Genomic DNA, 56,003 nt, shown 5'->3' on the forward strand with positions numbered 1-56,003 from the left:
ATCATTCCGTTCACGCGCATGCTGGTGGGGTCGTCCATCGGCACCAACGCTGCCGCCGTGCCGCTGACCATCGCCGCGATTCCGTTTATCGCACGCCTGGTCGAGGGCGCGCTGAACGAGATTTCTCCCGGGCTGGTGGAAGCCGCCCAGTCCATGGGCGCCACCCCGTGGCAGATCATCACCAAGGTACTGCTGCCGGAGGCCCGCGGGGGCATCTTCACCGCCCTGACCGTCACCGCGGTGACCCTGGTCAGCTACTCGGCCATGGCCGGCGCCGTGGGCGGAGGTGGTCTTGGCGACCTGGGCATTCGCTACGGCTACAACCGCTTCAATCCGACCATCATGCTGATCACCGTTGCCATCCTGGTGGTCATGGTTCAGGCCTTCCAGAGCCTGGGCGACTATCTGGTGCGCAAGAGTGACCACAAGTGACATGCACCCTGCATGGCCTTAATAACCAAATTGCATTAGCGAAAGACGTGTTATTCCATTAACATCGCCACACACGTCACACACCGTTTCGGGAGACACTGAAGATGCGCAAGACACTGCTGGGCGCCCTGGCGCTTTCCACCCTGTCACTGGCGATCAGCCAGGCCAACGCCGATGAGCACAGCCTGAAGGTGGGCACCGTCGCCGGCCCCGAGACCGACGTCATGCAGGTCGCCGCCGATCTGGCCGAGGAGCGCTATGGTCTGGAGATCGAGATCATCGAGTTCACCGACTACGTGACGCCCAACGCCGCCCTGGCCGACGGCAGCCTCGACGCCAACGCCTACCAGCACGAGCCCTACATGAACGCCATGGTCAACGACCGCGGCTACGACTTCGCCATCGCCGGGCGCACCTTCGTCTACCCGATCGGGGCCTACTCCGAGAAGTACGAGAGCATCGAGGACCTGCCCGAGGGCGCCACCATCGCGCTGCCCAACGACCCGTCCAACGAAGGCCGCTCACTGATCCTGCTCCACAACGAGGGCCTGATCACTCTGGACGACCCCGAAAATCTGGAAGCCACGCCGCTGAATATCGTGGAAAACCCCCACGACTTCGACTTCCGCGAGATCGAGGCGGCCCAGCTGCCGCGCGTATTGCCCGACGTGGATATGGCCTTCATCAACAATACCTTCGCCCAGCCGGCCGGCCTGACCCTGGACGACGCCCTGGTCAAGGAAGGCCCCGAGTCGCCCTACGTCAACATCATCGCCGTGCGCGGTGGCGACGAGGATCGCGAGGAGATCCAGCAGCTGGTCGACGCCTACCAGAGCGACGAAGTCGCCGCCAAGGCAGAAGAGCTGTTCAAGGGCGCCGCCGTTCCTGGCTGGAAGTAAGCCTGACGCGCGCTCCCTCTCGAGGCCGGCCCCAGGGCCGGCCTCGCCGTTTTCACCCGCGGACACTGCCACACTCGACATGTCTTCCTACGATCTTCTCGACCGCCAGCTCACCGCCCTGCTCGACTCCGGCGACTGGCTGACCAACGCCGCCCAGACCTCGGCCTTCATCATGCAGGAAGTCCCGCGCCTCAACTGGGTCGGCTTCTATCTGCAGCGCCAGCCGCGCATGCTGTCCCTGGGCCCCTTTCAGGGCAAGCCAGCCTGCCATCCGATCCCCTTCGACAAGGGTGTCTGTGGCGCCGCCGCCCGCAGCCGCCAGACCCAACGCGTCGACGACGTCCACGCGGTCGCGGACCATATCGCCTGCGACAGCGCCTCGCGCTCCGAGCTGGTGGTACCGGTGCTCGACAAGGACGGTGAACTATGGGGCGTGCTCGACCTGGACAGCCCCGACCAGGGGCGCTTCAGCGAAGACGATCAGGCCGGCATCGAGCGCCTGGTGGCCACCTTCCGCCGCTTGAGCGGGCTCGGCGACGCCTGAACCGTCCGAACGGATGAATCGCGCCGCCCCAGAGGCGGCGCACTCACTTCAATGCCCACCCGCGGCTTGGCCACTGCGTTGATCAGGCGATGGCAGCAGTTGCCAAACACCGGCGACGGCGACGACCCTTAGAAACGACAAAAGCCCCGAGGCGAGGCCTCGGGGCTTTTGTCTGTAATCTGGTAGGACCAGGCGGATTTGAACCGCCGACCTCCACGATGTCAACGTGGCGCTCTAACCAACTGAGCTATGGTCCTGAAGCAGGAAAGCGAGATGGCACGTCGCAATACGCCTTGCAATGGCACTGCGAGGTAGTGCTGGTAGGACCAGGCGGATTTGAACCGCCGACCTCCACGATGTCAACGTGGCGCTCTAACCAACTGAGCTATGGTCCTGCATCACTCGATGTGCGATCTAGCTGGTAGGACCAGGCGGATTTGAACCGCCGACCTCCACGATGTCAACGTGGCGCTCTAACCAACTGAGCTATGGTCCTACACGGCTGCCGAGACGAGGGAGTCACCACCCTCGCTGCTGACAACGGATGCGAATTCTACGCCTTCGGCAGAATTTTGCAAGCCCTTGAGTTCACCGAATGATTTTTTCCTTCGAGGGGCCCGTGCGGCGTCTCGAACGCCTTCACCGCAGCGCGATTCCACCATCGCCAAATCCGGTCGCGTTCGTTTACGATCATCGGGAATGCGTCTGGTGAAGCGAGATCCACGACAGCCTCATCGGCGTCCCCAAAGCGACGTCCTCGCCGGCAATGTACCAGGACGTTCCATTCACCAGGGCCTACCTGTTCCAGGGCCATCGATGCACAAGGGCTTTCCATCTATCGAGGCCTTCCATCTATCGAGGCCTTCAATCTACCAGGGCCTTTCAGGCACAAGGGCTTTCAATCTTTCAAGGCCTTCCAAGCACAAGGGCAATCGGGATGAACCAGCAGCAGCGTCAGGACGCCATCATTGCACTGGTCAGTCGCCAGGGATACGCCAGCATCGAGCAGTTGACCGATCACTTCGCGGTGACCCCTCAGACCATCCGCCGCGACCTCAACACACTGGCAAGCGAAGGCCGCTTGCGCCGAGTCCACGGTGGCGCGGGCCTCGAGTCGAGCACCGTCAATACCGCCTACGCCACCCGCAAGACGCTCAACCTCGACGCCAAACGACGCATCGCCGATGCCGTGGCGCGCCAGGTGCCGCACCACGCCTCGCTGTTCATCAATATCGGCACCAGCAACGAACTGGTGGCCGAGGCACTGCTTGAGCATCAGGGCCTGGAGATCATCACCAACAACCTCAACGTGGCGTCCATCCTGCATCACAAGGAAGACTTCAAGGTGATCGTCGCCGGCGGCCAGGTCAGACCCCGTGACGGCGGGATCATCGGCGAGGCGACCATCGACTTCATCCATCAGTTCAAGGTGGACATTGGGCTGATCGGGATCAGCGGCATCGATCAGGACGGCTCCCTGCTCGAGTTCGACTATCAGGAAGTCCGCGTCGCTCAGGCGATTATCGAGAACTCACGTCAGGTGTTTCTGGCCGCCGATCACTCCAAGTTTCACCGCAACCCGGTGGTGCGCCAGGGCAACGTATCCCAACTCGATGCCCTGTTCACCGATCGCGAGCCACCGGAGGCCATCGCACGACTACTGCAGGAACACGGGGTCGCCCTGCACCTGGCCTGATCCTGCACCTTGCGTGATCCTGCACCTGGCCTGATCCTGCACCTGGCCTGATCCTGCACCTGGCCTGGCCCAGCCGCTCTGTGTCATCTTGCGAAAACGTCAGGCCATCCCGATTCCTCTTCGGTCCCGTGGACGCCTTGGCGCACCAACCCAGCCGAGGCGACATTCTTCCCCTGCTCTCCAGACGCCACGACCAAAGTGCTAGCGAAAACTTTCGCGCTCTGGTTGTTCGTTCACGACCTCAACGCTACCTTTATTTTCGATAACGAACTTGTTGTGGCCTCGTACGACCATTGATCACCCGCGGCGGCGACGTTGCATAGGGGCACCCGACGTCGCTGCATCTGGCCATGTCCCTGCCGGCAGCACTAGACGGAAACCGTCTGCTCACCGAAGGTGAAGGTATCGCTCGACCACAACAACCGTCAGGACACCGGAACATGCCAACACGCTATATTCTCGCCTTTGATCAGGGCACCACCAGCTGCCGGGCCATCCTGTTCGACCAGGACACCCGCATCGTCGGCATCGCGCAGAAGGAATTCACCCAGCACTACCCCAAGCCAGGCCAGGTGGAACACGATGCCATGGAGATCTGGGGCAGCCAGATGGGAGTCGCACGAGAAGTGCTGGAAACCCAGGGCGTCAAGCCGTCCCAGGTAGCCGCCATCGGCATCACCAACCAGCGCGAGACCACCCTGATCTGGGACCGGCACACCGGCAAACCGATCCACAACGCCATCGTCTGGCAGGATCGACGCACCGCACCGCTATGCGACGACCTCAAGGCCCAGGGGCTGGAAACCCATATCCGCGACACCACCGGTCTGGTGGTCGACGCCTACTTCTCCGCCACCAAGATTCGCTGGATCCTCGACCAGGTGGACGGTGCTCAGCAGCGCGCCGAGGCCGGCGATCTGCTGTTTGGCACCATGGACAGCTGGCTGGTGTGGAACCTGACCCGCGGCGAACGCCACCTGACCGATGTCTCCAACGCCTCGCGCACCATGCTGTTCGACATCAAACGGCTCGACTGGGACGACCGACTGCTCGAGGCCCTCGATATTCCCCGGGCGATGCTGCCCGAGGTCAGGCCATCCAGCGAGGTCTACGGCACCACCGCCAAGGAAATGTTCGGTGGCGCCCAGATCCCCATCGCCGGTATCGCCGGTGACCAGCAAGCCGCCCTGTTCGGCCAGGCCTGCTTCGACAAGGGCATGGTCAAGAACACCTACGGTACCGGCTGTTTTCTGCTGATGAATACCGGCGAGACCCCGGTGCCTTCGACCTCGGGCCTGCTGACCACCATCGCCTGGGGGCTCGACGGCAAGGTCACCTATGCGCTGGAAGGATCGATCTTCATCGCCGGCGCGGCGGTGCAGTGGCTGCGCGACGAACTCAAGATGATCGACTCGGCAGAAGACTCCGAATACTACGCCAGCAAGGTCGAGGATGCCGGTGGTGTCTACGTGGTCCCCGCCTTCGCCGGCCTCGGCGCTCCTTACTGGGACATGTACGCCCGTGGAGCGATCTTCGGCCTGACCCGAGGCTCCGGCAAGGAGCATATCACCCGCGCCACCCTGGACGCCCTGGCCTACCAGACGCGAGACATCATCGACGCCATGCAGAAGGACTCGGGGATCACCCTCAAGGCCCTGCGGGTCGACGGCGGCGCCGTCGCCAATAACATCATGATGCAATTCCAGGCTGACATGCTGGCGGTCGACGTCGAACGCCCCAGGGTCATCGAGAGCACCGCCCTGGGGGCGGCCTACCTGGCGGGGATCGCGGTGGGCATGTGGAACCTGCCGGAGCTCGCCACCCGGGGCGACATCGAACGCACCTTTACGCCCGCCATGGAAGACGCCGAACGGGAACGACGCTACAAGGGCTGGAAAAAGGCCGTGCGACGGACCATGAACTGGGAGCGCGACGAAGAGTGAAAAGAAGGCAGTACAACGGCCCATGAACCGGGAGCGCGACGAAGACTGAAAAGAAGGCCGGGCAATTATGGCCCATGAACCGGGAGCGCGACGAAGACTGAAAAGAAGGCCGGGCAATTATGGCCCATGAACCGGGAGCGCGACGAAGACTGAAAAGAAGGCCGTGCAATTGTGGCCCATGAACCGGGAGCGCGACGAAGACTGAGAAGAAGGCCGTGCAATTATGGCCCAAGAACCGGGAGCGCGACGAAGACTGACCACACCGGGGCCTTGCGTCCCGACTCCTTCAGGAACCGCGGGGGACATGCATGCAACTACGTGACGCCAACCTTCAGCGCCTGAAGGAGGAGCACTTCGATGTACTGATCATCGGCGCCGGCATCAACGGCGCCGCCAGCGCCGCCGCGCTGGCCGGCAAGGGCGCCCGGGTGGCCTTGATCGACCGTGGCGACTTCGCCGGCGAGACCAGTCAGCACTCGTCCAATCTGGTGTGGGGCGGCATCAAGTACATGGAAAGCTATGACTTTTCGCTGGTGCGCAAGCTATGCAAGAGCCGCAACCACCTGATCAGGAGCTTTCCGTCGACGGTCCAGGAAATTCGCTTTCTGACCACCATCGACAGGGGCTTTCGCTATCACCCTCGCATGCTCTGGGCGGGCACCTGGCTGTACTGGCTGATGGGCAACGCCTTCACCCGACTGCCGCGCTACTTGACGCCAAAAGGCATCAACCGACGCGAGCCACTGGTCGATACGCGTGCGGCGATCGGTGGCTTCGAGTACTCCGACGCCTACCTGCATGACAACGATGCCCGCTTCGTCTACAGCTTCGTACGCTCGGCGCTGGACTACGGCGCGGCGGCGGCCAACTACGTCGAGTCGCGGGGTGCACGACGCAGCGACAACGGCTGGGTCGTTGACGCCCGGGACAACCAGAGCGGCGAGACCTTCAGCCTGCGCGCCGGAATCATCATCAATGCCACCGGCCCCTGGGTGGACGACCATAACGCCTTGAGCCGACAGACCACCGATCACCACCACGCCTATTCCAAGGGCATCCACCTGATCGTGCCACGGCTGTCGGAGCGCCAGCGCGTGCTGGCCTTTTTTGCCGACGACGGGCGGCTGTTCTTCGCCATTCCCATGGGGCCGCGCACCTGCATCGGCACCACCGACACCAAGGAAGAGCGCCCGGAGGTCGCGATCAGCGACGCCGACATCGATTTCGTGCTGGACAACATCAACAAGCGCCTGAGTCTGAAACGCCCGCTCGACCGTTCGGACATCATCGCCACCCGCTGCGGCGTGCGCCCGCTGGCGGTCAAGGCCAACGCCGGCAATGGCCGCGACTTTCTCCAGATGTCGCGCAAGCATGCCATCGACATCAACGCCACGGAGCGCCATATCAGCATCTTTGGCGGCAAGCTCACCGACTGCCTCAACGTCGGCGAGGAGATCGTCAGAGAGGTGCAACGATTAGGCCTCGAGCTGCCACAGCCGCGCGCCCGCTGGTACGGCGAACCTTCGGACACGGACAGGCGAGAATTCCTGCACCAGGCAAGCCTGCTGGGCCTCGATGAGCGCACCCCCTCCTCGTCCAGTGAACCTCTGAGCAAGCGCCTGTGGCGTCGCTACGGCCTCAACGCCTTCGACATGCTGGAGCAGATCCGCCAGGACCCGCGACAGGGAGAGCTGTTGATCGAGGGTACCGAATACCTGCGCTGCGAGCTCGAGCACGCCGCCCGGCGAGAGATGATCACACGACTCGAGGACTTCCTGCGCCGCCGCTCCAAGATCGCCCTGGTGGTGGACACTCAGACCCTGCACGGGTCACCTGGCCTCGATGAGGCCGCCCGAATCCTGTTCGGCGACGAGGCCCAAGAACGGCTCGAGGAATACTTTGCGAGTGCCATACCGACATCGCGCGAACGGGCCTGAGGTCCTCAACGGCGCTCCTTGGCTCTATCGTTAAAGGCCGAGGACCGTTAGGCTCGTCATCATCATTGTTGCGCCGAGCCGGTGCGCCGGACCGAAAAGGGACCCCTGCATGCTCTCACTTGTCATCGATACCCTTCTGATCGCGGTGGTGACCATCGTCGCCGGCGCTACCCTGATCGCCAGGATTCCGTCCCACTGGTGGTGGCTCAGGGCCTGTGAGTTCCCCCGTGTCCAGATCGGACTCATCGGGTTGTTCTGTGCTTTGGCAAGCCCGCTGGCGAGCGACTCCCTGACACTCTGGATTGCCACGGCCGGCCTGGTCGTCTTCGCCATCCAGGCTTTCTATGTACTGCCCTGGACACCGCTGTGGCCGGTGCAGGTCATGGCCGCCAAGGGCGACGCCCCGGAGCGTTGCCTGACGCTCTTGATCGCCAATGTACTCACGCCGAACCGGCGCAGCGACGACCTGCTGGAGATCATCGCCGAGCGCGACCCGGACATGGTGCTGACGCTGGAATCCGACCAATGGTGGGGCGACAAGCTCGATGCCGGCCTGGCAGACGGCTACCCCTACGCCGTGCGGGTCCCGCTGGACAACCTCTACGGCATGCACCTGTATTCCCGTCGCCCGCTGATCGACCCCGAGGTCAAGTGGCTGATCCAGGATGACATCCCCTCGATCCACTGTGAGGTGGAACTCGAAAGCGGAGATCACATCCGCTTTCGCGCCCTTCACCCCAGGCCACCGGCACCGAGCGAGAGCGAGGAATCGCTGTGGCGGGACGCGGAGCTTTCGCTGGTCGCCGAAGAGATCCACCAGAACCCGGTACCGACGCTGGTCGCGGGCGACCTCAATGACGTGGCCTGGTCACGCAGCACGCGCCTGTTCTGCCGCGTCAGCGGCATGCTGGACCTGCGGCGCGGCCGCGGCATGTTCTCGAGCTTCCACGCCGGCTATCCGTTCCTGCGCTGGCCGCTGGACCATGTCTTCGTCAGCGAGCACTTCACCCTTGCCAAGATGGATCGGCTGCGGGCCTTTGGCTCAGACCATTTCCCGATCCTTGCCACCGTCTGTTATCGCCCCTCCAGAGCCGACGAGCACGACACCCCGGACGCCGACAACGAAGAGCATCACGACGCCCGTGAAACCGTCGAGGAAGCCAGGGAGCGCGATCAGTCGAGTTGAGTTCCCGCCTTCCAGGCGATGTCCATGTCGTGGTAACAAGTGTGGCGATGGACTCGCAGCAATAGAAAAGACGGGTAGCAGTAGAAAAGAAGAGCCTTGCCGTCGTGGCAAGGCTCTTCTTCTTCAAGGGGCGTTACTCCAAGGGGCGCCATGTCGGCCGCGCCCTCGCCACCTCTATTCGGGAATACCGCCACGGGTCAGGGAGGCGGGATCCAGCAGGCGTTCGAGCTCATCGCGTCCGAGGTCGGTCTCCTCCTCGGCCACGTCGATGATCGGCCGGCCGGCCTGGTAGGCCTTCTTGGCGATGGCCGCCGCGGCGTTATAGCCGATCACCGAGTTCAATGCCGTCACCAGGATGGGATTGCGCGCCAGTGGCTCACTCAGGTTGTCCTCGCGCACCTTGAAGGTCGCGATCGCCTTGTCCGCCAGCAGCCGCGATGTCTGGCTCATCAGGGTGATCGACGTCAGCAGGTTGCTTGCCACCAGTGGCAGCATCACGTTGAGCTGGAAGTTGCCGCTCTGTCCGGCGACGGTCACGGCGGTGTCCAGACCGATCACCTGAGCGGCGGCCTGGGCGGCGGATTCGGGTATCACCGGATTGACCTTGCCCGGCATGATCGAACTGCCCGGCTGCAAGGCTTCAAGCTCGATCTCGCCAAGCCCCGCCAGCGGGCCGGAGTTCATCCAGCGCAGATCATTGGCGATCTTCATCACCACACACGCCAGACCCTTGAGCTGACCCGACAGTTCCACCGCTGCGTCCTGGGAGCCAAGGCTGGCAAAGAAGCTGTCATTGGGCGTCAGAGCGAGCCCGGTGCGGGCGGAGAGCTCGGCGGCCATGCGCTCGGCAAACTCCGGATGGGCATTGATACCGGTGCCGACCGCAGTCCCCCCCTGGGCCAGCCGACACAGCCGCACCATGGCGCTGTCGAGACGCTCGATGGCCTGCCCCACCTGGCTCGACCAGCCACCGAGTTCCTGACCAAGACGCAGTGGCATGGCATCCATCAGGTGAGTGCGTCCGGTCTTGACCACCTCGTCCAGCTCTTCTGCCCTGGCGTCGATGACACCTCTGAGGTGCTCGAGCGCCGGGCGTAGCGTACCGGTAACTTCCAGCGCCGCCGACAGGTGCAGGGCGGTGGGAATGACATCGTTGCTCGACTGCCCCATGTTGACGTGGTCGTTGGGTCCGACGCTCAAGTCATCGGAGCTCGCCAGGTGGGCGATCACCTCGTTGACGTTCATGTTGCTCGAGGTGCCGGACCCGGTCTGAAACACATCGATGGGGAACTGATCATCGTGCTGACCCGCGATGATCGCGTCTGCCGCCTCGACGATGGCACGACGACGATCGTCGTCCAGCAATCCCAGGTCGCCGTTGACCACCGCCGCCGCTCGCTTGATGCGAGCAATGGCGTGGATAAAGGCTGACGGCATCTGCTGGCCCGACACCGGGAAGTTGTTGACCGCACGCTGCGTCTGGGCGCCATAGAGCGCATTGGCGGGAACCTCGAGCTCCCCCATGCTGTCGCGTTCGATACGGGTCTGCGTCATGGATCACTCCTGATCGTCAAAGGCAAAGGGTTAAAGGTACGGTCCTTCGTTTTCTCTTGAATACCATGGTGGCGAGACTTCCTGCTTGCAAGGCTTGCAGGGATCACATCGCTGTCATGTCTCCACACTAGGCTGAAGGCGATCCAGGGGCACGGTGAACTTGCACGCCGGTATCCCATCAGAGGGCGAAGAAGGCTAGATAACGGACTTTTCGTCGTTTTTTCGCTGTTTCAAGCATTCTTTGGATCCAAACCCCTTTTCCCCCGATTCTCGACCCAATCCATGTTGCGATGCACAAAACCCTCTGCTATTGTGCACTGCAACAGACGACGCAACGGCATCGACCACTGGGAATGGTCCCACGGTCATCGCCGACAAGTAGTTCGAAACCCCAGGAGGTTCACATGATGCGCACTATCGATACCAAAGCACTGTTCAACAACGAGCAAGTCGAAAACCTGTTCTTCGGCCCGGCCCGCGCTTACGCAAGCCTGACCGTCGACTTCGCCGAGAAGCTGACCAGCGCCCAGCTGGAAGCCGCCAAGGCCTACACCGAGACCGGTCTGGCCCAGGCTCGCGCCTTCACTTCCGTCAAGGACGTCGAAGGTCTGCGCTCCTACATGGAAGGCCAGCAGAAGGTCGCCAAGGACCTGACCGAGCGCCTGAAAGGCGACGCCGAGAAGGTCGTGGCCCTGCAGCAGGACTTCGTCTCCAAGAGCCAGAAGCTGGCCGAAGAGAACGTCAAGCAGGCCACCGACACCGCCACCAAGGCTACCGCCAACGCCAAGTAATCTGGCTACGGCAGACGCCTGAACGACTCAGGTCGTTCACCAAGCGGCCCCCGATTTCAATCGGGGGCCGTTTTGCGTCTGCAGCCAGCGTCAATCAAGGCGCTGCCTTGTGACACCGCCACCAAGGCTAGCGCCAACGCCAAGTCATCATGACTGGCTCGGGCAGACGCCTGTCCGGCCACGCACACGCCACGCGTGGCAATTCCGACGCCGATTCCATAAGCTGACAGCACACAGGGCCCAACGACATTCGTTGCAAGGAGACCGCGCCATGAAGGCACCCTACCCGCTGTTGTCACGCCGATTCCGCCTGGCGGTAATCGCCATCCTCGCCTTGCTGATCACCGGCTGTCAGAGCGTCAGCACCACCGGCACGTCCCGCGCCCCGGAGGTCATCGATATCGGCGAACCCGACACCCCGATCGAACAGCCGGGCCCGAGAGACGACCAGCCCACCGCCGATCAAGCCAGGGTCCCCAGGGAGATCCCCTTCCCCGCCGACGTCTACGCCCAGCTGCCGAAGAGCGGTAGCGCCGTGCTGTCCGGCAGACTCACCCTGAACACCCCCGCAGGCCCGGTCATCGGCGGTGGCGAGACGGTATCGGTCGCACCGATCACCAAGTACTCCGCCGAGGCGGCGGCCCAGGCGCTGGCCGGCCGGGCGGTGGAACGCGCCGACCCACGGGCCCGCGAATACACCCACACCACCCGCACCGACACCAACGGCTACTTTCAGCTACGCGACCTGCCCCCCGGCGACTTCTACGTTTCGGGCACGGTGGTCGATCCGGCCAGTGGCAGCCGCCAGATCGTGATCAAGGAAGTCACGCTAAGAAATGGTGGCCACAGCGAGATTCAGCTCAGCCGCTGATACCGCGTACCGATTCGACCTGGCCCTGACAACAGGACGGCGACCCATTGCGGGTCGCCGTCTTGCTTTCCTGGAGAGCTTTCCTGGAGATGCCCAGACCGCTACCAGTCCAGTGCCTTCTTGACGAAGGGGATGGTCAACTTGCGCTGCGCCGACAGCGAGGCGTTGTCCAGCACCTCGAGCGAGCGAAACAGCTCACTGAGCTCGCGTGCACCACGATGCAGGATGTAGCGCGCCACCTCGTCGGGCAACTCCATGCCACGCAGGTGGGCACGCAGCTTCAACGCTTGCATGCGGTCCTCGTCGGACAGCTGCCTGAGGTGGAAGGTCATGCCCCAGGTCAGCCGCGACGCCAGATCCGCCAACTTGATATCGAGTTGCCGGGGCGGGCGATCCGCGGCGATCAACAATCGCTTGCCGCTGTCTCGCAGCCGGTTGAAGGCATGGAACAGCGCCTCCTCCCAGCGCTTGCGCCCCACCACTCGATCCAGATCATCGATGGCCACCAGGTCGAGACGCTCCACATCCTCGAGCATCAACGGCGGGAAGTGGCCCAGCTCCTCCAGTGGCAGATAGAGGGTTCGCAGGTCCCGCGCGGAGGCCTGGTGGCAGGCCGCCTGCAACAGGTGGCTACGACCGACGCCGTCGCCCCCCCACAGGTACAGAAAGGGCTCGCCGTTGTCATCGAACTGATGACTCAGGCACTCCACCAGGGTGGCGTTGGCACCCGGATGGTAGTTGTCGAAGGTCGCGTCGTCGCGCAGTCCGACGCCCAGAGGCAACTGCGCGGGGGCTCGACTCATGAGGACTCCTCGTTGGCGGCGGAGGGCTCCTTGTCGGATTCATGCTCCGCGTCATAGAGCGACGAATTCTTATACGTATCATGCAGGTAGCGCAAGATGACCATCACCATGGCCGCCACCGGCAGCGCCAGCAGCACACCGGTGAAGCCGAACAGCTGGCCGCCGGCCAGCACCGCAAAGATGACCGCGACAGGATGCAGGCCAATCTTGTCCCCCAGCAGCTTCGGCTGCAGCAGGGTGCTTTCCACCAGTTGCCCGAAGCCGAACACCAGCCCCACGCCCAGCAGTACCAGCCAGTCGCCGAACTGGAAGAAGGCCACCACACCGGCCACCGAGATCCCCACGATCACGCCCAGATAGGGCACGATGCTGGCAAGCCCTGAGAGCAGCCCGATCAGCAGGCCAAAGCGAACACCCAGCAGCGTCAGTCCGATGGCATAGATGACGCCGAGACACAGCATCACGATCAACTGGCCACGCAGGAAGGCCGCCAGCACCTCGTCGCACTCCTTGGCCAGCCGAACGGCCGTCGGCTCCCACTGACGCGGCAGCAGACGCCTGACCTTGCCCACCAGCACGTCCCAGTCCAGCAGCAGGTAGAAGGTCACCACCGGAATCAACGCCAGATTGGCCAGCCAGCCGACCAGCGCCATACCCGACCGCGACACCTGGGCCAGTACGCTGGCGGCGACGGTACCGGTTTCTTTCCAGTTTTCCAGTACTGCCTTGCGCAGTGCATCGAAGTCGGTACTGAGATCGAGCCCGGTCAACGACTGCAGCTCCGGCAGCACCGTGCTCTGAATCCAGCTCAGTACCGCCGGCAGCGCTTCTACCAGCTGCCCGATCTGCTGTCCCAGCAGCGGCACCAGTAGCAGCAGCGTCAGCCCGACCAGGAGCGTCAACAGCACAAACACGACGCTAACCGCCCATTGACGCGACAGCCCGCGCTCCTCCAGGCGATCGGCGATAGGGTCACCCAGATACGCCAGCACCATGCTGACGAAGAAGGGCGCCAACACCGGTTCGATGCTGACGAAGAACCACAGCACAACAGCCGCCACCGCGGCGACGATCCACCACTGCTTGCTCATTCGCTTTTCCCCGAAAGAAACCACCATCCCCTGTGATGCCCGACCGATAGTGTGCCATGGCTGCGATGGCCGAAGCACAGTGCTACAATCTCCGCCCCCAACGTGCCCATTGTCTCACGTTCGTCCGCTGGTGCGCACCACGCCCGCGGGTCGACCGACTCCACAGGATCTGTCATGACCGACTCCTCCTCCTCCCCCGAAAGGGCTTCGCTCAGCTACAAGGACGCCGGTGTCGATATCGACGCCGGCAACGCCCTGGTCGATCGCATCAAGGGCGTCGCCAAACGCACCACCCGCCCCGAGGTAATGGGCGGGCTGGGAGGCTTCGGCGCGCTGTGCCAGCTGCCCAGCGGCTACCGTGAGCCGGTGCTGGTCTCCGGCACCGACGGGGTCGGCACCAAGCTGCGCCTGGCCATGGACCTGGGTCGCCATGACACCATCGGCATCGATCTGGTTGCGATGTGTGTCAACGACCTGGTGGTCGCCGGCGCCGAGCCGCTGCTGTTCCTCGACTACTATGCCACCGGCAAGCTGGACGTCGATATCGCCGCCGACGTGGTCAGCGGCATCGGCGAAGGCTGCGAACGTGCCGGCTGTGCTCTGGTCGGTGGCGAAACCGCCGAGATGCCCGGCATGTACGAAGGTAGCGACTACGATCTGGCCGGCTTCTGTGTCGGCGTGGTGGAGAAGGACGAGATCCTCGACGGCACCAAGGTCGCCGCCGGTGACGTACTGCTGGGCCTGAGCTCATCCGGCCCTCACTCCAATGGCTACTCCCTGATCCGCAAGATCCTCGAGGTGGCTGACGCCGACCTGTCCACCGACATCGACGGCCAATCACTGGGCGACGCCCTGATGGCGCCGACACGCATCTACGTCAAGCCGCTGCTGGAACTGCTGCGCCACGACGACTATCAGGTCCACGCCCTGTCCCACATCACCGGTGGGGGCCTGCTCGAGAACCTGCCCCGGGTACTTCCCGAGGACCTCACCGCCCACGTCGATACCAGCCTGTGGCAGCGCCCTGCGGTGTTCGACTGGCTCAAGCAGCAGGGCAACGTGGACGAACATGAGATGCACCGCGTGCTCAACTGCGGCATCGGCATGGTGCTGGTGGTACCTGAAGATCAGGCCGACCAGATCCGCGCTCACCTGCAGGCCCAGGGCGAAGGCGTCCATCGCATTGGCCACATCGCCGCGCGCCAGGGCGACGAGGAGCAGGTGCAACTGGAGATGCCGGCGTCATGAGCGAGGGCGTGAACGAGGGCGAGCTCAACGGCTTCACCCCGGAAGAGGCCACCCAGCCACGGGTGGTAGTGCTGATCTCGGGGGGTGGCACCAACCTGCAGGCCCTGATCGACGCCCAGAGCCACGACGAACTGGGTGGCGAGATCGTGGCCGTGGTGTCCAATGTCGCCGACGCCTACGGTCTGAAGCGGGCGCGTGATGCCGGCATCAACGCGGTGGCCCTGCCCCACCGCGAGTACGACAGCCGCGAGGCCTTCGACGGCGCCCTGATCAAGGTGATCGAGCGCCACGAGCCTGACCTGGTGGTGCTGGCCGGCTTCATGCGCATCCTGACGCCACGTTTCGTCCAGCGCTTCATGGGGCGGATGATCAACATCCATCCGTCGCTGTTGCCGGCCTATCAGGGCCTGCACACCCACGCCAGGGCACTGGCCGACGGCATCGACGAGCACGGCTGCAGCGTACACTTCGTCACCGAGGAACTCGATGGCGGGCCGGTGGCGATCCAGGCCGTGGTCAAGGTCAACAAGGATGACACCGAAGAGACCCTCAAGGAGCGAGTGCTGAGTCGTGAGCACCTGATCTTCCCGATCGCGGTACGCTGGTTCCTCGAGGGGCGTCTGCGCCTGCAGGGCGACATCGCGACCATCGACGGCCAGCCGCTGCCGCCGGGCGGCATGCGACTGTCCCACGAGGACGCCGCCGAGGAACTCGACGAGGACGACGAGTCCCGGTGAAATCTGGCCGCGCTGTCGCCTGAAACAACAAGGCCCGCCGAGCGATCGGCGGGCCTTGTTGTCTGTGGGCCTTGCATGCAGCAGTCGCGTGAGCGGTAAGCCCTCGCCTCTTCGCACTCAGGTGCGCGGCAGAGTCACTCCACGCTGGCCCATGTACTTGCCGCCACGATCGGCGTAGGAAGTGTCACAGATCTCGTCAGATTCCAGAAACAGCATCTGTGCCACGCCCTCGTTGGCGTAGATCTTGGCCGGCAGATTGGTGGTGTTGGAAAACTCGAGGGTCACGTGACCTTCCCACTCCGGCTCCAGCGGCGTCACGTTGACGATGATGCCGCAACGCGCATAGGTGGACTTGCCCAGGCAAATGGTCAGCACGCTGCGCGGGATGCGAAAGTACTCGACGGTCCGCGCCAGCGCGAAGGAGTTGGGCGGAATCACGCAGACATCGCCCTTGATGTCGACAAAACTCTTCTCGTCGAAGGCCTTGGGATCGACCACCGCCGAGTGAATGTTGGTGAACACCTTGAACTCGTCGGCGCAGCGCACGTCATAGCCGTAGCTCGAGGTCCCATAGGAGATGACCCGCCGGTCGTTGACGTAGCGAACCTGATCGGCCTCGAAGGGCTCGATCATGCCCTCGTTCTCGGCCATGCGGCGGATCCATTTGTCGGACTTGATGCTCATGGGACTTCCTGCTGGGTGCTCGAAGAGTGGACGCGTTCGGTGGGGCCACATGATAGCGGCCCCTCGCTGCCACGTCACGATGCAAAGGTGATAGGCGCCTGACAGGCGCTTGATGAGGATCAGCCGGCGACGCCGCCAGGCGTCACCCTCCGCTGGCCCTTACTCGCTGAAGCTGATGCTCGGCCCCTGGTCGCCACCGTCACCGTCGATCTGCTCGGCCACCTGACGCGCCATGGTGCGGAAGGTCGTCGCCACTTCGCCGTCGGGCTCGGCGACCACGCTGGGACGTCCACCGTCCACCTGCTCACGAATGCCCATCGACAGCGGCAGGCGCCCCAGCACCCGGGTATCGTACTCCGCAGCGATGCGCTCTCCGCCCCCCTCGCCGAAGACCGGCTCACTGTGGCCGCACTTCGAACAGGTATGCAGGCTCATGTTCTCGACCACGCCCAGCACCGGGACCTTGACCTTGCGGAACATCTCGATGCCCTTGCGCGCGTCCAGCAAGGCGATGTCCTGGGGCGTGGTGACGATCACCGCGCCGTCCACCGGTACCTTCTGGGCCAGGGTGAGCTGGATGTCACCGGTGCCCGGCGGCATGTCCACGAACAGATAGTCCAGGTCGCTCCAGCGTGTCTGGTTGAGCATCTGCTGGAAGGCTCCCGCCACCATCGGGCCACGCCACACCATGGGCTCGCGAACGTCGACCATGAACGCCATGGACATGGCCTGGAGGCCGTGGGCCTCCAGCGGCAGGAACTGGTTCTCGCCGCTCGCCTGGGGGCGCACGCCTTCGCCGACTCCCAGCATCTGCGCCTGGCTGGGCCCGTAGATATCGGCGTCGAGAACGCCGACGCGATAGCCTTCGGCGGCCATGGCCAGCGCCAGATTCACGGTCACCGTCGACTTGCCGACACCACCCTTGCCCGATGCCACGGCAACGATATGCTTGACCCCTTCGATCACGTCTCGCTCCTGTTTCCAGATGGGCGCGGTTAATCCGCCGGGCCAGTATAGGGCCCAGGCGGCGCGAGGTTAAGCGAAGCGGGACCGCCAAACGCAGCGGCGGGCCCGAAGGCCCGCCGCTGTTGCTTCCCGCAACCTTGCCGACGTCACCGCCGGCAACCGTCTCGCTGACGCTCAGTTGGTGCTTTCGGTGCTGGCGTCGTCGGTGACCGAGGCTGCCGCATCGCGCACCTTCTCGGCAGCCTGACGGGCCACGTCCTTGACCGTCTCGACGGCCTCGGCGGCACCGGAGGCTACCTCATCGGTCCACTGGGTAGACGACTCCTCGCCCTCGGCGGCCGCATCGGCGGAGCCCTCTTCGCTGGCCGCATCCGCCTGGGAAGCGTCGGCGGAGGAACCTTCCCCGCTCTGGGAGGCGTCGGCAGAAGCCTGATCACCCTCGCTGCCACCCGGGGTCTTCTCCATGGACTCGGACGAGGCCACGTCCTCGTCCTCGGCGGCGCTCTCGTTGGAGCCCTGCTCGCTGGCCGAGGCCGCGCTGTTGCCCGAGGACTGAGAAGAGTCCTGCTCCTGCGACGACTGTTCCTCTGCCGCCGACCGCTTCGCCGACTGAACGGCGATATCGGCCTGGCTCATGCCATCACTGCTCTGGTCGCCGCTGTTTTCGCCGCCACCACTCTGGTCGCCATTGCTCTGGTCGCCACCCCCGGAGCTGATGACCTCGACGGAGCCGCTGCTGCTTTCGCCCTGGGACGAGGCCTGCTCATCGGCACTACCCTCGCTGTCGCTGCCTTGACCGGAGGATGCGCCGTCAGAGAGCTCGGCGGTGGCACGATCGAGGTTCTCGAGCTCGATGCGCCAGGTGTCGAGTTGATTGTTGAGACGAGCCAGACGCTGGCGACGCTCGTCGGCACGGGCCTCGAGTTCATCGATCCTGGACTGCAGCTCATCGCGGCGGGCGACCGCTTCCTCGGCACGGGACTCGGCCTGGCGAACACGCGCCTCGGCCTGCTCGCGTTGCTCGGCGGTGCTGGCCAGCGTCTGCTCGAGGCGGGCCTGGGCCTGCTCGGCCTGCTTCTGCGCCTCCTGCTGCTGGCTCTCGAGGCTCGCCACTTCTTCCTCGAGTGAACCGACGGCGCTCTGCTTCTCTTCGATGGAGCTTTCCAGATCACTCAGGCGCTTCTCGGCGTCATCGACCTCACCGGTCAAGGACTCAGCCTCGGACTTGAGCGAATCACGACGCTCCACCAGCTGCTGCTGTTCGTTCTGCGCCTCTTCCAGACGATTGCGCGCCGCCACCAGGTCGGACTGCAAGGATGCCTGGGTGGATTCGAGTTCCTTCAGATCGGCCTGTACCTGGGCGGCCTGCTCTTCGGCTGCCGCCTGGGCGGTACGCGCTTCGGCCTCCTCGGCCTTCAGGGTTTCGAGCTGGGCACGCATTTCCTCAAGCGAGGTCTCGGCCTCTTCCCACTGGGATACCTGGCTCTCGAGCTCGGCACGCTGGGCTTCCAGGGTAGCCTGGCTCTCCTCCAGCCCGGACACCTGCTCGCGCAAGGTCTCGACGCGTGACTCGCTGGCATCGAGTTCCTTGGTCAGGGCAGTGCGTGCCTCGCCGTTGGAACTGGCGCTGAGCTGGGCACCGATGGCCCAGATCAGGCTGACGCCGGCCACCGCCGCCAGGCCCTTGACGCGGTTGTCCTTGAACAGCTCCTTGGCATCCTTGCCGGAGGCTGAAGACTGGGTCGCCTCGGAGGTGTTGCCATCCTTCTCGGTGTTGTTGTCCTTGTCGGGATTGATCTCTTCCATTCGGGGGTCTCCCTTGGGGTGGGACGGGTCCTGAGGTTCGAGGACCAAAGTGATCACAGCATACTGCCTGACTGCGGGCGCGTCAGGGGTGTGCTCCATCAAAAATACGCGCTAGCGAGCATTAGAAAATTGCCGTGTACCCTATCCGAGCATGTTTTCCGCAGAGCGTCGAGCCCCATTAGCGAAGCGCAGGAGTCTGCGGAAAGCCGCCCTCACAAGCGTTCAGGATGCAGCGACTGTTCGATGCGCTACGTCTCCGGCTTGCCGCGTAGCGACTTGAGCTTGCCCCGCTGCTTCTTGCCTTCGAGGCGACGCCGCTTGGCCGCCTTGCTGGGCCGGGTGGCGCGACGCGCCTTGGGAATCACCAGTCCCTGCTGCAACAGCGATTTCAGCCTCGCCAGTGCCGCTGCGCGGTTGGCCTCCTGGGTGCGTTCCGACTGGGCCTTGATGATCACCACTCCGTCCTGGGTGATGCGATGATCATTGAGCGCCAAAAGGCGCTCCTTGACGTCGTCAGGCAACGACGATGCCTGAATATCGAAGCGCAGATGAATCGCCGAGGCGACCTTGTTGACGTTCTGGCCGCCGGCTCCCTGGGCACGAATCGCACTCATGGCGATCTCGCTATGAGGGACCGACAGACGTCGACTTAGTTGCATCTTGCCTCCCTCCTGGTGGCTTGTGATAAATAACGGTAGATGAACGGCGTTGGTGACCAGTATCGCTGGTCGGTGCCGATGCCCGGTGCTGATACCCAGTGCTGATGCCCGTTGCCGATGCTCAATGTTGATGCTCAACGCCAGGCCGTCGGCGGCCCCATCCGGTGAGAGCGACACACTTCAAGGCCTGATCGGACCGACGCCGAGCCCCTTGAGCATGACACGACGAACGGCCTTGAGCAGCGGATAGCTGAGGCGTGCTCGCCGTCTCGACGACAGCCACCACAGCATCCCACGCGACAGCGGACCTCGACCTCGCCCGGCCACTGCCGCCATACGTACCGCCTGATCACCATGGTAGCGCTCGTCGCCGAGCTCCAGCACCATACCCTCGTCCAGGCGACAGCCCAGACGCTCCAGACGCCGGACCTCTTCGGGGTGATGGCGCGCATCAACAAGTTCCAGCCGTCCCTTGGACAGTCCGTAGCGCGACACGAAGCTCCGACACAATGGACACTGTCCATCGTAGATCAGCCTGGCGTCGGATTCGGTGCGGGATTCCTGGTCTGCAGATGCCACTCGTTCCTCCCGGCGTACCCCCGCCCTTAGACCATCTGGTTGGGCAAGGGTTTGACGCTGACACTGGCTCCCAGCGTATCATGCCCTATCCCTCAAGGACGATTCGGGCCCATGACAGCACCGCGCTGGTACCAACACGCCGTCTTTACTCTGCTGCCACGGCTCGCCTTCTTCATGTGGCGGGTGCTGACCCACTTTCTGCACAATCGGGGAATGCTGCTGGCGGGCGGGGTCGGCTTCAATATTCTGCTGTCCACCATTCCGCTGTTCGCACTGATGGTGGTGGCGATGGCTCAGGTCGTTGACGAGCAGCAGCTGCTCAATGTGATCGCCATGCAGGCACGCCACATCGCCCCTACCCACGCCGAGGTGATGCTGGAGTCGGTGCGCGCACTGCTGGACTCCCGCGACGCGATCGGCATCTACGGCATCCCTGTGCTGCTGATCTTCAGCTCCTTCGCCTTTCGCATGCTGGAAGACGCCCTGGCGCTGATCTTCAGAAAGCCCGACGTCAAGGGCACCCGCAGCCTCTGGGTGTCCTTCCTGTTGCCCTACGCCTTCATGCTGGTGCTGAGTGCGGCGCTGCTGGCGCTGGCCATGGCGGTCAGCCTGGCCAGCACCCTCAATGGACTGTGGATGGCGCTATACGGCCGTGAGCTGCCCATGGCCTCGCTGTCGGAGCCGGCCCTCAACCTGACCAGCTTCGTCGGCGTCTTCCTGCTGTTCAGCGCCATCTACAAGGTCCTGCCGGTGGTACGCATTTCCCTGAGGCGCGCCCTGGCCGGGGGCTTTGCCGCCGCCCTGATGTGGGAAGGGGTCAGGATCGCCCTGGTCTACTACTTCGCCAACCTGTCACTGGTAAGCGCGGTCTACGGCCCCCTGGCGACCCTGATCGTGGTGCTGCTGAGCCTCGAGATCGGCGCCGTGATCCTGCTGCTGGGCGCCCAGGTCATCGCAGAGCTCGAGCACAACTGCCGCCTCGGCCTGCCCTGGCACCAGGACCCTCGCAAGCGCTCGCGGGTCGATGCCCTCAGCGGCGCTGCGGCTCCTTGCCCTGCAGGCGACGAATCAGCCCCATCAGGCCGCGACCGCTGATCATGCCCAGCAGGTAGATCACCACCACCAGCAGGGCCATCGGCATGGCAATGGTCCAGCCGAGCAGTTTCACCTGCACCATCTCGATGTTCTGCACCACCAGGATGGCGATCAGCGCCAGAATCACGACCTTTACCACCAACCAGAACTTTTCCATCGAAGACTCTCCTTGTGCCCGACACGGGCGTTGCGATGTCGCCACGCCGAGCTCGAAATTGTGTCAAATCGAGCGTCGGCCAGCGTGTGAAACATGGTCGCGGGGTGGCGGACTGTCAAGCTGGCCGGTCGAGGCACATCCTGCTCCCGCGTCGGTATCTCCACCGTCCTGCACAGCCCACCAGCGAGGTCAGAAGGTGGACAGGCCGCTGGCCTCCATCAATCGATAGCGCCAGCCATCGAACCAGCCAGCCTCGTCCCGCGGCGCCCAGGCTCGGCTGGTTCGACGTCCGTCGCTCGAGTCCCAGCGCTGGTCGAACCAGGCGCCGATTTCGTCGATGGCGGCGACCCCTCGCCCTTTTAGCAAGACGCTGCTTTCAAGATTGAAATCGTCGAGATTGCGTCGGGTCAGGTTGGCCGAGCCCAGAATCACGGCGTCTGCCAGCTCGTCCTGCGCCGGACCCCTTCTCACCAGCACCACCTTGCTGTGGCACTGCTCACCGTCGGTGACACACCAGCGCACCTGAACGCCCGCGTCCAACAGCTCTTCGGCCACCGGCTGGTTGGGCAGGCCTCCCTTTTCGAAACCGAAGGCCTCACGATTGGGGTCAAGCAGCACCCGAACCGCCACTCCTCGCTCGCTGGCCTCCTTCAGCGCCTGGACCACCCCGCGGTGGGCGACGTAGAAAGCGGCGACATCCAGCCGATCGCCAGCGACGGTGTCATCGACCTGAGCGTGCACGGCGTCACGGATGGCGGCTTCGGTCAGCAGTTGCGCCATCGCGCCATCCGATGGCTCGGCCTCGGGCGCTGGCGACTGCGATACCTCGACGCCGGACCAGGACGCCACCTCGGCCTCGGAGGCGATGACGTCACGGGCCACCGGCCCATCGATCCTCAGCGCCACGTTGGAGTGCAGGCTGCTGCCGTCGTGAGGATTGGCCGAGGTGATCAGTGTCGACCACCCTTCGGCGTGATCCACCGTCAGCGTCTTGCGATGATTGGCGCGAAAATTGAGCAGCGCCAGGTAGCTTCTCAGGGTCACCGGCTCGCCACCGAAGGCATTGGGCAGCCAGCCCCCGTCCGGGTCGTTGCCAAGCCGATCCAGTCCCAGATGCCAAAGGCCTGACCACAGCGGGTTGGAGGCGCGCAGGCGATCGAGACGGGTGATGGCAAGCTCGACCCCCGCCGCCTCGAGGCGCTGATAGAGCGGCACCCGCTGGCCTCCATAGAGAGTATTTAGGGGGTCGGTGATCACTACCACTCGCGGCGCCGGTTGGCGCTGGCGGGCGGCGATCAGCGCATCGGCAAGGCGTTCGGCCAGGGGCAGAAAGTCGCCCCCGCCACTGCCCTCGAGGCGATTGAACAGGAACATGTCGACGACGATCAGCCGGCGGGCACCCTCGATCATCGCCACCGCTTCGTCAAAGATGTGCTGATCAAGATGACGGCGGCCACCCTCGTCATACCAGGTTCGATCGGCGAGAAATTCGACCTCGCCCACTGGCCGCTCGGGCCAGGCCTTGCCGACGTTTTCCGGTAGTGGCTTGATACTCTGCCACAGCCCCATCCCCGCCCAGGCGACCAGCAGTACTGCCCCGCTCCATTTGATCGTGCGTCCCAGCCTGGCCATAGCGTCCTCTTGGCGAATTCATCCGTGGCGCACGAGCATAGCCCAAAACGTTTCACCCAAACACGTACCCGTCTCCGCCGTCGCAGGCAGGGCGATGCAGCAGCCTCAAACGCTCGCGCCCGGCACAGGGCCGGGCGCGAGAGACCATCGACGGTCAGTGGGAGATCGCTCAGCTCAGCGCCAGCACCCCACCGCAGACCGCGATGGCGGCGCCGAGGGCACGCACCAGGCGCTGTTCGCGGCTGGCCAGCCGGCCACCCAGCACCCGCGCCAGCATGGTGATGGCAAGCGTCGAGGCCGAAAAGCCCACCACGTAGGCGACGAGTGAGGCGGCTGCAGGCATCTCGGCGCCGTGGGCGATGCCATGCATCGTCATCAGGGCGATCACCAGGCCTCCGCCAAGCGCTGCCGGCAGACGCATCAGCGCCGCCACCATGACCCCGGCGATCAGCACCGACAGCGCAATTCCCCCTTCCACACCGGGCAAGGCGCCGGCGGGAAGCGCGCCGGACAGCGCCAGACCAGCCCCGGCCAGCATGCCAGCCAGTGCCATCAGCGGGGTAAAGCGTCGCATGGCTGCCCCCTGCCCCAGACTCCACAGGCCAATAGCCGCCATCGCCAGCAGGTGATCGAGCCCCAACCAGGGGTGCATCAGGCCGGCGGCAAGGCCGCCATGCTCGACGCCGTGGCCGGGGTGCGCCAGCGCCAGCGGTGCGACAAGGCCAGCGGCCATGGCGCCGGCGATCGCCAGGGAACGGGAAGAAACACGAGAACGCTGTGTCATGACAGACTCCTTGTTGACTGAGAACGCAACGCTTCGGCTGCGTGGTAACGGGCGATTCAGGCTTCCACTGCCTCGGCTCGCCGGTCGGGCAACATGCCCCGCTCGAGAATGAAACCGATGATGGTGTCGAGACCGACGCCGTCATACAGATTGGTGAAGACGAAAGGACGTTCGCCACGCATCTTGCGCGAGTCACGGTCCATCACCTCCAGCGAAGCATGCACCTGCTCGGCAATGTCGATCTTGTTGATGATCAACAGATCCGACTTGGTGATGCCCGGCCCGCCCTTGCGCGGGATCTTGTCACCCGCGGAGACGTCGATGACGTAGAGCGTCAGGTCCGACAGCTCAGGACTGAAGGTGGCCGACAGGTTGTCGCCGCCGGACTCCACCAGCACCAGTTCGAGCCCAGGATGGCGGCGGTGCAGCTCGTCGATGGCCGCCAGGTTCATCGAGGCGTCCTCGCGGATCGCGGTGTGCGGACAGCCGCCGGTTTCGACGCCGAGGATGCGATCCGGCGACAGCGCCTCGTTGCGGGTCAGGAAGTCGGCGTCTTCCTTGGTGTAGATGTCGTTGGTCACCACGGCGATATCGTAGTGATCACGCAGGGCCCGACACAGCTGCTTGAGCAGCGCCGTCTTGCCCGAGCCCACCGGGCCGCCCACGCCGACGCGCAGGCACTGGGAGGGAGTGGTTGAAGTGGTCATGGTGTTCTCCTGCCTGTCATGTAAGGCCATTCCCCGACGTGTCGAAGACCGGAGAATGGCGCCGTCGATACCCCGGTATCGATGGCATCGTTGTCACTCGCTCAGCTGCGAAACAGCCGCGAGTACTGGGTTTCGTGCAGGCCGCTGGCCAGGGCGAGCCCCGGCAGCGCCGGCCCCATGTCGTCATCGTCGATGATCAGGGCACGCCCCACCGCCTCGACCAGCGCCGGACGCAGCCGCTCGACCAGTCGCTGGGCCGCGGTATGCCCGAGCGGCAGCGCCTTGCAGGCTGCCGCCAGCTGGTTCTCGAGCCAGGCCCAGGCAAACCCCAGCATGGCCTGTCGCGGCGGCAACCCGCGGGCTACCGCCAGGGCGCTGAAGGCGGTCACATAGCCAGGCTCGTCAGGCAGCCCGGCCTCGGGCGCCAGCCCCAGGCTGCGCATCAGGCGCACCAGCGACGCGCCCAGCTGGCGATCCTCTTCGCGCAGCTCTCGGGTCTCGCGTACCGCCCCCAGCCAGCAATCCCAGTGCGCAACCACGCCTTCGTTGCCTTGCTGCCAGCCCTCGACGAGTCGCGCCAGGGCAGGCAGTTCCGCCACCGCCAGGCCATCTTCCAGCACGCCCTCGAGCCAGTCGCCAAGACTCTTCTCATCGTGAACCCAGCCCAGTTCGAAGGCGCTCTCGAGCCCCTGGGACCAGGCGAAGGCGCCGATCGGCAACGCCGGGCTGACCAGCTGCAGCAGCCCCAGCAGGGCCAGATCATCGTGCGCCTGTGACGCAGACTCGATCCCGGCCATCAGGTGATCTCCTGAGCGTGGCTGTGTGAAGAGCCATGTGAAGAGCCGTGTGAAGAGCCATGTGACGAGCCGTGTGAATGGCCATGCCCGTGCGAATGCTCGTGCGAATGCCCGTGCCCATGGTCATGAGAATCACTGTGCGAATGCCCATGCGAATGCCCACCCATGGTGTAGGCGCCCGGCTCGGGATCGAAGGGTGCCTGGTGGTGCTCGAGCCGCGCACCAAGCCGCTCGGCCAGCTCTTCCAGCACATGGTCCGGCGCAAAGCGCACGTAGCAGCAGGCGTCACCCTGGTACTCGCCCTCGCCGATACCGAGGGTCACGTGACGGTTGCCCAGGTGGTAGCACAACCGAGCCAACGCAAGGCCAGCGTCCGGCCCCGGCGCGACCCAGGCGGTCACCACCGGTTCCGGCGCAGCGATGACCCGGACGCGGCTGCCGTCCTCGGCCTGAAGACCGTCGCCGTGGCGCAGCACCGGCCCGCGTTCGAGAAACAGACCCGCCGCACGCCCACTGTCCAGGGTCACCCGCAGGCGCCCCTTGATGCGATCGTCGTAGCTCAGGGTCAGGGTGTCCTGGACGCCGTCTTGCCCATCGCCGACGGGCAACGGCCCGAGCCGGCGGGTCAGCGACAATAGCGAACTCATGGATGACTCCTTGGTACTGTCAGCGGCACTGTCGAAAACCGTCATCATCGCTGACTCAAAAAAGGTGATAGCGCTGGGCCAACGGCAGCACGTCCAGCGGTTCACAGGTCAGAAGCTCGCCATCGCAGGTGACCTCGTAGGTCTGGGCGTCGACCTTGAGATCCGGGCAACGGTCATTGAGCTTCATGTCGCCCTTGCGCACCGCACGCACATCCCGGCAAGCCACCAGGCGGCTTTGAAGCCCCAGCCGATCCTTGAGCCCCGCATCCAGCGCGGCCTGAGAGACAAAGCTCACCCGGGTCGCTGCGGCGGCCTGGCCCAGCGCTCCGAACATCGGACGGTAGTGCACCGGCTGGGGTGTCGGGATAGAGGCATTGGGGTCGCCCATGGGTGCCATGGCGATCATTCCCCCCTTGAGCACCAGCGCCGGCTTGACGCCGAAGAAGGCCGGATCCCACAGCACCAGGTCGGCCAGCTTGCCCACCTCGACTGAACCGATCTCATCGGCCAGGCCGTGGGTGATGGCGGGGTTGATGGTGTACTTGGCCACATACCGGCGGGCACGCAGGTTGTCGGCGCCACGTTCTTGATCTTCCGGCAGTAAACCACGCTGCACCTTCATCTTGTGAGCGGTCTGCCAGGTCCTGCACACCACCTCACCGACGCGTCCCATGGCCTGGGAATCCGAGGCGATCATCGAGATGACGCCGAGGTCATGCAGGATGTCCTCGGCGGCGATGGTCTCGCGGCGAATGCGCGAATCGGCGAAAGCCACGTCCTCGGGAATGTTGGGGTCGAGGTGATGACACACCATCAGCATGTCCAGGTGCTCGTCGACGGTGTTCACCGTGTAAGGCCGGGTCGGGTTGGTCGACGACGGCAGCACATAGTCCTTCGAGCAGGCGGTGATGATGTCCGGTGCGTGGCCGCCCCCGGCGCCTTCGGTATGGTAGGTATGGATGCCGCGCTGCTTGAACGCCGCCAGGGTGTCCTCGACGAAACCGGACTCGTTGAGGGTGTCGGTGTGGATCGCGATCTGCACGTCGTAGCGCTCGGCCACGCTCAGGCAGGTATCGATGGAGGCCGGGGTGGTCCCCCAGTCCTCGTGCAGCTTGAGCCCCATGGCGCCCGCTTCGATCTGGGCCTCCAGCGCTTCAGGCAGGCTGGCGTTGCCCTTGCCGAGCAGACCGATGTTCATCGGCAGGCTGTCGCAGGCCTTGAGCATCTGGTGGATGTGCCAGGCCCCCGGCGTGCAGGTGGTGGCGTTCGATCCGGTGGCAGGCCCGGTACCGCCCCCCAGCATGGTGGTGATGCCGCTGGCCAGGGCCTCGTCCACCAGCTGCGGACAGATGAAGTGCACGTGGGCGTCGATGGCGCCGGCGGTGAGGATCTTGCCCTCGCCGGCGATGACCTCGGTGCCGGGTCCGATCACGATGGTGACGTCCGGCTGGGTGTCTGGATTGCCGGCCTTGCCGATGGCGGCGATGCGACCCGCCTGAAGGCCCACGTCGGCCTTGACGATGCCCCACCAGTCAAGGATCAGGGCATTGGTGATGACGGTGTCCATCACCGTCTGGTCGAGACGCTGGCTCTGCCCCATACCGTCACGAATGACCTTGCCACCACCAAACTTGACCTCGTCGCCGTAGTGGGTGGCGTCCTTCTCTACCTCGATCCACAGCTCGGTGTCTCCCAGGCGCACCCGGTCTCCGACGGTGGGGCCATAGATGTCGGCATAAGCCTGACGACTGATCTTCATCGGGCGTCCTCCTGGCCGCTGTCGCCGCTGGGTGCACCGGCATCGTCCAGCGCGCCCATGACTTCACCGCGAAAGCCGTAGATATGACGACGTCCGGCGAAGCTCACCAGGGTGACCTCACGGCTCTGCCCCGGCTCGAAGCGCACCGCGCTGCCGGCGGCCACGTCCAGACGAAAGCCCCGCGCCCTGTCGCGATCGAACGCCAGTGCCGGGTTGGTCTCGGCGAAGTGATAGTGGGATCCGACCTGAATCGGTCGATCTCCGCGATTGGCCACCTCCAGCGTGACCCTGTCGCGACCCTCGCACAGGGCGATGTCACCGTCCTTCAGTTGGTATTCTCCGGGGATCATCCCGCGCCCTCCCTATTGGTATCAGCGTATGAGCCTGTCGCGTCGCCCCCGGATCAAGCCGGGGCCTGGCAGCGTCACGAGATCGGGTTGTGCACCGTTACCAGCTTGGTGCCGTCGGGAAAGGTGGCCTCGACCTGCACCTCGTCGACCATTTCCGCCACCCCTTCCATCACCTCGTCACGCCCCAGTATCTGGCGCCCTCGGCTCATCATCTCGGCCACACTCAGGCCTTCCCGGGCACCCTCCATGATCTCGCAGCTGATCAAGGCCACCGCCTCGGGATAGTTCAGCTTGAGCCCCTTGGCGCGTCGCCGCTCGGCCACCAGGCCAGCGGTAAACAGCAAGAGCTTGTCCTTGTCACGCGGTGTCAGCTCCATCCTTTCATCCTCGATGTTGGTCAGGGTGGCCAGGGGTCGCCTGTCCCGCCCGGCATGACATTCAGGTAAACCAGATGCGTGGCACACAGGCCTCGCGATCCATCAGCATCGGACGCAGCAACGTCCAGGCCGCCTCGCACAGCGACCAGGCCTCGCGCCGCGAGTGACCGAGGTAGCGCAGCAGCAGGACGCCATCACGTACGGTGACGGCCCAGCGCTCGGCTTCACCAGCGCCGGGACTGCCGGCAAGGTCATTCCCTCCCTGCCCCAACCCTTGGCGCAGACGTTCGATCGCCGCGGACTCGTCTTCGAGCCCGACCGCCCACAGGGTTGCCTGGACGCTGCACCCTCGCTGCCCCCAGGCGCCGTGAAAACGACGATGGTCAGGGTCGAGGGGCTGGCGCTCGATCCACAGTGGTCGTCCGTCCCGGGATAACCGGAAGCGCTGTTCGAGGTGGCCGCTGGCAAACGGCAGATCACTGGCCGGCCGGCCCAGCGCCAGCACCTCCCAGCCCAGGCAGCGGGCGCTGCCGGAAAGCTCGATCTCGGTGGCCTGCACCCCTCGCGAGCCGTCGAAGGCGATGGTTTCCTGGGGCAACCACTCGAGCAGCCCGCCCTCCTCGACCACCAGACGAGTGCGCTGGGACCAGGCCACGGCGTTGCGGTCGGCCCGATACAGCTTGTTGGCCGCCGGTGTGGTCAGCAGCGCCCGCGCGCCCGCGCCCACCCGCGCCTGGATATCCAGGATATCGCCGCTGACCAGCCCCCCCGGGGGATGCAGCAGATAGACGTGGCAGGTGCCGTCGCGGCCTTCGGGGTAGAAGGGACGCTGCACCCGCAGGGGGCCGCGATGATCCACCCGATAGAGGCGAGTGGCCTGGCCATCATGGCGAAAGCCGAGATCGAGGCTGGCCTCCCAGCGCCGTCCCGCGTCGAAGCGATGGCCGTGCCGATCGGTCGAATCCTGTGTTGTCTGCGCGCTCATGGCTCTCCCGGGCGGTCCGTCGAGTCGGCGTGGCAAGCGAAAGTAAAAAAGGCCACCACCATTGCCCAATCAAGGTGCAAGCCCCGTACCAGCTTCTCGAATCTCTATTTTTCTACTTAATTTTCAATTTCTTATAGAACAACCAAGGATTGCACCAGAGAAAAGCACGCCTTTGGTAGCGCACAAAAAAAGTGCGCAACCTTACGATTGCGCACCATTGATGTGCAGCGATTCATCCTGATTGACGCGCTACCGCTCAGACGGTCAGGTAGCGCTTCACCACGGCGTCGTCGAGCTCACCGATATCACCGACGGCGACTCTCCGCCCGCGATCGAGGATGGCGAAGTGGTCGGCGAAGCGACGGGCAAAGGGCAGTTTCTGCTCCACCAGCAGCACGGTCAGCCCATCATCGGCGATCAACCGACGGATGACTTCGCCGATCTGGGCGACGATATTGGGCTGGATGCCCTCCCCCGGCTCGTCGAGGATCAACAGCTTCGGCTCGATCACCAGGGCGCGCCCGATCGCCAGCTGCTGCTGCTGACCGCCGGACAGATCGCCGCCACGCCGGTGACGCATCTCCTTGAGTACCGGGAACAGCTCATAGATCCGTTCGGGCACCTGGCGCAGGCCATCACCACGGGCGGCAAGGCCAGTGCGCAGGTTCTCCTCCACCGTCATCAGCGGAAAGATCTGGCGTCCCTGGGGCACATAGCCCACGCCCAGGCGTGAGCGATCCTCGAGGCGACGCTTCTCCAGCGCGACACCGTCGGCGTAGTGAAGCTCACCGCCGGTGATCGGCACCTCGCCCATGATCGCCTTCATCAGGGTGGTCTTGCCGACGCCATTACGACCCAGCACACAGGTACAGGCCGCCCTGGGCACGTCGAGATCGAGATCCCACAGGGTATGGCTCTCGCCATAGAACTGATTGAGCCCGCGAATGCTCAGCATCGATCCACCTCCTTGCCTGTCTCTCGCGCCCACCGGCCGCAGACCTTCGCCCACAGCGTGGCCAGCCTGCCGCGGGATGCGCCGTCCGCCCAGTACAGCGCTCTTACCGAAGACTGCTGAGGTACCCGCTCCAGTCCGATCATGCCGCCTCCTCGTCGCCACCCAGGTAGACCTCGATCACCCTGGGGTCGCTTGCCACCTTGTCCATACTGCCCTCGGCCAGTACCGAACCCTGATGCAGCACCGTCACCGTGCGGGCGATCGAACGCACAAAGCCCATGTCGTGCTCCACCACCACCACCGAGTGCTTGCCGGCGAGGCTCAACAACAGCTCTGCGGTACGCTCCATCTCCTGCTCGGTCATCCCCGCCACCGGCTCGTCGACCAGCAACAGTCGAGGGCGCTGCATCAACAGCATGCCGATCTCGAGCCACTGCTTCTGTCCGTGGGACAGGATGCCCGCCTGGCGGCGACTGAGCGACGCCAGGCCCACCGTCTCGAGCACCTCCTCGATTCGCGCCAGCACCTCCCCGGTCATGCGCGCCTTGAGGGTCGGCCACAGACTCTTGTCCATGGCCATCGCCAGCTCGAGGTTCTCGAACACCGTCAGCGCCTCGAACACCGTGGGCTTCTGGAACTTGCGTCCGATGCCGAGCCGGGCGATCTCCGGCTCGTTCTTGGTCAACAGGTTGTGGCGGCTGCCGAACCACACGCTGCCCTGATCCGGGCGCGACTTGCCGGTGATGATGTCCATCATGGTGGTCTTGCCGGCCCCGTTGGGGCCGATGATGCAGCGCAGTTCGCCGTCGTCGATGGTCAGGTTGAGATCATTGATGGCCTTGAAGCCGTCGAAGCTCACCGACACGTCCTCGAGATAGAGGATCGGGCCGTGGCGTACGTCGACCGGCGATTGTTCCGGGACCAGGAAGTCGAAGACCCGATCGCGATCGGCCAGGCTCTGAAGAAAGCTCATGAGGTGGCCTCCCTGGGGGTTGCATCCAGCGTGTCGGTTGGCGTGTCGGTTTGCGTGTCACTGTCATCGTCGCTGCCTTGCTGGCGAGAGCGTGACAAAAGCCCGGCGATGCCCTGGGGCAGCAGCACCGTCACCAGCACGAACAGCGCACCGAGCGCGAACAACCAGGCCTCCGGCATCACCCCGGTGAACACGCTCTTGGCGTAGTTCACCGCCAGCGCACCGATCACCGCGCCATAGAGGGTGGCACGGCCACCCAGCGCCACCCACACCACCACCTCGATGGAGAACAGCGGCGAGAACTCGCTGGGGTTGATGATGCCCACCTGGGGCACATAGAGGGCGCCGGCGACCCCGGCCAGCATGGCCGAGACGACGAACACGAAAAGCTGATAGCGCTCCACCCGGTAGCCGAGAAAGCGGGTGCGGGACTCGGCGTCGCGCACCGCCACGCAGACCCGCCCAAGCTTGCTGACCACGATGGCTCGACACAGCAGGAAACCCAGCGCCAGCGCTACGCCGGATGCGATAAACAGCCCCAGTCGTGTGGCGTCGGCGGACAGGTCGAAGCCCAGCAGTTCCTTGAAGTCGGTCAGGCCGTTGTTGCCGCCAAAGCCCATCTCGTTGCGGAAGAACGCCAGCATCAGCGCAAAGGTCAGCGCCTGGGTGATGATCGACAGGTAGACCCCGGTGACCCGCGAACGGAACGCCAGGAAGCCGAACACCAGCGCCAGCAGGCCCGGCGCCAGCAGCACCATCACAAAGGCAAAACCGGCCATGTCGAAGCCAAGCCAGTACCAGGGCAGGCTGTCCCAGTCGAGGAATACCATGAAGTCCGGCAGCAGCGGATCGCCGTAGACACCGCGGTCGCCGATCTGGCGCATCAGGTACATGCCCATCGCGTAGCCGCCGAGGGCGAAGAAAGCGCCATGGCCCAGGCTGAGAATCCCCAGGTAACCCCAGACCAGATCCACCGCCACCGCCAGCAGCGCATAGCACAGGTACTTGCCCAGTAAGGTAACGGTATAAGTGGAGACGTGCAGCGGGTGCTCCGGCGCCAGCAGCAGATTTGCCGCCACCACCAGCGCCATGGTGGCACCGAGCACCGCCAGGAAGATCAGGGTCGACCGCTCGCCGAACGGGCGAGCCAGCCATAGTCGGGATGATGGCATCGCTCAGCCCTCCGCCGCGCGGCCCTTCTGGGGAAAGAGTCCCCTCGGGCGCTTTTGAATGAACAGAATGATGAACACCAGCACCAGGATCTTGGCCAGTACCGCCCCGGCCCAGGGCTCCAGCACCTGATTGATCACCCCCAGCGAGAGCCCCGCCACCAGGGTGCCCCACAGATTGCCGACCCCGCCGAACACCACCACCATGAAGGAATCGATGATGTAGTTCTGGCCGAGGTTGGGACCGACGTTGGTGAGCTGTGACAGCGCCACCCCCGCAAGGCCAGCCACCCCCGACCCCAGCGCGAAGGTCAGGATGTCGACGCGGGTCGCGCGAATGCCCATGGAGCGTGCCATGGCACGATTCTGCGTCACCGCGCGTACCTCCAGCCCCAGCCGGGTGCGGCGCATCACCAGCATCAGGGCGGCAAACACCAGGATGGCGAAGCCCAGCACATAGAGGCGATTGAGGGTCAGCGACAGCGCCTCGTTGATCACCAGCGAGCCGCTCATCCACTCGGGCGTCACCACGGTACGGTTGAGCGGTGAGATCAGGGTGCGCACCAGCTGCTGCAGGATCAGGCTGACGCCGAAGGTCGCCAGCAGGGTTTCCAGCGGACGCCCCTTGAGGAACTGGATGACGCCTCGCTCGATGGCCACACCCACCAGCGCCGCCACCAGAAAGCCCGCCGGAATCGCCAGCAGCAGCGCAAGCCCCGGCTGCCCCGGCAACAGCTGCTGCATCGCCCAGGTGGTGTAGGCCCCCAGCATGATCAGCTCGCCGTGGGCCATGTTGATCACCCCCATGACGCCGAAAGTGATAGCCAGGCCGATCGCCGCCAGTACCAGCACCGAGCCCAGCGACAGACCGAAGTAGAGCGTCTCGGCGGCGCGGTTGAGCTTGAGCGCCTGCTCGCTTTCGGCCAGCGCCGCCTGGGCAGCTTCCGCCAGCGCTACATCGTCGCTGCGGCTGGCCTGCATCAGCGCGGCCCTGGCCTGGCCATTGAGGCTACCGGACAGCGCCTCGACCGCCGCCACGTCCCCCTGTTCGACCCGTGCGATGGCGATGGCCTGCTCCAGGGTCGCGGCCACCTCGGGGTCGCTCTCGGCGGCGGCCAGCTCGCTCAGCGACTCGACGGCGTCGGCCTCGACCTCGCCCAGCAGATCCCGCGCCGCCGCCAGCCGCTGGGCAGGGTCGTCGACACGCAGGTCGATCAGCGCCAGGGTGCTGTCCAGATAGCCCCTGAGACTGTTGTTGATGGAGACGCGGTCGAGCTCGCGGCGCGATATTTCGCCGGCCGGCTCCAGCGTCAGGGCGTCGGCCACGGGCCAGTTGCGACCGCGATTTTCCAGTACCACGACGATAGCGCCGCTGTCCTTGACGCGGGCGAGCTTGCCCTCGGCAAAGCTCTCGAGCCAGCGCCGGGCGCGCTCGTCACCGCTCTCGGCGATGGCGTCGATGGCCGCTTCCTTGTCGCGGAAGCTGGACTCGGCCAGCGCCGACAACAGCGCTGGCCCCTGGTCGGAAGAAGCGGCCTCGGAAGCGCCGGCGTCCTGAGCCCAAGCCTGGCCCAGCCCCAGGGCGACGAGGCAAAGCAGCACCAGCGCGCTCAGCCAGTGACGACCTGCAATTAAATTCATGGTGAGGTCCCTTGAGACACCCGGGTGCCGACGGCACCACGGGCAGGGTTGGCGTGATCCGGGCCGGTGCGCCGTGCACACCGGCCCCTTGTCGTTATGTTCTATTCGCTGGAGGCGACGTCTGAGCCACCACCGCAGCTACCCTGCACCACGTTGTAGTTGCCGCACTCAAGCGGAGCACGCCAGTCGCTGATCAGATCGCGGGAGCCTTCCAGATAGTCGGACCAGGCGTCGCCGGCCACGGTGGACGGGGTCTGCCACACCACCGAGAACTGGCCGTTGTCCTGGATCTCGCCGATCAGCACCGGCTTGGTGATGTGGTGGTTGGGCATCATGGTGGCGTAGCCACCGGTGAGATTGGGCACCGACACACCGATGATCGCTTCCTTGACCGCATCTACATCGGTGGTCTCGGCCTTGCGCACCGCCTCGGCCCACATGTTGAAGCCGATATAGTGGGCTTCCATGGGGTCGTTGGTGACGGCGTTGTCGTCGCCGGTGTAGTCGTACCAGGCGTCGATGAAGTCGTAGTTGACGTCTTCATCCACGCTCATGAAGTAGTTCCAGGCCGCCAGGTGGCCGACCAGCGGCGCGGTGTCGAGACCGGACAGCTCCTGCTCGCCCACCGAGAAGGCCACCACCGGGATGTCCGAGGCCTCGACGCCCTGGTTGGCCAGCTCCCGGTAGAAGGGCACGTTGGCGTCACCATTGATGGTGGAGACCACCGCCGTCTTCTTGCCGGCACCACCGAACTGCTTGATCTCGGAGACGATGTTCTGCCAGTCGGAATGACCGAAGGGGGTGTAGTTGACCATGATGTCCTCGTCGGCCACGCCCTGGGACTTCAGGTAGGCTTCGAGGATCTTGTTGGTCGTGCGCGGATAGACATAGTCGGTACCGGCCAGCACCCAGCGCTCAACACCGACCTCGTTCATGAGGTAGTCCACCGCCGGAATCGCCTGCTGGTTGGGCGCAGCGCCGGTGTAGAAGACGTTCTCGGAGGACTCCTCGCCTTCATACTGCACCGGATAGAACAGCAGGCCATTGAGCTCCTCGACCACCGGCAGTACCGACTTGCGCGATACCGAGGTCCAGTTGCCGAAGATCACGTCGACCTCTTCCTGCGCCAGCAGCTCGCGGGCCTTCTCGGCAAACAGCGGCCAGTTGGAAGCCGGGTCCACCACCACCGGCTCGAGCTCGCGGCCGAGCAGGCCACCCGCTTCGTTCTGCTGCTCGATCAGCATCAGCATGGTGTCTTTCAGGGTCGATTCGCTGATCGCCATGGTGCCGGACAGGGAGTGCAGGATACCGACCTTGATCGGGTCCTCCTGGGCCAGCGCCGGTGCGGCGATGGCCAGCGACAGCGTGGACACGGCCAGGCTGGCCAGCGCCTTGCGGGAAAGCGTCTCTGTCGAAAGCGCTTTGGAACGGTGGGCACAAACCTGCGTAGAAGACATCGAAGCGGTGGGCATGGGAAACCTCCAGGGGTTGCCTTGTCGTTGTGATGGACCATCGTCGAGAGGGAGCCAGGCGGTTCAGGTAAAACCGCTGTATCGCTCAGGCCTGACGTCTTGCGACGTCGACCTCCATCACCACTTCAAGCAAGTCCCATGCCAGCCATATAAAACATTTATAAATTCCGACATTACGTCGGCCTAGACGGGGGCTTACCCACCCCGCCTTGCGCCACAAGAGAGCATCTCGCGCCACCGGGGCGCACCGTTGCACCACATGTGGTGCACTTCGCTCCCCCGCCCCCTGCTTCTGCACCATCACAGCGCCAACCAGCGGTGCACCCCGCCACGGCCGGCACCAGAAAGGGGCGCCCTATATCGAGACGCTTCACTTGCAGGGCTCAGCATGACGGCAGCGGCGAGTACAAGTGTTCCGAGCGCAGCCACCTTTCAGCGACACACGGGGGGTGTCTGCTCGGAAGGCAAATGGGAGTCGATACGAAAACATCACCGAGACAAGGCACGTAGCCATGCGTCCACATTCATCCGTTCGTGGAAGACTTCGACAAGTTCGAGTGTCTCGTCCGTCTCGCGCAAGATCAGATAGTGTCGACCTTCACGGAAGTAGCGAAGGTGAGATTCATGGCCAACAGTGCTCGATAGTGTCGAGCATGGCCTGGGATGGGGCGGATGTCCCGCCGCCAGGGATTCAAGGCGGTGAACAAGTTGTGCCGTATACCGCTCGGCTCTCGCCTCGCCGAATTCCGATAGGGTCCAACGAAGAATATCTTTCAGGCTTGCAAGTGCCGCCGGCGCATAAATCAATCACGTCAAGAAGCATCGCCAGTTCGAGCAGCCTCGAGAACACTACCCAGAACTTTTCGTGGATCACCGGTTACACCTTCTCCACGATCAAGCTGCTCAAGCGCGACACCTATTCGAGAGCCGATGAGCGCAATCTCACGACGTTCCTTGACTGCACGCAACCCCGCTCGTAGCACTTCGCTGGCATTGGCGTAATCCCCAGAGGCCACAAGTTCGTCGATAAAACCATCTAGTTCAGGCGTGAGCGCCACGTTTCGAGCATGATTGGCCGGCATACGCTCTCCTATTGACCAGAATACATCTGGTGCAAGATTGGCCAGGGGTGGCCAGATTAGCCACCCCAGCAACCCGACCAGGACCGTCTGCGCGACCGACGTCTCTCGCAACACTTGGCGCGCACTACCTTGAAGACATCGAACCTGAACCGGACTGGGTGTCCCGCCATGAGCCCCCTTGGGACCCGACACTGGGCCAAGCACCAGACCGTTTCATCGACAAGGCTTAGCCCTCGAGCTGGCGGAGCACCTGTTCGGTAAAGGCGCTGCAGCCGGTATCGCCGCCGAATTCCCGGGGCCGATACCGGCCATCGGACAGTACGCCGTCCACCGCTTGACGCAACCGACCGGCGGCGTCAGACAAACGATCGTCGGCGTGCTCCACCGCCAGCCATTCGAGCATCATGGCCCCGGACAACAGGGTGGCGATGGGGTTGGCGGCGTCCTGCCCGGCGATATCCGGGGCGCTGCCGTGGGCCCCCTGGAACAGACCGTGGCGATCGCCCAGTTCGGCAGACGGCGACACCCCCATCCCGCCGACGGTGGCCGCCCCCAGGTCCGAGATGATGTCACCGAACAGATTCTCGGCGACGATCACGTCATAGAAGTCCGGGCGCTTGACCAAGTGCACCGTCATGGCGTCAACGTAGGCATAGTCGAGTTCGACGTCGTTGAACTCGGCGCCTACCTCGTCGCATACCCGACGGAAGAAGGCGTAGCTTCTGAGGATGTTGGCCTTGTCGCAGACGGTGAGCCGCCGCTTGCCGTCCTTCGGTGCGCCCTGACGTCGCCGTGACAGCTCCAGGGCGAAGCGCGCGACTCGCTCGGTGCCCTTGCGGGTGATCACCAGGCTGTCGCTGGCCATCTCGTCTCGCAGCACCACCCCGGCGCCGCGGCTGGCGTAGAGGCCTTCGGTGTTCTCGCGCACGATGACATAGTCGATGGTACCGGGCTGATGGTGTCTCAGCGGCGACTCGACCCCGGGCAGCAGGCGGATCGGACGCACGTTAGCGTAAAGGTCCAGTCCGAAGCGCAGCTTGAGGTGCAGGTCGTTGCCCACCTCGGTACCGTCGTCGTAGGTCACCCCCGGCAGCCCGGCGGCTCCATGCAGGATGGCGTGACTGGCCCGACAGGCGTCCAGCGTCGACTGGGGCAGCACCTCGCCGGTCTTGTCATAGTGCCCCGCTCCACCGTCGAGCCAGTCGAAACGCAGCACGTCGCTACCCAGCAGCGCTTGCAGTACCTGCACCGTGGCGCCCGCCACCTCCGGGCCAATACCGTCACCAGCGATAGTGGCAATTCGATAACTCACAGAGATTCCCTCGTCTTGTTGTTGTCCATTGATGGTGGCCTCGCAGTATCGTGGTGCAGCGATGTTCTATCCATGGGACCTTATGGTCGATGGCGATGGCGATGGCTACGTCAGAGATCACGCCGCATGATCAGATCCCTGTCCACCACATCGCCCATCTGAAAACTGTGGGTGCCTACCTCGACAAAGCCCCGGGAGCGATAGAAGGCGATGGCGGGATGATTGTTTTCCCACACGCCCAGCCAGACGAAGGCCCTGGCCTGTTCTCGCGCCTCGGTGATGGCCTTGTCGTACAGCATCTTGCCAAGCCCTCGGCCCTGGGCCTCGGCCAGCAGATAGATGCGCTCGATCTCGAGACCATTGTGCTCGCTCAGATCGGTCTGGGCCTCACCCCAGTTGAGCTTGAGATAGCCGACCGCTACGGGCCCCTTGGCAACGCCCTCGCGCTCCTTTCCCGCTTCACCCGTCTCGCGGTGGCCGGCCTCTTCCAGCAGCCAGAATCGCGACTGCGGGCAGGCCAGCTCGCGCTGAACCCGCCCAAGGTCAAAGGCATCATTCAGATAGCGCTCCATGGTCGCCTTGGAGTAAAAGTCGACAAAGGTCTGGTAAAAGGTGCGGCGCCCCAGGGCGGCCAGCGTTTCGGCGTCCTCCAGCGTTGCCTGTCTCAGGCAGTCATTCATCTCGCGTCCTTGCTCCATCGTTGTTCATACCCGCACGCAGGATCGTCGTCATGGGTCGCCACTGAGCACGGCGGCGGCGTGGTCAGCAAACCCATCCCCTCGAAGGCCTTCGCGGATACCCTCTCGTTCTTCTTGGGCTTGTGCTGCCGGGCTTGTACTAGTCAGCCAAGTGCTTGCCCACCAGTCGCCCGATCTCGAATGCCAGTCCAAGGGGTCAATCGCCTTCGTACCTTGGCGCTGGATCATCTCCACACAGCACGGCAGCGTCACGAGCCGAACGCCCATCCTCTCGAAGGCCTTCGCGGATACCCTCGCGTTCTTCCAACGGCTTTTGCTGGCTGGCCTTGTGTTTGCCCACCAGGCGCGTCACCTCGAGCTCTACCCCCACAATGCCACGACGCATCCCCTCCAGGTAGTCTTCGGGGGCGTCGTCCACCGCCCAGGGCGCTTCCCGGCCCGCCTCGAAGCGATCGACCAGCGACGTCAGGTGCGAGGTGAGCCAATCGCTTTCACGCGGGAAGACGAGCCGACCATGGGCATGCACCACCTGGTAGTTCCAGGTCGGCACCACGCGACCATGGCGGCGCTTGTCGGGATACCAGCCAGGCGAAATATAGGCGTCGGGGCCATGAAAGATCGCCACCGCCTCGATCGCTGCCGCGTCTGCTCGCTCACCCTCACCCAGCCGCCAGAGGGCGTTGGCGCGGGCGATATGTCCACGCAGCACCAGCGCGCCCTGTGACGTCTGCTCGACCATCAGCGGCAGGTGGTCGATACACACCCCCTGGTCACCGTCGGTGACCAGGGTCGCAAAGGGATAGGCTCGGACCACCGCCATCCTGGCGTCTTCGTCGGTCATGGCGAAGTGTCTTGGCTGATACAAGGGTCACGCGCTCCTTCAGAGTGGTTGGCATCCATCAATGTTGACTGCGAGAAGTAGAAGTTTATGTGCCCGCAGGGTCATCCAGGTTCAGGGTATAGGCGTAGAAGGCGTCGTTGCGTTGCCAGTTAAGTGACTCATACAGCGCCTGGGCGGTGTGGTTGTGGGTCTGGGTATTGAGCGTCAACTGGCCCACGCCCTGCTCCCTCGCCAGGTTCGCGGCGGCCTCCATCAGCTCACGGCCGATCCCCTTGCCACGCGCCTCGGGCGCCACGAATAGGTCGGCCAGGGTCCAGCGCGGTCCCACCCGTACCGTGGATAGCGTCGGATAGAGCTGAACGAAGCCTTCGAGCACACCCTCGTTGTCGCTGACCAGCAGGCGCGAGTCGGCGAGCGCGAGGCGCGTCTGGAGAAAGTCGCGGGCAGCCTGGATGTCGCTTTCCTGTGAATAGAACACCCTGTAGCCATCGAGCAGCTCACTCAGGGGTTGTAGATCGGCGATACAGGCAGGACGAACATGGTTCATGAGTCACCTTTCACATTGGCGGTCGTGTGCGCCGGCTGGCCAGAGGCGCACCGGCTCGTCGGGATGACAGGCACCCAGTCTTGCGCAATAGTGGTCCCACCATAAGAACCAATACTGTCCAGAAAAGGGGAACCAGTGCCCAGCCTTCACCGTCACGCCGAATGGATCACCGAAGCGCTGGCCATGCGCCTGGCGCCACCCGCCGCCGCCCCGTCGGGTTCGCTGCCCCAGCGCCTGTACGCGGCCCTGCGCGAGTGGATACAGCAAGGTAGCTTGCCCGCCGCCAGCGCCCTGCCCTCGTCTCGACGGCTGGCCGCGGACCTCGGCATCGGCCGCAACACGGTGCTTGCCGCCATGGACCGCCTGGTGGCGGAAGGCTTCGTCGAGGCGCGCCCGGGGGCCGGGCTATTCGTGGCGTCTTTGGCGCTGCCCGAACCCAGCCCGTTGCCCGGCGCCCCCATCCAGGCGAGCCGCTGGCATTCTCGGCGAGGTCAGCGCCTGCTGGAGAGCTGCGGCGAGATGGAGAGCTCCCGGGATGCCTTCGCCCCGGGCGTCCCCGCCCTCGATCTGTTCCCGCGCGAGGCATGGCAGCGCCTGCTACGGCGCCATCGTCACCAGGCCAGTCTCGACGCCTTCGGCTACGCCACCAACGGCGGGCATCACGCCCTCAAGACGGCACTGTGTGACTACCTGCGTCTATCGCGCTCGGTCAATTGCCAACCACAGCAGATCCTGATCACCCAGGGCGCCCAACAGGGCTTCGAGCTGATCGCCCGCCTGCTGGCCGACCCCGGTGACAGCGTCTGGGTCGAGGATCCCGGCTACGCCGGGGCCAAGGCCTGCTTCAACATGGCCGGGCTAACGCCCGTCCCGGTACCAGTGGACGCCCAGGGCATGCAGCCTGAGGCTCTCGCCCCGGATAGCCCGCCACCGCGACTGATCTATGTCACCCCCTCGCATCAGTACCCCTGCGGCGTGACGATGCCGGTGGCACGGCGCCTCGCCTTGCTCGACTTCGCCCGCCACCACGGCGCGCTGATCATCGAGGACGACTACGACAGCGAATTTCGCTATACCACCGCGCCGGTGGCCTCCCTCCAGGGGCTGGCCGGGGGCGGTCCGGTGCTCTACGTCGGCACCTTCAGCAAGGTGCTCTACCCGAGCCTCAGGCTCGGCTACCTGGTACTTCCCGAGTCCCTGGTGGACGACTTTCGCCGCGCCAACGCGCGACTGCATCGGGAAGGCCAGTACGTATCCCAGTCAGCGCTGGCAGACTTTATCGTCGAGGGACACTTCTCTCGCCACATCGCGCGCATGCGCCACTGCTATCGACAGCGTCAAGCCTGTCTCAGGGAGGCCTTGGCGCCTGCCGTGGAGCAAGGACTGGAACTGTCGGCCGGCCAGGCCGGCATGCACCTGGTGGCAAGGCTCGCCTCGCGGGCACAGGAGCAACGCCTGATCGAGCGCGGACGGCGCGAGGGCGTCACCCTGTCACCGCTATCCGGTCACTACCTGGCACCTGACGCCATGCCTGGGCTGGTGCTGGGCTACGCCGGCTCGACACCGGAGCGGATCGCCGAGGCCGGCGGCTGGCTGGCCAGGGCCTGGATCGATGACAACGCACGATGCGATGGCGCGCCGACGTGACGCGACGCCACTGCACCAAGCTCGCGAGACAGTGGGCAACGACGATGATAGCGGCGAGAACCCTCGCCGCGACGCCATCCTGGACGCCACTAGGCGCTGTCCGAAAAGTCGACGAGCGAAGGTTAGACAAGGCAAAAATCGGTGAAAAAGCGCAGTTTACGGGGTGTAAATGAGCATTTTGATCCGATTTTTAACGCCGTATTACCGAGCGCAGGCACTTTTCAGACAAGCCCTAGGCCGATCTCTGGATATCCCAGACCACCCTGAATCCCTGGTGGGTGGTGGTGGAGTCCGGCGTATTGCTGCTGCGGGCGGCGATGCGATAGCGGAAACAGTAGCTGACGTGGCACAGATGCGAGCCCCCCTTGAGCAAGCGACAGCCCCTTCGCGACTTGCCGAACGCCTGGGCCGATCGTCTCAGCGAGCGAACGACAAAAGGCTCGGCCGTCCACTCCCAGACATTGCCCACCATGTTGAAGAGCCCGTAGCCATTGGGGGCGAAGGCCTTCGCCGGAGCGGTGAACAGATAGCCATCGCGACCGAGATTCTCGTGGGGAAACCGGCCCTGCCAGATATTGCAGGGAAAATACGAGGCGTCATCGGGCTGCCGATCCCCCCAGGGAAAGGGCACATCACCCTGCCCACCGCGCGCGGCATGCTCCCATTCCACCTCGGTCGGCAGCCGCCCTCCTGCCCAGTTCGCATAGGCCTTGGCATCATTCCATGACACATGCACCACCGGATGGTCAGCAAGGCAGGTCGCGGCATCATTGCCCGCGCCGTCGACATCACGCCAGTTGGCTCCGTCCACCCGGCGCCACCACTCCAGTGATTCCACACCCAGGGTGTCACGCACATTGCCTGCTACCTGGCGGTGAAACACGAAGCTCCAGCCGAGGCGCTCGGCCTCGGTCACAAAGCCGGTGTCCTCGACGAACGCCGCAAACTGCGCGTTGGTGACCGCCGTCGCGCCGATCCTGAACGCGGCCACCCGCTTGCGCCGCAGGGGGCCTTCGCCGTCATCGAGAATGATCGGGGTAGCGGTGCCCAGGTAGGCCTTGCCGCCAGGAATCTCGACCGCCCCCTCATCGGCACGCGGAGTGTCCGACCACGGGACCTCGATCGCGGGTGAACGCGAAGCAGCGTCGGCAGAAGGAGAACAGCAGCTGCGGCGGGAAGTGTCATGTATCGAAGTCATGGGCAAACGATCAGATCTCAGTTGGCGCAATGCGCAGCAGATTGGCATGGCGCAGGTCAGCGGACTGCCGCCATGGACTCATGGTGCATCAACCCTTGAAAGCCGCCAAACAGACAGCCGGCCAGGCACAAAGCACCCCGAACTTCTGTTTGACAAACCAGCTCCTCCAATTAATATCTAACAGATAGTTATTAAAAGAAACCCTGATCATGATCAACAAAAACACTGACAACACACCCGCCAGCCTGCGCAAGGCCCACCGAGGCCTGTTTCTGTCCGACATCCAGATGAGTCCGGGCATCTCTCGGGCAGAGCTGGCACGTCGGCAGGGATTTTCCGAGATGGCTGCCACCCGCATCGTGCGGGAACTGGTGGCGGCAGGAATCGTCGAGGAATTCAGCGTCGACACCCCGAAGAAGTCCGTCGGCCGCCCCAAGACCGGCCTGCGCATCGTCAAGGACGGCATCTTCGCCGGCGGCATCACGGTGTCGGCCTACCATTCCGAGGTATCGATCTGCGATGCCAACGGCTCCCCCGTCGCCCGCGCCCATCTCGACGATCCCCCCCTTGCCGACGTGGCAGAGACCGCAAAGTTCTACGCCAGAGCGTTGCACGATCTGATCATCGCGTCCGGGATCGACCAGGACCGCATGGTCGGTGTCGGGGTCTCTCTGTCGGCCCGCACCCAGCCGGAAGAAGGCCGAATCGTCAAATCGGAATATTTTGGCTGGGGGGGAGACGACGGGCGCTTCTGCCGTGAGATTCGAGCCCTGACCAACCTGCCGGTCGAGGTCGAGAATATCTCGAATTCACTGGCGATCGCCGAGATGCGGTTCGGCGCCGCCCGGGATATTTCGGACTTCACACTCATCCACGCCGCCACCTTCGTCGGCGCCAGCGTGGTTTCCGATCATCGCCTGGTGCGAGGCGCATCCGAGGTATCGGGGCTGATCGGTCATTTTCGCGCCCAGACGCGTCCGCTCGAATGCGTCTGTGGCAGAAACGATTGCCTCAACCTGTCGGCCACCGGCTTCGGCCTGCTGTCGCAGTTGGGCAAGCTCGATCATCAGCGATTCGATCGCTCCAGGCTGTCCTACTACGCCACCTCACTGCTGGCCGCGCTGGAAGACGGCAAAGCCGATGCCCTGGTCCAGCAGGCCGGGGCACAACTGGCACCGGCGCTTGACTGCATCGTGAAATTGCTCGGCCCGCAAAGGGTGATCCTGAGCGGCCATCTCGGCACCAACGAGACCTACTACTCGGCGGTCGAGACGGCACTGAGAAACGACTTCGACTACGGCACGGATTCGGACTTCGAACTGACCAAAGGCACCTTCTCGTCCGGCGACGCAGCGGCGCTGCTGGCGCTGCATGTCTTCTGCTACTCCAACCGGCTTGACTACCAGCGCTTTGCCTAGCGCGCCACCGAAACGGGAGGGTCTTTCCCATGGCTGACAGCGTACAACAAAGGTGTTTGACCAGCGTGATCGCCATGGCGGCGGTCGGTCTGATCGGACTGACACTCTATACCGCCTACTTCGGGGTCTTCCCCGATGGCATCCAGCGCAGCGCGCATCTGCTGATGGTCATGGTGATGGTGTTCGCCATGGCCCTGATCGGCACCGAGTCTGACGCGGGAGCGCGCGCGCCTGTCGGTATTGGGGCACGCCTGTGGATCCTGGCCGCCTTGGCAGGGGCAGTCCTCGCCACCGGCCACCAGCTTTTCAATTTCGACGCGATCAACAGCCGCTATGGGGCGATCACCTCCTACGAGATCGTGTTCGGCGTCATCCTCATCGTTGCGCTGTTCGATGCCTGCCGGCGCACCATCGGCTGGCCGATCGTCATTCTCGCTTCCGTCTTTCTCGCCTATGGCTTGCTCGGTGCCTATCTGCCGGAGCCGCTTGGCCACCGGGGGTATTCGGTCAAACGGGTGATCTCGCAGATCTATCTGGGTGGTGGCGGCATCTTCAGTACGCCACTCGGGGTCAGCGCCACCTTCGTCACCGGTGTCGTGGTGCTCGGCGCCTTGCTGGAGAAAACCGGCGCGGGTCAGGTCATGATGGACTTCGCCACCGCACTGACCGGCAAGATGCGAGGTGGGCCAGCCAAGGCCGCCGTGGTCGGCTCGAGCCTGATGGGCATGATCTCCGGCACCGCCGTGGCAAACGTCCTGACAACCGGACCGATTTCGATCCCCTTGATGCAGAAGAGCGGCTATCGCAAGGAAGCCGCCGGCGCCATCGAGGCCGTGGCCTCGACCGGGGGCCAGTTGATGCCGCCGGTGATGGGTGCGGCGGCCTTCATCATGGCGGAGTTCACCAACACCTCCTACCTCGTCATCGCCAAGGCCGCCTTCCTCCCCGCCGTGATCTTCTACGCGGTGCTGCTGGCGATGGTCCATTTCGAGGCGGCGCGGCGCAATATCCCGGTGCAGCACGTGGCCGGCACCGTGACCAACTGGCGCAGGATCCTGAAGCACTCCTACCTGCTGCTTCCCCTGCCGGTTTTCGTGAGCATGCTGCTCAACGGCTATTCCATCATGCTCTCGTCCTTCTGGGCGATCATTGCCTCGTCACTGATCAGCTATCTTGACCGGGCGACGGCGCTGACACCTCGCCGTCTCGTCGACACCTGCCTGGCGGCGGCCCAGGCCGTCATCCCGGTGGCGCTGGCCTGCGCCGTGGCGGGGGTGATCATCGGCATCATCACCCTGACCGGCATCGGGCTGAAGTTCTCGAGCCTGGTGGTGATGCTATCGGGTGGCTCCCTGCCCCTGGCGCTGGTACTGACGATGCTCACCTGCATCATCCTCGGCATGGGCCTGCCGACCGCCGCCGCCTATATCCTGGTCGCCACCCTGGTCGCCCCCGCCCTGGTCGACCTGGGCGTCGGTCTGCTGGCGGCTCATCTGTTCGTGCTGTACTCGGCCATGCTGTCGTCGATCACGCCACCGGTGGCACTGGCTGCCTATGCGGCGGCCTCAATCGCCAAGGGCAACCCTCTCAAGATCGCGGTCCTGGCCTGCCAGTTCGGCATGGCGGCCTTCGCCGTGCCCTACTTCTTCGTCTACGACCCGGCAATCCTGGGCATCGATGTGACCGTGCCCCAGGTGGTGCTGTCGTTCATCACCGCCATCGCCGGCGGGATCTGCGCCAGCGCCGCTATGCTGGGCCACTTCAGCCGGCGCCTGCGCCTGTTCGAACGCCTGGCATTTGCCTTGACCGCCACCCTTTTCATGAACTCCGACTGGCGCTTCGACCTGGCCGCGCTGGTCCTCCTTGCAGCACTCGTCGTCTGGCTCATGCGCAGCACCCTCCCGGCGACGGAGACAGAAAGCACGACCGGGACCGCCCCGGCTTCAACAACAACTAAGGAAACCTCCCATGAAAAACACTCTTAAAGGTGCGCTTGCCGCATCCTGTCTACTGGTGCTTCCAGTCGCGGCCAAGGCCAGTGACTACCTGTCCATCGGTTCCTGCCCGGTACCCTGCACCGCCTATACCTGGGCCGCCGGCGTCGCCGACGTCATCAACAGGAACGTCGAAGGGGTGCAGGCCACCGCCGAGGAAACCAAGGGCTACATCGCCAACATCCGGCTGATGCAGAACGGAGAGATGGAAGCCTCGCTGGCGACCTCACTGTCGGCCTATGAAGCCTACACCGCCACCGGCAACTACGAGGGCACGGAGCCCGGCAAGATCATGGCCTGGATGTCGATCGCTCCGGTCGCCATGCACATCCTCACCGTCGAGGGCAGCAGCGTGAATACGCTCGAGGACCTCAAGGGCAAACGCGTCGGCATGGGCCAGCCCGGCGGGACCTCGATGCTGGATGCCGACCTGCTGATGGAACGTATCGCCGGCGGGGACTATGAGCCCTTCCGTGTGCGCCTTGGCGACATGACCGACATGCTGAGCGACGGCAACATCGACGCCGCCCTGTGGAACGGCTCCTTCCCGTTGCCTCCGGTCATCCAGCTCGCGGCCCAGCGCGACCTCAAGCTGATCCCGGTAGCAGACGATTTCTTCGAAGCGCTGCACGCGGACTACCCGCCCTACTACCGCCTGTCGATCCCCGCCGACACCTATGACGGCGTGACGGAGGACACGCGCACCTATGGCCTGGCCAATGGCCTGGTGATCTCGTCAGACGTGCCCGAAGAGCAGGTCTATCAGATGACCAAGGCGGTGTTCGAGAACCTCGATGACCTGGCCGGCATGCATCCAGCCTTTGCCGCGATGTCGGCAGACACGGTGCTGAACGGGTTCGGCTCGCCGCTGCATCCGGGGGCCCTTCGCTACTACCGCGAAGTCGGCATCCCCGGGATCGAGGAGTTCGTCGCCCGCACCAGCGACGACTGAGCCACCCCCACACAGGAACCAGCGGGGCACCACCCGGGTGCCCCGGTGGCAGACGGCAACAGGAGCTACATCATGTCTCGACCCAATATCCTGGTCATCCAGGCGGACCAGATGACCGCGCTGTGTCTTTCCGCTTACGGCAAGCCCTACGCGATCACCCCGAATATCGACAAGATCGCCAGAAAGGGCACGACCTTCACCAACAGCTATTGCAACAACCCGGTCTGCGGCCCTTCACGCGCCTCGATGATGACCGGACGTCTGCCCTCGGATGTGGGAGTGTTCGATAACGGCGCCGAATTCCTCGCCTCCGAACCGACCTACGCGCACTACATGCGAAAGCTCGGCTACAAGACCACCCTCGCGGGCAAGATGCACTTCGTCGGGCCAGACCAGCTGCATGGCTTCGAAGAGCGACTGACCACCGACATCTATCCCTCCGACTTTGCCTGGACCGCCGACTGGGATCAGACCGACGAACCCTACGCGCCGTCGCACATGAGCCTGCTCAGTGTGGTCGAGGCCGGGTACTGCCAGCGCAACCTGCAGATCGACTACGACGAAGAGGTGTTCAACGCCGCCAAGCAGGAAATGTTCGATCACGCCAGATCGACGGATGACCGCCCCTTCCTGCTGCATGTGTCCTTTACCCAGCCCCACAACCCCTTCGTCGCGGACAAGAAATACTGGGACATGTACGAGGGTGTCGACATTCCCGAGCCGGAGGTGGCGCACATCCCCTACGAGCAGCGCGACCCCTGGTCGCAGCGCTACTACCTCACCATCCGCCAGGACGAATTCGACATCACCCCGCAGCAGCTCTACAACTCGCGCCGCGCCTACTTCGCCATGGTCACCCATCTCGACACCTTGATCGGCGAGTTGATGGAAACCCTGGAGCGGATCGGGGAGCTCGACAACACCTATATCTTCATCACCTCCGACCACGGCGAAATGCTCGGCGAGCGCGGCATGTGGTACAAGTTCAATCCCTTTGAGGCATCGATCCGTGTCCCCCTGATCGCACAGGGTCCTGGGTTCAAGGCGGGTCACCGCGAAGAGGCGCTCGCCTCGCTCGTCGACCTCCTGCCCACCTTCACCGATATCGCCAGCGGTGGCGGCTTCGACGATTTCGTCGCGCCCTATGACGGACGCAGCCTGCTGCGCCTGCCAAAGCGCGGCAGTGCCGAGGACAGAATCTTCATCGAGTTCAATGGTGAAGGGCTCTACGCCCCGGCGCTGATCATGATCAAGGGCCACCTCAAGCTGGTCCATAGCCGCACCGACCCCAAGATGCTCTGCGATCTGACAGCCGACCCACAGGAGCTGAACAATCTGGCAGAAGATCCGGCCTATCAGCAGGTGATCGAGGAGATGTTTGCCGAGATGCAGACCCGCTGGGACGAGGACGATCTCGACCGACGCATCCGCGCATCCCAGCGCAAACGGATCTTTGTTCAGGAGGCGATGAAGCATGGCCGCTTCCCCTACTGGGACTTTGGCCCTGCCTACGATCCCGCCAAGGTCTATGTGCGCGGTGGCACCGATCCCAGCACCACAGCCACCAAGCAACGTGCCAGATTCCCCTTTGTTCCGGTGACGCCTCCGGAGAAACCCCGCCACCCCAGGTCCACGAACCAGGGATAAGAGCAACGGCGCACGCCGCACGGTCAGACCGTCATACAGTCAGACGGCAAGGCACGACCAGAAACACGAAAAAAAGGGCGCCCCATCGGGGCGCCCAAGGTCGTTAGTCGAGTCGAGCCCGAAGGCCTTCGTCAACCACCGGGAGCGGGGTCGCTCAATCACCCGGTGTGGTGTGGCCGGTCTGAACCTCCATGCGCTTTCTCAGGATCGGGCCGACGATGTACGGCAGGATCAGGCCGAGACCGGCGAACAGCCACAGGCCGATCGCCAGGCCGCTGTCCCACAGGATCGTCCAGTCGCCGTCGGAGATGTCCATGGCGTGGCGCAGGTTCTTCTCCATCTCCGGGCCAAGCAGCAGACCCAGGATCACCGGCACCAGCGGGATCTCGAGCTTCCTGAGGATGTAGCCACCGACCCCGAAGGCCACCATGAAGTACAGATCAAAGGTGGTGTTGGAGATCGAGTAGATGCCGACGAAGGCCACCATGGTGACGATCGGCAACAGGTACATCGGCGGCACCGACAGCAGCTTGACGAAGATACCGACCAGCGGAATGTTGAGCACCAGCAGCAGGAAGTTGCCGATCAACAGCGCCGCGATCACCCCCCACACGATGTCCGCGTTCTGGGTGAACATCAGCGGACCAGGGGTGATATTCAGCGAGATCAGCAGCGCCAGCAGCACCGCGGTGGTGCCGCTGCCCGGGACGCCCAGGGTCAGCATGGGCACCAGGGCACCGCTGGAGGCGCCGTTGTTGCCGGCCTCGGGGCCAGCCACGCCGCGCGGGTCACCTTCACCGAAGTAGCCCTTCTTGCCGATCACCTTCTTCTCGAGGGTATAGCCGATAAAGCTGCCCAGCGAAGCACCGGCCCCCGGCAGTACGCCGGCGATAAAGCCGAGGATGCCGCCACGGATGCTCGAGGGCATGATGCCCTTGATGTCGGCCCAGGAAAGCTTGAGCTTGTTGACCTTGATGGTCTTCTTGCCCTTGCCGGCACGGTCCTCGATAAAGAACAGAAGCTCCGAGATGGCGAACAGGCCGACGATGGCGATGATGAAGTCGACACCCTCGTAAAGTTCGAGCACCTGGAAGGTGTAGCGCTGCACCCCGGTATTGTCGATACCGATGGTCGCGATCATCAGACCGATGCAGGCGGCCACCACGGTCTTCATCGGGTTCTTGCCGGTGATACCGCCAAGGGTCGCGAAGGCCAGCAGGAACAGCGCGAAGTATTCCGCAGGACCAAAGGTCAGGGCGAAATCGGCCAGGATCGGCGCCAGCAGGATCAGGCCCACGGTGGCGATCAGGCTGCCCATGAAGGAAGCTATGGCGGAGATCGCCAGGGCCTCGGCGGCCTTGCCCTTCTGGGCCATCGGATAGCCGTCGAGGCAGGTCATCATGGCCGGCTCGTCACCGGGAATATTCAACAGAATCGACGAGATACGCCCGCCGTACATGGCGCCAGCGTAGACCGCAGTGAGCATGATCAGGGCGGTCTCGGGCTTGAGCCCAAGGGTAAAGGCCAGCGGGATCAGGATCGCCACACCGTTGGCCGGGCCGAGTCCGGGCAGCGCGCCGATCAGGGTGCCGAGAAAGGCGCCCAGCAGCGCAAACATCAGGTTATGCGGGGCGAGCGCCACCCCGAAGCCATCGATCAGGTAGCCAAGGGTTTCCATCAGCCCACCTCCAGGAAGGACAGCACACCCAGGGGCAGGGGCAGGTCCAGCGCAAAGTTGAAGATCAGAAATACCACCACGCCGGAAATACCGCCGACGATGAAGGCCTTGACCGGCGGCGCGCCCATGCGCCAGCACAGGGTGCCCACCGCCAGCAGGGTCGCCAGGATGAAGCCGAGCGGCTGCAGCAGGGCCGCGTAGAGCACCAGCACCACCAAGGCGATGATCAGCTCGACGCCGGTGCGGCTCCAGGGCCAGGCATTGTCAGGATCCGGGCGCACCACCATGTACAGGCTGGACAGCCCCAGCACGACGGCCAGCAGGTAGGGGAAGGTTTCGGGGCCTACCGCCTCGGCCCCGCCAAAGGGTTCGGGAAACTGGGTGGCGCCCCAGCCGTACGCGACGGCCAGGACGATCATCAAGACCCCGAATACGCGGTCGTTGAACATGCTCATTGCTGGATCAGTCCGATATCTTTGGAGAGCTGGTTGATGTCGGCGATCTGCTCCTTGACGAAGGTCTCGAACTCACCGGCGCTCATGTGGAACGGCATCAGGCCGTTGCTTTCCATGACGTCCTTCCACTCCTGGCTCTCGTAGATGGTGTCCATGGCGTCGACCCAGTACTGCTTGGCGTCTTCAGGAATATCCGCCGGCATGTAGAAGCCGCGCCAGTTCGGACCCACGGCGTCGATGCCCTGCTCCTTGGCGGTGGGGATCTCGCTGAACTCGCCCGGCAGACGCTCCTCGGACAGCACCGCCACCACGCGCAGGTCACCGGACTCCATGAAACCCTGGGCCTCGGTGATGTCACCGGTGAAGGCGTCCACGTGGCCGCCGACCACCTGGGTCATGGCCTCGCCGCCGTTGTTGTAGGACAGGTAGGGGATCCTCGGCAGGTTCTCGACGCCGGCAGCCTGAGCCGCGATCAGCACCTTGAGGTGATCCCAGCCGCCCTTGGCGCTGCCACCGGCGAACTTCACCGCACGCGGGTCTTCCTTGATGGCGTCCATGATGGCGTTGAGGTCCTGGTACTCGCTGTCGGCGCTGACCGCGATGACCCCATAGTCCGCCCCCAGGGCGCCGACCCAGTTGACCATGTCGGCGGTCATTCCCGGGAACTGCCCCTGGGCCAGGCGTGTGGTGGTGGCGGTGGAAGCCGCGACCAGCAGCTGGTCATCACCGGCGCGCTTGCTGACGGTGTGAGCGTAAGCCACGCCACCACCGGCACCGGCCATGTTGACGGTCTGAACACCGCGCGGCACCAGGTCCAGCTCTTCGAGCACGGTACCGACGCTGCGGCAGGTGAAGTCCCAGCCGCCGCCCGGGTCGGCAGGTGCCAGACACTCGACCTTGCCTTCGGGCTCAAAGGCAACGGCAGTGCTGGCTGCACCGGTGATGGCAGCGATGGCGATCAGTTTGACTGGCGTGTTCATGGACATGACGAAGTCCTCTGTTGTTGTCTGCTGACAGGAGGCACGAGCCGACATCCCGTCGCGATTGACGCCGAGACGGCGCCGAGATTTCCACTTGTTGGAAACTGACACCTGGCTTACAATTCTGTAAGGCAGAACGTCGTTCCCTTGGATGGAAAGCTAAGCCCGGATAGCATCCGGGTCAACGCGCGATCGCGTAATTCCGACCAAAGTTGAATGCCAGCGACATCATTCGCTATCACCGACAGGAAGGTTCACATGGCACAGGATCGCGTCGAGGCGGTCGAACGGGCCCTCTCGGTCCTGGAGGTCTTCGATACTCCTCAGGATAGTTTCAGTCTGGCAGAACTGGCCGACGCCACCGGCTTCTACAAGAGCACCCTGCTCAGGCTTCTGGCCTCGCTGGAACGCTTCGACTACACCCAGCGTGGAGAGGATGGCCGCTGGCGCATTGGCGGTGCTCCGGTGCGCCTCGCCCGTCGCCACGCCCCCAGTCGCGATCTCGCGGCACTGATCCAGCCGCTGCTCGACGGCCTGGCGCGACAACTCGGCGACACCGCCAGCCTGCTCGAGGTGACCGCCGGCGTGGTTCACTGTCGCCTGGCCGCCCTGCCCGATCAGAGCCTGCGCCATGACCTTGTTCCCGGCAGCCAGTGGCCCCTTCGAGACACCGACGCTCCGGCGCCGGCCCTTGCGGGAGGCATCATGGTGTGTCGGCGGCTGCCGCTGGAAGGTCGCCACGAACTCTGGCTGGCCCTGTCCGGGCCCGAGGGACGGTTGGACACACACATCGCCGCGACACGGCTCGACGAGGCGGTGACACAGTTGATCGATCAGCGGGACACCCAAGGGAGGCGCGCATGACACTGCTGCTGGTGGAAGACGATCGGCTTCTGGCCGAGACCCTGGTCGATGCCCTCGGCATCGCAGGCCACGAGGTTGTGCATCTCGACAACGGCATCGACGCCCGCGACCGCCTCCAGGGAAATCACCGACTGGACATGGTACTTCTGGATCTGAACCTTCCTGGGCTCGGCGGCCTGGAGGTGCTGGAGGCGTTGAGGCGCCACGACAGCTCGACCCCGGTGCTGATTCTCACCGCTCGCGGCGCGGTAGAAGATCGCGTGCGAGGGCTCGACCTGGGTGCCGATGACTACCTGGCCAAGCCCTTCTCGCTGGAGGAGCTGGAGGCCCGGGTACGCGCCCTGATGCGTCGCCGCGCCCCCTCCGGCCTGATCACCGTTGGCGAACTCAGCTTCGATAGCCTGGCCCAGCGCTTCAGCCTGGGCGACGAGGCGTTGGCACTGCCTCCGCGAGAGCAGCGCCTGCTGGGGTGCCTGATGCGGCACGCCGGCCAGCCGGTGGACAAGGCTACCCTGGTGCGTGAAGCCTTCGGCGAGGAGGAACTCGGCGACAATGCCATCGAGGTCTACGTGCATCGTCTGCGCAAGCGCCTTCAGGGGCATCGAGTGAACCTGCGCACGGTGCGCGGTCTCGGCTACCTGCTGGAAGCACCATGAGCGGGGATTCACTGCATCGCCGACTGTTGACCTGGCTGCTGCTGCCGATGCTGATCGTCGGCTCGGTGGTGCTGTGGCGGGCCTGGCTGGACGCTCGCCAGACCGCCGACCGGGCCTTCGACCGGCTGCTCGACGCCGCCAGTCTGTCGATCGCCGAACAGGCCCAGTGGCAGGACGACCGACTATGGCTCGACCTGCCTCCGGCGGCCCTGGAAATGCTCGCCTCGCGCCACGACGAACGGGTGTTCTATACCTTGGTGGACGCTCGCGGTGAGCGGGTCACCGGCAACGCCGACCTGCCCGGTATCGAAGGCGCCGCCCAGGACGCGAGCGACGTCGTCTATGGCGACGTTGACTACCACGATATGCCTCTGCGCCTCGGGGTGCGCCGCTCTCGGCTTGAGGACTGGCGCCTGCGCGAGCCCTTCGAGATCCGGGTCGCCCACACGCGCGAGGGGCGCGACGCGCTCAGCGGCGAGCTGTTTCGCCAGAGCCTCGCCTACCTGCTGGCGGTGGCGGTGCTGTCGGTGGCCGCCCTGCTGATCGCCATTCGCCTGGCGCTGGCACCGCTGACACGACTGCGACGCCAGATACGCACCCGTGATCCGCGCACCCTGGCACCGCTGGAATTGCCGCTGCCGCGAGAGCTGGCCGAGCTGCGTGACACCGTCAACGAGCTGCTGGCACGGATGCGTCGGGTCAAGGCCAACCAGGAACGCTTTATCGGCGACGCCTCGCATCAGCTCCGAACTCCCCTGGCGGGACTTTCCGCCCGGGCCGAACTGGCCCTGCGCCAGGACGACCCCGCCACCTGGCGCTCGGCCCTGGGCGCCATGCAGACCACCAGCCAGAGCGCCTCGCGCCTGGCCATGCAACTGCTGTCACTGACCCGCCTGGACAATCCCGAGTTCCAGCCCGAACTGGCCCCCACCGATCTGGTTCAGGTCGCCCGTGAGGCGGTGATGGCCCATTGGCAACGCTGTCAGCGCGCCGGCGTCGACCTTGGTCTGGAGGCGCCAGAGGCACCGGTGCACGTGCAGGGGCTCGACTGGCAGCTGGGCGAGGCGCTGGCCAATCTGATCGACAACGCCTGCCACTACGGTGCCAGGCACATCACCGTCGAGGTCAGCGCCGACCCGATCGCTCTGGCGGTCGTCGATGACGGCCCAGGCATCCCCCACGAGCGTCGACTGCTGGTACTGCGCCCCTTCCACCGCGGTGAGCACACCAGCGAAGGCTCGGGTCTGGGCCTGGCCATCGTCGACGGCATCGCCCGCACCCACGGCGCTCGACTGAGCCTCGGTGACGCCCGGGAAGCACCACCGCCGGGCCTGCGAGTCAGCCTGCAATTCGGCGAAGGCGTCGACAAGGGATCGACGTCCGCCCCTTCACGGAGCCAGCCATGATATCCCGCACCCTTGCGCTGCCCCCCTGGATGACCGCCGTTGTCACGCTGGTGGCGTCGCTAGCGCTGTGGTCGCTTCTGCCTGATGAGTCCCTGGCGCAATCCATACCCGAGGCCGGGTCCGACTCCCCCCTCGAGGCATACCCGGGGAACGCCTCGCAGCAGCCAGCCTACGATGAGGTCACCTTCGAAGGGACAGGAGAGTCGTCAGATGCGCTGGTGATCCACGCAGCCCTGGATATCCCCTACGCCCTGCCGCTACTCGAGGACTTCCATCGTCGTCATCCGCGCTACACCATCACCTACCGCAACTTCTCGACGCTGGACGTGCATCAGCGCTTTCTCGACGCCCCCGCAGAGGCCGATGTGGTCATCTCGTCGGCCATGCCCTGGCAGTACCTGCTGGTCAACGAGGGTCACGCCCAGAGCATCGACACCGCCATCACCCAGCGCTGGCCGGACACGGCCAAGTGGCGTCAGGAGCTGTTTGCCTTTACCTTCGAACCCATCGTGATGGTGGTCAGCCGCCGCCTCGAGCAGCGCCTCGGCCCCGTCGACAGCCGCGCCGATCTGCTCGGCCTGCTGGCCGAGGCGCGCTCGCCGCTGCAAGGACGCCTGGTCACCTACGACCCCACCTCCAGCGGCGCCGGCTACACCTACGCCATCGAGGAGTCGCGCCTGTCCCCGCGCTACTGGGATCTGG

General features: G+C 64.5%; 54 protein-coding genes and 3 tRNA genes (2 of these 57 cut by a window edge). 21 read left to right on the top strand and 36 right to left on the bottom strand.

Going from position 1 to position 56,003, the window contains the following annotated elements; translation table 11 throughout:
* From EBB56_RS16595 to EBB56_RS16605, 3 genes are all read left to right on the top strand, one after another.
* Positions 1–432, top strand: the 3' portion of a protein-coding gene (locus tag EBB56_RS16595; protein WP_045992473.1) for a methionine ABC transporter permease. It extends 222 nt beyond the left edge of the window; the window shows 432 of its 654 coding nt (coding positions 223–654); its start codon lies beyond the left edge, outside the window; its stop codon occupies positions 430–432.
* A gap of 104 nt (positions 433–536) precedes the next feature.
* Complete coding sequence (locus EBB56_RS16600) at positions 537–1,331, top strand: MetQ/NlpA family ABC transporter substrate-binding protein (RefSeq protein WP_045992474.1); 795 nt, start codon at positions 537–539, stop codon at positions 1,329–1,331.
* A gap of 79 nt (positions 1,332–1,410) precedes the next feature.
* Positions 1,411–1,875: a GAF domain-containing protein gene (locus tag EBB56_RS16605; RefSeq protein WP_045992475.1), complete on the top strand. Its 465-nt coding sequence runs from the start codon at positions 1,411–1,413 to the stop codon at positions 1,873–1,875.
* A gap of 180 nt (positions 1,876–2,055) precedes the next feature.
* Here the strand turns inward: EBB56_RS16605 and EBB56_RS16610 are convergent.
* From EBB56_RS16610 to EBB56_RS16620, 3 genes are all read right to left on the bottom strand, one after another.
* Positions 2,056–2,132 (bottom strand) — tRNA-Val (locus tag EBB56_RS16610).
* Between the two features lie 61 nt (positions 2,133–2,193).
* Positions 2,194–2,270 (bottom strand) — tRNA-Val (locus EBB56_RS16615).
* A 24-nt stretch (positions 2,271–2,294) separates the two neighbouring features.
* Positions 2,295–2,371, bottom strand: a tRNA-Val gene (locus EBB56_RS16620).
* A 441-nt stretch (positions 2,372–2,812) separates the two neighbouring features.
* On the opposite strand from EBB56_RS16620, the gene EBB56_RS16625 reads away from it, so the two are divergent.
* The 4 genes from EBB56_RS16625 (at position 2,813) to EBB56_RS16640 (ending at position 8,637) form a co-directional block, all read left to right on the top strand.
* A complete protein-coding gene (locus tag EBB56_RS16625) occupies positions 2,813–3,571 on the top strand; it encodes a DeoR/GlpR family transcriptional regulator (protein WP_108133093.1) in 759 nt (252 codons plus the stop codon).
* A 440-nt stretch (positions 3,572–4,011) separates the two neighbouring features.
* Positions 4,012–5,514, top strand: a complete 1,503-nt coding sequence (glpK, locus tag EBB56_RS16630; protein ID WP_124804861.1) for a glycerol kinase GlpK — start codon at positions 4,012–4,014, stop codon at positions 5,512–5,514.
* Positions 5,515–5,822: 308 nt separating this feature from the next.
* Positions 5,823–7,451, top strand: coding sequence for a glycerol-3-phosphate dehydrogenase/oxidase (locus tag EBB56_RS16635; protein ID WP_124804862.1), 1,629 nt, complete (start codon positions 5,823–5,825; stop codon positions 7,449–7,451).
* A gap of 109 nt (positions 7,452–7,560) precedes the next feature.
* Positions 7,561–8,637 carry an endonuclease/exonuclease/phosphatase family protein gene (locus tag EBB56_RS16640; protein ID WP_045992479.1) on the top strand — a complete coding sequence of 359 codons (1,077 nt, stop codon included), beginning with the start codon at positions 7,561–7,563 and terminating at the stop codon, positions 8,635–8,637.
* A gap of 174 nt (positions 8,638–8,811) precedes the next feature.
* On the opposite strand, the gene EBB56_RS16645 is transcribed toward EBB56_RS16640, so the two are convergent.
* On the bottom strand, positions 8,812–10,191 hold the full coding sequence (locus EBB56_RS16645) for a lyase family protein (protein ID WP_108448791.1): 1,380 nt from the start codon (positions 10,189–10,191) through the stop codon (positions 8,812–8,814).
* Positions 10,192–10,598: 407 nt separating this feature from the next.
* Here EBB56_RS16645 and EBB56_RS16650 point away from each other — a divergent pair, with 407 nt between their 5' ends.
* Both EBB56_RS16650 and EBB56_RS16655 read left to right on the top strand, forming a co-directional pair.
* Entirely contained in the window at positions 10,599–10,982 is a 384-nt protein-coding gene (locus tag EBB56_RS16650; RefSeq protein WP_045992506.1) for a phasin family protein, read from the top strand.
* Between the two features lie 271 nt (positions 10,983–11,253).
* Positions 11,254–11,853 carry a carboxypeptidase-like regulatory domain-containing protein gene (locus EBB56_RS16655; RefSeq protein WP_108133089.1) on the top strand — a complete coding sequence of 200 codons (600 nt, stop codon included), beginning with the start codon at positions 11,254–11,256 and terminating at the stop codon, positions 11,851–11,853.
* A gap of 101 nt (positions 11,854–11,954) precedes the next feature.
* Here EBB56_RS16655 and hda read toward each other — a convergent pair whose 3' ends face one another.
* Both hda and EBB56_RS16665 read right to left on the bottom strand, forming a co-directional pair.
* Positions 11,955–12,656 carry a DnaA regulatory inactivator Hda gene (gene hda / locus EBB56_RS16660; protein WP_045992482.1) on the bottom strand — a complete coding sequence of 234 codons (702 nt, stop codon included), beginning with the start codon at positions 12,654–12,656 and terminating at the stop codon, positions 11,955–11,957.
* Positions 12,653–13,747 carry an AI-2E family transporter gene (locus tag EBB56_RS16665; protein WP_124804863.1) on the bottom strand — a complete coding sequence of 365 codons (1,095 nt, stop codon included), beginning with the start codon at positions 13,745–13,747 and terminating at the stop codon, positions 12,653–12,655. The genes hda and EBB56_RS16665 overlap by 4 nt, the downstream gene beginning before the upstream one ends.
* A gap of 174 nt (positions 13,748–13,921) precedes the next feature.
* On the opposite strand from EBB56_RS16665, the gene purM reads away from it, so the two are divergent.
* On the top strand, positions 13,922–14,995 hold the full coding sequence (gene purM / locus EBB56_RS16670; RefSeq protein ID WP_108133088.1) for a phosphoribosylformylglycinamidine cyclo-ligase: 1,074 nt from the start codon (positions 13,922–13,924) through the stop codon (positions 14,993–14,995).
* Positions 14,992–15,732: a phosphoribosylglycinamide formyltransferase gene (gene purN / locus EBB56_RS16675; RefSeq protein ID WP_124804864.1), complete on the top strand. Its 741-nt coding sequence runs from the start codon at positions 14,992–14,994 to the stop codon at positions 15,730–15,732. The genes purM and purN overlap by 4 nt, the downstream gene beginning before the upstream one ends.
* 117 nt (positions 15,733–15,849) lie before the next feature.
* On the opposite strand, the gene dcd is transcribed toward purN, so the two are convergent.
* The 5 genes from dcd to EBB56_RS16700 all read right to left on the bottom strand — a co-directional run bounded on the left by dcd (position 15,850) and on the right by EBB56_RS16700 (position 20,426).
* Entirely contained in the window at positions 15,850–16,416 is a 567-nt protein-coding gene (dcd, locus tag EBB56_RS16680) for a dCTP deaminase (RefSeq protein ID WP_045992486.1), read from the bottom strand.
* Between the two features lie 159 nt (positions 16,417–16,575).
* Entirely contained in the window at positions 16,576–17,379 is an 804-nt protein-coding gene (gene apbC / locus EBB56_RS16685; protein ID WP_185696467.1) for an iron-sulfur cluster carrier protein ApbC, read from the bottom strand.
* 177 nt (positions 17,380–17,556) lie between these two features.
* Positions 17,557–19,188, bottom strand: coding sequence for a hypothetical protein (locus EBB56_RS16690; protein WP_124804866.1), 1,632 nt, complete (start codon positions 19,186–19,188; stop codon positions 17,557–17,559).
* A 248-nt stretch (positions 19,189–19,436) separates the two neighbouring features.
* The gene (gene arfB, locus EBB56_RS16695; protein ID WP_045992488.1) at positions 19,437–19,847 is read right to left on the bottom strand and encodes an alternative ribosome rescue aminoacyl-tRNA hydrolase ArfB; all 411 of its coding nucleotides are present in this window, start codon (positions 19,845–19,847) and stop codon (positions 19,437–19,439) included.
* 180 nt (positions 19,848–20,027) lie between these two features.
* Positions 20,028–20,426, bottom strand: coding sequence for a DCC1-like thiol-disulfide oxidoreductase family protein (locus EBB56_RS16700; RefSeq protein ID WP_124804867.1), 399 nt, complete (start codon positions 20,424–20,426; stop codon positions 20,028–20,030).
* 111 nt (positions 20,427–20,537) lie between these two features.
* Here EBB56_RS16700 and EBB56_RS16705 point away from each other — a divergent pair, with 111 nt between their 5' ends.
* Positions 20,538–21,521 (top strand): YihY/virulence factor BrkB family protein, encoded by a 984-nt coding sequence (locus tag EBB56_RS16705; RefSeq protein ID WP_124804868.1) that lies wholly within the window; start codon positions 20,538–20,540, stop codon positions 21,519–21,521.
* On the opposite strand, the gene EBB56_RS16710 is transcribed toward EBB56_RS16705, so the two are convergent.
* The 21 genes from EBB56_RS16710 to EBB56_RS16810 form a co-directional block, all read right to left on the bottom strand.
* Entirely contained in the window at positions 21,457–21,678 is a 222-nt protein-coding gene (locus EBB56_RS16710) for a DUF1049 domain-containing protein (protein WP_045992490.1), read from the bottom strand. The genes EBB56_RS16705 and EBB56_RS16710 overlap by 65 nt on opposite strands.
* Before the next feature lie 189 nt (positions 21,679–21,867).
* Positions 21,868–23,310 (bottom strand): phospholipase D-like domain-containing protein, encoded by a 1,443-nt coding sequence (locus tag EBB56_RS16715; RefSeq protein ID WP_045992491.1) that lies wholly within the window; start codon positions 23,308–23,310, stop codon positions 21,868–21,870.
* A gap of 169 nt (positions 23,311–23,479) precedes the next feature.
* Positions 23,480–24,094 (bottom strand): HupE/UreJ family protein, encoded by a 615-nt coding sequence (locus EBB56_RS16720; RefSeq protein ID WP_083970370.1) that lies wholly within the window; start codon positions 24,092–24,094, stop codon positions 23,480–23,482.
* 56 nt (positions 24,095–24,150) lie between these two features.
* Positions 24,151–24,801: an urease accessory protein UreG gene (gene ureG, locus EBB56_RS16725; protein ID WP_045992492.1), complete on the bottom strand. Its 651-nt coding sequence runs from the start codon at positions 24,799–24,801 to the stop codon at positions 24,151–24,153.
* 101 nt (positions 24,802–24,902) lie between these two features.
* Positions 24,903–25,598, bottom strand: coding sequence for an urease accessory protein UreF (locus EBB56_RS16730; RefSeq protein WP_045992493.1), 696 nt, complete (start codon positions 25,596–25,598; stop codon positions 24,903–24,905).
* Complete coding sequence (locus tag EBB56_RS16735; protein ID WP_124804869.1) at positions 25,598–26,245, bottom strand: urease accessory protein UreE; 648 nt, start codon at positions 26,243–26,245, stop codon at positions 25,598–25,600. The genes EBB56_RS16730 and EBB56_RS16735 overlap by 1 nt, the downstream gene beginning before the upstream one ends.
* Positions 26,246–26,300: 55 nt before the next feature.
* Positions 26,301–28,004: an urease subunit alpha gene (ureC, locus tag EBB56_RS16740; RefSeq protein ID WP_045992494.1), complete on the bottom strand. Its 1,704-nt coding sequence runs from the start codon at positions 28,002–28,004 to the stop codon at positions 26,301–26,303.
* Entirely contained in the window at positions 28,001–28,354 is a 354-nt protein-coding gene (locus tag EBB56_RS16745) for an urease subunit beta (protein WP_045992495.1), read from the bottom strand. The genes ureC and EBB56_RS16745 overlap by 4 nt, the downstream gene beginning before the upstream one ends.
* Positions 28,355–28,428: 74 nt before the next feature.
* Positions 28,429–28,731, bottom strand: a complete 303-nt coding sequence (gene ureA / locus EBB56_RS16750) for an urease subunit gamma (protein WP_045992496.1) — start codon at positions 28,729–28,731, stop codon at positions 28,429–28,431.
* A 61-nt stretch (positions 28,732–28,792) separates the two neighbouring features.
* Positions 28,793–29,716 carry an urease accessory protein UreD gene (locus EBB56_RS16755; protein ID WP_108133077.1) on the bottom strand — a complete coding sequence of 308 codons (924 nt, stop codon included), beginning with the start codon at positions 29,714–29,716 and terminating at the stop codon, positions 28,793–28,795.
* 256 nt (positions 29,717–29,972) lie between these two features.
* Entirely contained in the window at positions 29,973–30,671 is a 699-nt protein-coding gene (urtE, locus tag EBB56_RS16760) for an urea ABC transporter ATP-binding subunit UrtE (RefSeq protein ID WP_045992498.1), read from the bottom strand.
* Positions 30,672–30,810: 139 nt separating this feature from the next.
* Positions 30,811–31,644 carry an urea ABC transporter ATP-binding protein UrtD gene (gene urtD / locus EBB56_RS16765; protein WP_124804870.1) on the bottom strand — a complete coding sequence of 278 codons (834 nt, stop codon included), beginning with the start codon at positions 31,642–31,644 and terminating at the stop codon, positions 30,811–30,813.
* Entirely contained in the window at positions 31,641–32,816 is a 1,176-nt protein-coding gene (gene urtC, locus EBB56_RS16770) for an urea ABC transporter permease subunit UrtC (RefSeq protein ID WP_045992500.1), read from the bottom strand. Before urtC ends, urtD begins: the two co-directional genes overlap by 4 nt.
* Before the next feature lie 3 nt (positions 32,817–32,819).
* Complete coding sequence (gene urtB, locus EBB56_RS16775; RefSeq protein ID WP_045992501.1) at positions 32,820–34,454, bottom strand: urea ABC transporter permease subunit UrtB; 1,635 nt, start codon at positions 34,452–34,454, stop codon at positions 32,820–32,822.
* A 101-nt stretch (positions 34,455–34,555) separates the two neighbouring features.
* Positions 34,556–35,911 carry an urea ABC transporter substrate-binding protein gene (gene urtA, locus EBB56_RS16780; protein ID WP_124804896.1) on the bottom strand — a complete coding sequence of 452 codons (1,356 nt, stop codon included), beginning with the start codon at positions 35,909–35,911 and terminating at the stop codon, positions 34,556–34,558.
* A 504-nt stretch (positions 35,912–36,415) separates the two neighbouring features.
* Positions 36,416–36,733 (bottom strand): type II toxin-antitoxin system RelE/ParE family toxin, encoded by a 318-nt coding sequence (locus EBB56_RS22425; RefSeq protein WP_108133073.1) that lies wholly within the window; start codon positions 36,731–36,733, stop codon positions 36,416–36,418.
* A 5-nt stretch (positions 36,734–36,738) separates the two neighbouring features.
* Entirely contained in the window at positions 36,739–37,008 is a 270-nt protein-coding gene (locus EBB56_RS16790) for a type II toxin-antitoxin system ParD family antitoxin (RefSeq protein ID WP_124804871.1), read from the bottom strand.
* 226 nt (positions 37,009–37,234) lie between these two features.
* Complete coding sequence (locus EBB56_RS16795) at positions 37,235–38,320, bottom strand: isocitrate/isopropylmalate dehydrogenase family protein (protein WP_197037131.1); 1,086 nt, start codon at positions 38,318–38,320, stop codon at positions 37,235–37,237.
* A 110-nt stretch (positions 38,321–38,430) separates the two neighbouring features.
* Positions 38,431–39,000: an N-acetyltransferase gene (locus EBB56_RS16800; protein WP_045992503.1), complete on the bottom strand. Its 570-nt coding sequence runs from the start codon at positions 38,998–39,000 to the stop codon at positions 38,431–38,433.
* A 214-nt stretch (positions 39,001–39,214) separates the two neighbouring features.
* Positions 39,215–39,883, bottom strand: coding sequence for an FMN-binding negative transcriptional regulator (locus EBB56_RS16805; RefSeq protein WP_124804872.1), 669 nt, complete (start codon positions 39,881–39,883; stop codon positions 39,215–39,217).
* Between the two features lie 61 nt (positions 39,884–39,944).
* Positions 39,945–40,406: a GNAT family N-acetyltransferase gene (locus EBB56_RS16810; protein ID WP_045992505.1), complete on the bottom strand. Its 462-nt coding sequence runs from the start codon at positions 40,404–40,406 to the stop codon at positions 39,945–39,947.
* Positions 40,407–40,589: 183 nt separating this feature from the next.
* On the opposite strand from EBB56_RS16810, the gene EBB56_RS16815 reads away from it, so the two are divergent.
* On the top strand, positions 40,590–42,053 hold the full coding sequence (locus tag EBB56_RS16815; RefSeq protein ID WP_124804897.1) for a PLP-dependent aminotransferase family protein: 1,464 nt from the start codon (positions 40,590–40,592) through the stop codon (positions 42,051–42,053).
* A gap of 232 nt (positions 42,054–42,285) precedes the next feature.
* Here EBB56_RS16815 and EBB56_RS16820 read toward each other — a convergent pair whose 3' ends face one another.
* Positions 42,286–43,251, bottom strand: a complete 966-nt coding sequence (locus tag EBB56_RS16820; RefSeq protein ID WP_124804873.1) for a formylglycine-generating enzyme family protein — start codon at positions 43,249–43,251, stop codon at positions 42,286–42,288.
* A 209-nt stretch (positions 43,252–43,460) separates the two neighbouring features.
* Between EBB56_RS16820 and EBB56_RS16825 the strand changes: the two genes are divergently transcribed.
* The 4 genes from EBB56_RS16825 to betC all read left to right on the top strand — a co-directional run bounded on the left by EBB56_RS16825 (position 43,461) and on the right by betC (position 49,262).
* Entirely contained in the window at positions 43,461–44,669 is a 1,209-nt protein-coding gene (locus tag EBB56_RS16825) for an ROK family transcriptional regulator (protein WP_045994002.1), read from the top strand.
* Positions 44,670–44,698: 29 nt separating this feature from the next.
* Positions 44,699–46,654 (top strand): TRAP transporter fused permease subunit, encoded by a 1,956-nt coding sequence (locus EBB56_RS16830; protein WP_083970539.1) that lies wholly within the window; start codon positions 44,699–44,701, stop codon positions 46,652–46,654.
* The gene (locus tag EBB56_RS16835) at positions 46,638–47,615 is read left to right on the top strand and encodes a TAXI family TRAP transporter solute-binding subunit (RefSeq protein ID WP_083970540.1); all 978 of its coding nucleotides are present in this window, start codon (positions 46,638–46,640) and stop codon (positions 47,613–47,615) included. The genes EBB56_RS16830 and EBB56_RS16835 overlap by 17 nt, the downstream gene beginning before the upstream one ends.
* Before the next feature lie 72 nt (positions 47,616–47,687).
* Positions 47,688–49,262 carry a choline-sulfatase gene (betC, locus tag EBB56_RS16840; RefSeq protein WP_124804874.1) on the top strand — a complete coding sequence of 525 codons (1,575 nt, stop codon included), beginning with the start codon at positions 47,688–47,690 and terminating at the stop codon, positions 49,260–49,262.
* A 154-nt stretch (positions 49,263–49,416) separates the two neighbouring features.
* On the opposite strand, the gene EBB56_RS16845 is transcribed toward betC, so the two are convergent.
* The 3 genes from EBB56_RS16845 to EBB56_RS16855 are packed head-to-tail and all read right to left on the bottom strand — an operon-like array spanning position 49,417 to position 52,381.
* Complete coding sequence (locus tag EBB56_RS16845) at positions 49,417–50,940, bottom strand: tripartite tricarboxylate transporter permease (RefSeq protein WP_045994005.1); 1,524 nt, start codon at positions 50,938–50,940, stop codon at positions 49,417–49,419.
* A complete protein-coding gene (locus EBB56_RS16850; RefSeq protein ID WP_045994006.1) occupies positions 50,940–51,395 on the bottom strand; it encodes a tripartite tricarboxylate transporter TctB family protein in 456 nt (151 codons plus the stop codon). The genes EBB56_RS16845 and EBB56_RS16850 overlap by 1 nt, the downstream gene beginning before the upstream one ends.
* Positions 51,392–52,381, bottom strand: a complete 990-nt coding sequence (locus EBB56_RS16855; protein WP_045994007.1) for a tripartite tricarboxylate transporter substrate binding protein — start codon at positions 52,379–52,381, stop codon at positions 51,392–51,394. Before EBB56_RS16855 ends, EBB56_RS16850 begins: the two co-directional genes overlap by 4 nt.
* Before the next feature lie 252 nt (positions 52,382–52,633).
* Here EBB56_RS16855 and EBB56_RS16860 point away from each other — a divergent pair, with 252 nt between their 5' ends.
* The 4 genes in view from EBB56_RS16860 to EBB56_RS16875 are tightly spaced (each overlapping or abutting the next) and all read left to right on the top strand, a layout consistent with a single transcriptional unit that may run on beyond the window.
* Complete coding sequence (locus EBB56_RS16860) at positions 52,634–53,239, top strand: helix-turn-helix domain-containing protein (protein ID WP_045994008.1); 606 nt, start codon at positions 52,634–52,636, stop codon at positions 53,237–53,239.
* Positions 53,236–53,895, top strand: coding sequence for a response regulator transcription factor (locus EBB56_RS16865; protein WP_045994009.1), 660 nt, complete (start codon positions 53,236–53,238; stop codon positions 53,893–53,895). The genes EBB56_RS16860 and EBB56_RS16865 overlap by 4 nt, the downstream gene beginning before the upstream one ends.
* On the top strand, positions 53,892–55,301 hold the full coding sequence (locus EBB56_RS16870; protein WP_108448811.1) for a sensor histidine kinase: 1,410 nt from the start codon (positions 53,892–53,894) through the stop codon (positions 55,299–55,301). The genes EBB56_RS16865 and EBB56_RS16870 overlap by 4 nt, the downstream gene beginning before the upstream one ends.
* On the top strand, positions 55,298–56,003 hold the 5' portion of the coding sequence (locus EBB56_RS16875; RefSeq protein ID WP_253028828.1) for an ABC transporter substrate-binding protein. It continues 500 nt past the right edge of the window; the window shows 706 of its 1,206 coding nt (coding positions 1–706); it begins with the start codon at positions 55,298–55,300; the stop codon falls past the right edge of the window. Before EBB56_RS16870 ends, EBB56_RS16875 begins: the two co-directional genes overlap by 4 nt.

The organism is Halomonas sp. YLB-10 (genome assembly GCF_003856855.1).
Taxonomy (GTDB): Bacteria; Pseudomonadota; Gammaproteobacteria; order Pseudomonadales; family Halomonadaceae; genus Halomonas; species Halomonas litopenaei.

What these genes read in the sequence shown, in the direction of transcription:
- EBB56_RS16600 (WP_045992474.1), top strand. Translation starts at nt 537, where the DNA reads ATGCGCAAGACACTGCTGGGCGCCCTGGCGCTTTCCACCCTGTCACTG.
- EBB56_RS16605 (WP_045992475.1), top strand. Translation starts at nt 1,411, where the DNA reads ATGTCTTCCTACGATCTTCTCGACCGCCAGCTCACCGCCCTGCTCGAC.
- EBB56_RS16625 (WP_108133093.1), top strand. Translation starts at nt 2,813, where the DNA reads ATGAACCAGCAGCAGCGTCAGGACGCCATCATTGCACTGGTCAGTCGC.
- glpK (WP_124804861.1), top strand. Translation starts at nt 4,012, where the DNA reads ATGCCAACACGCTATATTCTCGCCTTTGATCAGGGCACCACCAGCTGC.
- EBB56_RS16635 (WP_124804862.1), top strand. Translation starts at nt 5,823, where the DNA reads ATGCAACTACGTGACGCCAACCTTCAGCGCCTGAAGGAGGAGCACTTC.
- EBB56_RS16640 (WP_045992479.1), top strand. Translation starts at nt 7,561, where the DNA reads ATGCTCTCACTTGTCATCGATACCCTTCTGATCGCGGTGGTGACCATC.
- EBB56_RS16645 (WP_108448791.1), bottom strand. Translation starts at nt 10,191, where the DNA reads ATGACGCAGACCCGTATCGAACGCGACAGCATGGGGGAGCTCGAGGTT.
- EBB56_RS16650 (WP_045992506.1), top strand. Translation starts at nt 10,599, where the DNA reads ATGCGCACTATCGATACCAAAGCACTGTTCAACAACGAGCAAGTCGAA.
- EBB56_RS16655 (WP_108133089.1), top strand. Translation starts at nt 11,254, where the DNA reads ATGAAGGCACCCTACCCGCTGTTGTCACGCCGATTCCGCCTGGCGGTA.
- hda (WP_045992482.1), bottom strand. Translation starts at nt 12,656, where the DNA reads ATGAGTCGAGCCCCCGCGCAGTTGCCTCTGGGCGTCGGACTGCGCGAC.
- EBB56_RS16665 (WP_124804863.1), bottom strand. Translation starts at nt 13,747, where the DNA reads ATGAGCAAGCAGTGGTGGATCGTCGCCGCGGTGGCGGCTGTTGTGCTG.
- purM (WP_108133088.1), top strand. Translation starts at nt 13,922, where the DNA reads ATGACCGACTCCTCCTCCTCCCCCGAAAGGGCTTCGCTCAGCTACAAG.
- purN (WP_124804864.1), top strand. Translation starts at nt 14,992, where the DNA reads ATGAGCGAGGGCGTGAACGAGGGCGAGCTCAACGGCTTCACCCCGGAA.
- dcd (WP_045992486.1), bottom strand. Translation starts at nt 16,416, where the DNA reads ATGAGCATCAAGTCCGACAAATGGATCCGCCGCATGGCCGAGAACGAG.
- EBB56_RS16690 (WP_124804866.1), bottom strand. Translation starts at nt 19,188, where the DNA reads ATGGAAGAGATCAATCCCGACAAGGACAACAACACCGAGAAGGATGGC.
- arfB (WP_045992488.1), bottom strand. Translation starts at nt 19,847, where the DNA reads ATGCAACTAAGTCGACGTCTGTCGGTCCCTCATAGCGAGATCGCCATG.
- EBB56_RS16705 (WP_124804868.1), top strand. Translation starts at nt 20,538, where the DNA reads ATGACAGCACCGCGCTGGTACCAACACGCCGTCTTTACTCTGCTGCCA.
- EBB56_RS16710 (WP_045992490.1), bottom strand. Translation starts at nt 21,678, where the DNA reads ATGGAAAAGTTCTGGTTGGTGGTAAAGGTCGTGATTCTGGCGCTGATC.
- EBB56_RS16715 (WP_045992491.1), bottom strand. Translation starts at nt 23,310, where the DNA reads ATGGCCAGGCTGGGACGCACGATCAAATGGAGCGGGGCAGTACTGCTG.
- EBB56_RS16720 (WP_083970370.1), bottom strand. Translation starts at nt 24,094, where the DNA reads ATGACACAGCGTTCTCGTGTTTCTTCCCGTTCCCTGGCGATCGCCGGC.
- ureG (WP_045992492.1), bottom strand. Translation starts at nt 24,801, where the DNA reads ATGACCACTTCAACCACTCCCTCCCAGTGCCTGCGCGTCGGCGTGGGC.
- EBB56_RS16730 (WP_045992493.1), bottom strand. Translation starts at nt 25,598, where the DNA reads ATGGCCGGGATCGAGTCTGCGTCACAGGCGCACGATGATCTGGCCCTG.
- EBB56_RS16735 (WP_124804869.1), bottom strand. Translation starts at nt 26,245, where the DNA reads ATGAGTTCGCTATTGTCGCTGACCCGCCGGCTCGGGCCGTTGCCCGTC.
- ureC (WP_045992494.1), bottom strand. Translation starts at nt 28,004, where the DNA reads ATGAAGATCAGTCGTCAGGCTTATGCCGACATCTATGGCCCCACCGTC.
- EBB56_RS16745 (WP_045992495.1), bottom strand. Translation starts at nt 28,354, where the DNA reads ATGATCCCCGGAGAATACCAACTGAAGGACGGTGACATCGCCCTGTGC.
- ureA (WP_045992496.1), bottom strand. Translation starts at nt 28,731, where the DNA reads ATGGAGCTGACACCGCGTGACAAGGACAAGCTCTTGCTGTTTACCGCT.
- EBB56_RS16755 (WP_108133077.1), bottom strand. Translation starts at nt 29,716, where the DNA reads ATGAGCGCGCAGACAACACAGGATTCGACCGATCGGCACGGCCATCGC.
- urtE (WP_045992498.1), bottom strand. Translation starts at nt 30,671, where the DNA reads ATGCTGAGCATTCGCGGGCTCAATCAGTTCTATGGCGAGAGCCATACC.
- urtD (WP_124804870.1), bottom strand. Translation starts at nt 31,644, where the DNA reads ATGAGCTTTCTTCAGAGCCTGGCCGATCGCGATCGGGTCTTCGACTTC.
- urtC (WP_045992500.1), bottom strand. Translation starts at nt 32,816, where the DNA reads ATGCCATCATCCCGACTATGGCTGGCTCGCCCGTTCGGCGAGCGGTCG.
- urtB (WP_045992501.1), bottom strand. Translation starts at nt 34,454, where the DNA reads ATGAATTTAATTGCAGGTCGTCACTGGCTGAGCGCGCTGGTGCTGCTT.
- urtA (WP_124804896.1), bottom strand. Translation starts at nt 35,911, where the DNA reads ATGTCTTCTACGCAGGTTTGTGCCCACCGTTCCAAAGCGCTTTCGACA.
- EBB56_RS16790 (WP_124804871.1), bottom strand. Translation starts at nt 37,008, where the DNA reads ATGCCGGCCAATCATGCTCGAAACGTGGCGCTCACGCCTGAACTAGAT.
- EBB56_RS16800 (WP_045992503.1), bottom strand. Translation starts at nt 39,000, where the DNA reads ATGAATGACTGCCTGAGACAGGCAACGCTGGAGGACGCCGAAACGCTG.
- EBB56_RS16810 (WP_045992505.1), bottom strand. Translation starts at nt 40,406, where the DNA reads ATGAACCATGTTCGTCCTGCCTGTATCGCCGATCTACAACCCCTGAGT.
- EBB56_RS16815 (WP_124804897.1), top strand. Translation starts at nt 40,590, where the DNA reads ATGCGCCTGGCGCCACCCGCCGCCGCCCCGTCGGGTTCGCTGCCCCAG.
- EBB56_RS16820 (WP_124804873.1), bottom strand. Translation starts at nt 43,251, where the DNA reads ATGACTTCGATACATGACACTTCCCGCCGCAGCTGCTGTTCTCCTTCT.
- EBB56_RS16825 (WP_045994002.1), top strand. Translation starts at nt 43,461, where the DNA reads ATGATCAACAAAAACACTGACAACACACCCGCCAGCCTGCGCAAGGCC.
- EBB56_RS16830 (WP_083970539.1), top strand. Translation starts at nt 44,699, where the DNA reads ATGGCTGACAGCGTACAACAAAGGTGTTTGACCAGCGTGATCGCCATG.
- EBB56_RS16835 (WP_083970540.1), top strand. Translation starts at nt 46,638, where the DNA reads ATGAAAAACACTCTTAAAGGTGCGCTTGCCGCATCCTGTCTACTGGTG.
- betC (WP_124804874.1), top strand. Translation starts at nt 47,688, where the DNA reads ATGTCTCGACCCAATATCCTGGTCATCCAGGCGGACCAGATGACCGCG.
- EBB56_RS16845 (WP_045994005.1), bottom strand. Translation starts at nt 50,940, where the DNA reads ATGGAAACCCTTGGCTACCTGATCGATGGCTTCGGGGTGGCGCTCGCC.
- EBB56_RS16850 (WP_045994006.1), bottom strand. Translation starts at nt 51,395, where the DNA reads ATGAGCATGTTCAACGACCGCGTATTCGGGGTCTTGATGATCGTCCTG.
- EBB56_RS16855 (WP_045994007.1), bottom strand. Translation starts at nt 52,381, where the DNA reads ATGTCCATGAACACGCCAGTCAAACTGATCGCCATCGCTGCCATCACC.
- EBB56_RS16860 (WP_045994008.1), top strand. Translation starts at nt 52,634, where the DNA reads ATGGCACAGGATCGCGTCGAGGCGGTCGAACGGGCCCTCTCGGTCCTG.
- EBB56_RS16865 (WP_045994009.1), top strand. Translation starts at nt 53,236, where the DNA reads ATGACACTGCTGCTGGTGGAAGACGATCGGCTTCTGGCCGAGACCCTG.
- EBB56_RS16870 (WP_108448811.1), top strand. Translation starts at nt 53,892, where the DNA reads ATGAGCGGGGATTCACTGCATCGCCGACTGTTGACCTGGCTGCTGCTG.